The following is a 57,671-nucleotide window of genomic DNA, read 5'->3' as shown; positions in this document are numbered from 1 at the left end:
CACCCGGACGGACCACCATGACGGCATCAGCCGCTACGGCGCGAGCCTCATCGCCGCGGCTTCGAAAATCGCCGACGTCTCCATGCTCATCTGCGACCCCGGCCAGCTGGCCCTCCTGCCGGATGTGCCCTACACGCTGATCAACAGTCCGCTCTCCCCCGAGGAGCTGTTCGTGGCCCGGAAGGTCAATGAACTTGGCGCCGACGTGGTGGTGTGCCCCATGCAGACCATGGGCACGTGGGGGCGGAAGTACGGCCTGGTGCTGACGCTGCACGACCTGATCTACTACGAGCACCCGGAGCCGCCGGGCTTCCTGCCGGCTCCGGTCCGCATCCTGTGGCGGCTCTACCACAAGGCATTCTGGCCCCAGCGGCTCCTGCTCAACCGCGCGGACATCGTGGCCACCATCAGCCGGACCACGGAGGCGCTGATGGCCAAGTACCGGCTGACCAACCGTCCTGTTCGCATTGTCAGCAACGCCCCGCAGCCCGCGCAGCTCCCCCGCGACCCCGCAGCGGGGGCCGACAAAACCCTGCTCTACATGGGTTCGTTCATGCCGTACAAGAACGTGGAGACCATGCTCGCCGGGATGGCGGAGCTCTCCGGCTACACGCTGCACCTGCTCAGCCGGATCACGCCGCAGCGCCGCGCCGAACTCGAGGCCGTGATTCCCGCCAGCGCGGACGTCGTCTTCCATAACGGCGTTACCGACGACGAATACACCGCGCTGCTCAAGCGCACCACGGCGCTGGTCAGCCTGTCGAAGGCGGAGGGCTACGGCCTGCCCCTCGTGGAGGCCATGGCGCTGGGCACCCCCGTCATCGCCAGCGACATTCCGATTTTCCGTGAGGTGGGCGCCGACGTCGCCGCGTATGTGGACCCGGAGTCGCCCGATGCCTTTGCCGCGGCCGTCCGCGGCCTCGGCGACGACCGGCACTGGCAGGAAGTGTCCCGGCGCTCGGTGGAACGAGCCAACGAGTTCAGCTGGGACGCCTCCGCCCGGCAGCTGGTTGACGTCGCAGCGGAAGTGGTTGCACTCCGCGCCCGCTAGCCTGCCAAGCCGGCAGGCATGACTAGCCGCCAGGCCTGACTAGAGGACGTCCACGCCGTCGAGCCGCAGCTGCACTGGGTCTTCGCTGCGCTTGGCCGCACTGGCCGCCTTCGCTGCCCTGAGCAGCCTGGTCACGGTGCTGGCCTGGCCGTACGGGATGAACAACAGGGTGCGGACGTCCTCGGCCCCGGCCCTCGCTGGTGCCCCGCCGGCGCCCTGCCCCGGCGCCGGCACGTGCGGAGAAGGAACCAGCGGCGCAGGGCCTGCGATGCGCAGCTCCACGCCCTCCCCTTCGAGAAACTTCGTGACCGAGGCTGTGAAATGGCCGACGGCGGTGCGTCCCCCGGTCACCGACGCCACCCTGACCGCCGGCGGAAGCTGCAGTTCGGTGCGCAGTGCCAGCTCGCGCTGCGCATATCCGGCCGGGTCCCAGCGGAGCAGCGCGCCCACGGCGGCGGTGTCGTCGGCCGTGATCACCACAATGCCGCCCTCCTTGGCCGGGCGCACGAGGGCAGCGGCATTGAACCAGCGCCGGACCGCGTCCTCCCCCGCCCGCAGGTTTTCGCGGCGCAGCAGCGAATCGCCGTCGAGCAGCAGGGCGGCCGCATAGCCGCCGGCGGCGACCGGCTCGGCACCCACGGTGGCCACGATCAGTGCCCCGGTGTCCGCGACGGTGGCTTTGACATGGTCCCCGGAGGAGGTCACGACGGCCTTGCCCGGGAAGGCCCTCCCCAGCTCTTCGGCGGTGCGCAGAACCCCCGTGGCACCGCGGCGCAGCCGGGCGCCGCTGCAGTGGCTGCAGCGCCAGGCCGGCGCCGGCGTCGAGCACCACCGGCACTGCGGCACGGCGGACGCGCCGGCAATGGCCAACGGACCCTGGCAAGACTGGCAGCGGGCGGACTCGCGGCACGTCTCGCAGGCCAGCGACGGCGCGTACCCGGAGCGCGCAACCTGCACGAGGACCGGGCCCCGTTCCAGTCCTTCCTTGGCCGTCCGCCACGCTGCGCCGGGCAGGCGCGCCATCCTGGCCAGGGGATCCCGTTCCATTTCGAAGCTGTCGGCGGTGTTGAGCACGCGGGGAACGGTCCGGCGGACCACACTGCGCTCAGCCTCCACGGGCATGGCCCAGCCTGCATCCACGAGGCGCTGCAGTTCCGTGCTGCGGGTGTGCCCCGCCATCAGGCACGCGGCGCCTTCCTGCTCCGCCCGGAGCAGGAGCACTTCCCGGGAGTGGGCGTACGGGGAGCGCTGCTCCACATGGAGATCGTCGCCGTCGTCCCAGCAGACCACCAGGCCGAGGTTCCGGACCGGCGCGTAGGCTGCGGAGCGCGTGCCCACCGCCACGCCGGCAGTGCCGTTGAGAACCCGCACGTAGCTGCGGTACCTGGGCGTCTGGCCGTCGTCTGCAGTGAGTCGGGCGACATCTCCGGCAGGCAGGAACTCCTCCATGGCGGACTGCACCCGGTCCAGGTCACGGTAGTCAGGGACAACCACCACCGCGCCCCGGCCGGACTGCCGAACGGCGGCTACCGCCCCGGCAAGGAGCCGGGGCCAGCCGTCCGGGCCGAAACCCTGCAGGGCGCTCAGGACCGCGCGGGGCGACCCGCCTGCGCTCAGGTGTCGGAGAAACGCGGCGCCGTTCCGGTAGTCTGCCCATCCGGCTACGGCACCGGAAACGGGAACTGGAACGGGTTCGGCACCGGGAGGGAAAACGGCCACCGGCGGCGGCGCGTCCTCGGCCGCGATTTCCTTCTCCACCTTGACCACCCTGGGCGGTATGGCAACGCGGAGCACGTCACTGACCGTGCCCGCGTACCGGGCGGCAACACGGCCGGCGAGCTCCCGAAGTTCAGGGGTGAGAACTGCGACCGGCGAGACGATTTTATGGAGCGGCACCAGGACATGGCCGGCGTCGGACTCCTCGGCCCGGTCCAGGATGTAGCCACTCAGTTCCTGGCCACTGAACTTTACTTTGACCCGGACGCCAGGCTGCGCGGTTTCATCGAGTTCTGCCGGCACGCTGTAATCGAAAGGCCGGTCCAGGTGCGGCAGGGACGATTCGATCAGCACCCGCGCCACCGGGTTAACGCTGGCCAACGGCGGGCCCTCAGCGGTCCGGGCACTGGCGGGAAACCCCTGCAGCAGGGAAAGCTGCAGGGGCTGGTCAGGCATGCCGTCAGACATCAACGCCTACCTCCGTCCTGAATTGACCACCAGCCAAGCACACGGGTGTGACATTCCTGGCTGCTGACGCCTTCGGGGCAACGGCCTAGGCGTTGAAGTACGCCTTGAGGTCTTCCACGCGGTCCAGGCGCTCCCACGTGAAGTCGGGATCGTCACGGCCGAAGTGGCCGTGGGCGGCGGTCTTGGCGTAGATGGGGCGCTTGAGGTCGAGCGCATCGATGATGGCGCGCGGCCGGAGATCAAAGATCTCAGCGATCGCGGCACTGATCTTGGCAGGATCCACGGTTTCGGTTCCGAACGTTTCCACGTACGTGCCCACGGGACGGGCCTGGCCGATCGCGTAGGCGATCTGGATCTCGGCCCGCTTGGCCAGACCGGCTGCCACCACGTTCTTGGCAACCCAGCGCATGGCGTACGCCGCGGAGCGGTCCACCTTCGACGGGTCCTTGCCGGAGAAGGCGCCGCCGCCGTGGCGTGCCATGCCGCCGTAGGTGTCGACGATGATCTTGCGGCCGGTGAGTCCGGCATCGCCGACCGGTCCGCCGATCACAAACGCGCCGGCGGGGTTGAGGATGTTGGCTGTCCGGGAGATATCCAGGTTTGCGAGGGCGAGCACGGGGTCGATCACGTGCGAGGCGAGATCGGCGCGAAGCTGGTCGAGGCTGAATCCCTCGGCGTGCTGGCTGGAGATCACGATGGTCTCGACAGAGACCGGCCGGTCGCCGTCGTACCCGATGGTGGCCTGGGTCTTACCATCCGGCCGCAGGTACGACAGCTCGCCGCTCTTCCGCACTTCGGTGAGCCGCTCGGAGAGCCGGTGGGCGATCCAGATCGGGGTAGGCATGTAGGAGGGCGTCTCATCGCTGGCGTAGCCGAACATAAGACCCTGGTCCCCGGCGCCCTGAAGATCGTAGTCGTCCACCTGGCGGCCTTCGCGGGCTTCCAGCGAATTGAAGACTCCGCCGGCGATGTCGTTCGACTGCTGGCCGATGGAGACGGACACACCGCAACGGGCGCCGTCGAAGCCGTTGGCGGACGAGTCGTAGCCGATGCCCAGGATGGTTTCGCGGACGATCTGCGGGATCTCGACGTAGGCGTCCGTGGTGACCTCGCCGGCTACGTGGACCAGGCCGGTGGTGGCCATGGTCTCCACGGCCACCCGCGACTCAGGGTCCTTGGCGAGCAGGGCGTCCAGGATCGCGTCACTGATCTGGTCACAGATCTTGTCCGGGTGGCCTTCGGTGACCGACTCCGACGTGAAGAGCCGGAGCGCGGACGGTACGGACCCGTGGGATTCTGGAATGTGCAGCGGTAAAGTCACTCAACTACCTTACTGGTTGGCAAACGGGCGGGCGTCAGCGTGTGTCCGAATGCGAAGGAGACGTTCCTTACGCCCGTCAGGTTCGCGGAAAGACCTTGCTCAGCTCGGCGCTGACGCGATCGATGACGACGGCGGCCACGTCCTGTTTGGAGCCGGACGCCGATTGGGGTTCGGAGCCGGTCCGCGAAAGGATGACCACGGAGTTGTGGTCCTGCCCGAAAACCTTGTCCGAACCCACATGGTTGACCACAAGAAGGTCGCAGCCCTTGCGTTTCAGCTTCTCCTCGGCGTACCCGAGGACGTCGCCGTGGGCGTCGCCCGTTTCGGCGGCGAACCCGACCACCAGCTGGCTGTTGCCCCCGGCGTCGCGGACGGCGACGAGTTCATGGAGGATATCGGGATTCCGGATGAGCGTGATGACGGGGTCGGCGGAATCGTCCCGCTTCTTGATTTTGGTGCCGGAGACGTCTGCGGGGCGAAAATCCGCCACCGCCGCGGCCATGATGACGACGTCGGAATCGACTGCCGCCGTAAGGACGGCTTCCCGAAGCTGCAGCGCCGTTTCGACCTCCACGACTTCGACGCCCGACGGAGCGGGCACCTCCATGTGGGCGGCGATGAGCCGCACCGTTGCTCCGGCGTCGCGGGCCGCCGCGGCCAGTGCGACGCCCTGCTTCCCGGAGGAGCGGTTTCCGAGGAACCGGACGGGGTCCAGGGGTTCCCGGGTGCCGCCGGCGCTGATGGTCACGGTCCGGCCGGTGAGCGGGAAGAGCGGGACCTCGGCCCCGCCATGCCCCGGAGCGGTCTCCTGCAGGCCGCGGGCCAGCGCCATGGCCGCTTCAAAGATGGCCTCGGGTTCGGGCAAGCGGCCCGGACCGGAGTCCGAGCCGGTCAGGCGCCCGCTGGCGGGTTCCAGCACGGTTGCGCCCCGGCTGCGGAGCGTTTCGACGTTCGCCTGCGTTGCGGGGTGCTGCCACATTTCGGTGTGCATGGCGGGGGCGAAGAGCACGGGGCCGCTGGCCATGAGCAACGTGTTGGTGAGGAGGTCGCTGGCCTGACCGGTCGCGGCGCGGGCCAGCAGGTCTGCGGTCGCGGGAGCCACGACCATCAGGTCGGCCTCGTGACCGAGCCGGACGTGGTTGACCAGGTGGACGTCGTCGAAGACGCTGTTGGTCACCGGGTTTCCGGAGAGCGCCTCCCAGGTTGCCACGCCGACGAAGCGGGTGGCCGCTTCGGTGGGAATGACCGTGACGTCGTGGCCGGCTTCAGTAAAAAGCCGGAGGAGCGACGCCACCTTGTAGGCGGCAATCCCTCCCCCGACTCCGAGGACTATGCGCACGTGACCTCCGTCAACAGGCAGTCTGTTTACTCTGCGGAAGTTACTCTGCAGCTTCGACCGGAGTGGCGACCAGTTTGCCTTCGTTGATCTCGCGCAGCGCGATGGACAGCGACTTCTCGTTCAGCTTGGTGTCGACCAGCGGTCCAACGTACTCGAACAGGCCCTCGTGCAGCTGGGCGTAGTAAGCGTTGATCTGGCGCGCACGCTTGGCACCGAAAATCACCAGTCCGTACTTCGAATCGGCAGCCTTCAGCAGCTCGTCGATCGGCGGGTTGATGATGCCTTCAAGGTTCGTGGACACGAATTCTCCAAATTCTAACGGGCTGGCACGATCCGGCGCCTAGCGCGGGTTCGGGGTCAGCCCCATGAGTGAAACAAGCTCGTCCGCTGCCCGTCGAACGTCATCATTGATGACCGTGTGATCGAACTCCGGCTCAGCGGCAAGTTCTAGTTTAGCGGTTTCCAGCCTGCGCTGCTGTTCCTCGGCGCTTTCTGTGCCGCGGCCCACCAGGCGCCGGACCATTTCGTCCCAACTGGGGGGTGCCAGGAAGACGAACTGCGCGTCGGGAACGGCGTCCTTGACCTGGCGTGCGCCCTGCAAATCGATCTCCAGCAGCACCGAGCGGCCCTCGGCAATGGCGTCGTTGACCGTGCTCTTCAGCGTGCCATAGGTGTTCTGTCCGTGCACCACGGCCCATTCCAGGAATTCGCCGGCGGCCACCAACGACTCGAACTCCTCCTTCGACTTGAAGAAGTAGTGCACTCCATCGACCTCCCCGGGCCGCGGCGCGCGGGTGGTAGCCGAAACGGACAGCCAGACCTCGGGGTAATTATCGCGGATATAGGTGGACACGGTGCCTTTGCCAACAGCCGTAGGACCTGCGAGGACTGTCAGTCCGGGTTTCTTGCTCACGTATTCCTTTGGGCGGTGTTCAGATAACTCTGTGCGGATGAATCTATTTCTCGTTCATAAAATCTACCAGCGCCCGGCGCTGGTGGATGCCCAGCCCCCGCACCCGACGCGAAGCTGCGATGCCCAGGTTGTCCATGATGGCGGCAGCCCGGACCTTTCCGATCCCCGGCAGCGCTTCGAGCAGTTCGGAGACGCGCATGCGGGCGATCGCTTCCTCTGTGCCCCCGGAGTCCAGCACCTGGGCGATGGACAGGTCCCCGGTTTTGAGTCTCTCCTTTGTGGCAGCCCTGGCAGCCCTCGCCGCCGCGGCCTTCTTCAACGCATCGGCTCGTTCCTGCGGAGACAAGGGTCGTAAGCTCACGGTCATTTCCCCCGGGGTCATCCAGCGGATCCAAGGCCAAGGCGGGCGTTGGACTTTTCCTGAACCTACTCCTTGCCGACCAGAGAAATCAATGGACTATTCGACGCGGAGTCCCTCAAGGGTACGCGCCGCCGCGTCGGTCAGTTCCCGGACCCCCGGGCCCGCCTTGAGGATGTCCCGGCTGGACGTCCCCAGCACCTGCGGGTACGCCGGGCCGAACGTCCGCCGCAGGTCCGCAGGGGTGGCCCCCTGTGCGCCCAGGCCGGGAGCCAGGATGGGCCCGCGGACTGCCTCCAGGTCCAGGTGGAGGTCCGACAACGCCGTCCCCACGGTGGCGCCGACCACCAGGCCCACTGAACCCAGCGGTCCTGCGTACCGGGCGTTTTCGCCGGCAGCCGCCTGGACAATTCGGCGTGCCACGGAGTCGCTTCCGCCCACGTGCTGGACTGAGGCACCCTCCGGGTTGGAGGTCAGGGCCAGGACAAAGACGCCGCGGCCGTGGGCTGCCGCGAGATCTAGGGCCGGGCGGAGCGACTCGAACCCCAGATAGGGGCTCAGGGTCACGGAATCCGCCGCGAGGGACGAGCCGTCGCGCAGCCACGCGTCAGCGTACGCGGCCATGGTGGAGCCGATGTCTCCGCGCTTGGCGTCGGCGATGCTCAGCACGCCGGCTTCCGCTGCGGCGGCAAGCGTCCGCTCGAGGGCGGCCATGCCGGCGGAACCGTGGCGCTCGTAGAGCGCCACCTGCGGCTTGACCGCGGCAGCAAGGGAACCCACGGCCTCCAGGACGGTCAGTGAGAAGCGCTCCAGGCCCGCGGCGTCGTCGTTCAGTCCCCAGCTGGCCAACAGCGCAGGGTGGGGATCGATGCCGACGCACAGGGGGCCGCGATCGGCCATGGCCCGGCCCAGCCGGGAGCCGAAGGACTCCCGGCCGGCCGTTTCAACGGAGGCCGCCGCGGCCGCGGGGCCCGCAACCTCAGGCATTTTGCGTTGCCGTCTGCTGCGCTGCTGCATTCTGGGAAGCCACGAGGGCCGCGGCGTGCTCCTGCAGGCTGGTCACAGACCATTCGTAGGTGCGGAGCGCCTCGATCGCCTGGACGGCGGCGTTGAATTCGGCCACCGTGGTGATGCACGGAATACCGATCGACGTGGCCGCGGCGCGGAGTTCATAGCCGTCGCTGCGGGCCTCGCCGCCGGACGGGGTGTTGAACACCATGTCGATTTCGCCGGCCACCACCATGTCGGCGATGGTGCCTTCGCCTTCAGCGCTGCTGCCCTCGGCAACCTTTCGGACCGGGGTGGCCTGGATGCCGTTGCGGCGCAGGACGTCGGCGGTGCCGCCGGTGGAAACAATCTCAAAGCCGAGGTCGGAGAGGCGCTTGACGCCCATGATCACCGAGCGCTTGTCCCGGTTCGCCACCGAGACGAAGATCTTGCCCTCGGTGGGCAGGGCGTTGTTCGCGGCTGCCTGGCTCTTGGCGAAGGCGGTGTCAAAGTGCTTGTCGATGCCCATGACCTCGCCGGTGGAGCGCATTTCCGGCCCGAGGAGCGAGTCCACGACCTTGCCCTCGGGGGTGCGGAACCGGCTGAACGGCAGGACCGCTTCCTTGACCGAGACCGGCGCGTCCAGCGGCAGGGTGGACCCGTCGCCGGTTTCCGGCAGCATCTTGTACGCGCTGCGCAGCTGGTTGATGGTCACGCCGGTGCCGATCAGCGCGGCGGCCTTGGCCATCTGCACGCCGGTGGCCTTGGAGACGAAGGGGACGGTGCGGGAGGCCCGCGGGTTGGCTTCCAGCACGTACAGGACGTCCGAGGCCAGCGCGAACTGGATGTTGATGAGGCCGCGGACGCCCACGCCCTCGGCGATGGCCCGGGTGGCGGTGCGGACGCGTTCCAGCACGTTGCTGCCCAGCGTGATGGGCGGCAGGACGCACGCGGAGTCGCCGGAGTGGATGCCGGCCTCCTCGATGTGCTCCATGATGCCGCCGAGGTACATGTCCTTGCCGTCGAACAGCGCGTCGACGTCGATTTCCACCGCGTCTTCGAGGAACCGGTCGATCAGCACCGGGTGCTCCGGCGTGATTTCCGTGGCGTTGGCGATGTAACGGGACAGGTTGGGCTCGTCATAGACGATCTCCATGCCGCGGCCGCCGAGGACGTAGGACGGGCGGACCAGCACGGGGTAGCCGATTTCGTCCGCGATCTTCTTGGCATCCTCGAAGGACACGGCGGTGCCGTTCTTCGGGGAAATCAGCCCGGCTGTGTCCAGAACGCGCGAGAACGCGCCGCGGTGCTCGGCGAGGTCGATCGCTTCCGGCGAGGTGCCCAGGATGGGCACCCCGGCATCGGCCAGCTGCTGGGCCAGCTTCAGCGGCGTCTGGCCACCGAGCTGCACGAACACGCCCATCACGCCGCCGGTGCGTTCCTCGGCCGCGATGACCTCGAGGACGTCCTCAAGGGTCAGCGGCTCGAAGTACAGGCGCGTTGAGACGTCGTAGTCGGTGGAGACGGTTTCCGGGTTGCAGTTGACCATGACCGTCTCGTAGCCGGCCTTCCGCAGGGCCATGGAGGCGTGCACGCAGGAGTAGTCGAACTCGATGCCCTGGCCGATGCGGTTGGGACCCGAGCCGAGGATGAGGATGGACGGCTTGGAGTGCAGGGCCACCTCGTCCTCCTCGTCGTAGGACGAGTAGTGGTACGGCGTGTAGGCGGCGAACTCGGCCGCGCAGGTATCCACGGTCTTGTAGACGGGGCGGATGCCCAGGGCCTGGCGGACTCCGCGGACCACGGCCTCGGAGTTGTGCGTGAGGGCGCCGATCTGCTCGTCCGAGAATCCGTGCCGCTTGGCCCGCTGGAGCATCTCCACGGTGAGGGTACCGGACTGGCGGATCTCGCGGGAGATCTCATTGAGCAGCTGGAGCTGGTCCAGGAACCAGGGATCGATCTTGGTTGCCTCGTAGAGCTCCTCGACGCTGGCCCCGCCGAGCAGGGCGCGCTGGACCTGGTGCAGGCGCTCCGTGGTGGGGCGCTTGGCCTTCTCGATCAGCTCCGGCACTTCCCATTCCGGAACGTGGCTGAAGTCAAGCTGCGAGCCCTTCTGTTCGAGGGAGCGCAGCGCCTTCTGCAGGGCTTCGGTGAAGTTCCGGCCCATGGCCATGGCCTCGCCCACCGACTTCATGGTGGTGGTGAGCGTGGGGTCTGCTGCCGGGAACTTTTCGAAGGCGAACCGCGGAACCTTGACCACCACGTAGTCCAGGGTGGGCTCGAAGGACGCCGGCGTCTTCTGGGTGATGTCGTTGGGGATCTCATCCAGGGTGTAGCCGAGCGAGAGCTTGGTGGCGATCTTGGCGATGGCGAAGCCGGTGGCCTTGGACGCCAGGGCCGAGGACCGGGACACCCGCGGGTTCATCTCGATGACCACCACGCGGCCGGTGTCCGGCTCGATCGCGAACTGGATGTTGCAGCCGCCGGTGTCCACGCCGACTTCACGGATCACGGCGATGGAGATGTCGCGCAGCCGCTGGTATTCACGGTCCGTGAGGGTCAGCGCAGGGGCCACGGTGATGGAGTCGCCCGTGTGGACACCGACGGGATCGAAGTTCTCGATGGAGCAGACAACAACGACGTTGTCGTTCTTGTCGCGCATCATCTCGAGTTCGTATTCCTTCCAGCCGAGGATGCTCTCTTCGAGCAGCACCTCGCTGGTGGGGCTGTACTGCAGGCCCTGGCCCACGATCCGGCGGAGGTCATCTTCGGTGTAGGCCAGGCCAGAGCCGAGGCCACCCATGGTGAAGGAGGGACGGACCACCATCGGGTAGCCGAGGTCCTCGGCTGCCTTCAGTGCCTCGTCCATGGTGTGGATGATGTGGCTGCGGGCGGATTCAGCACCGCAGCGCTCCACGACGCCCTTGAACTTCTCCCGGTCCTCGCCGAGTTCGATCGCGGCGATGTTGGCGCCGATGAGCTCCACGTTGTACTTCTCCAGCACGCCGTTCTTGTCCAGCGCGATGGCGGTGTTCAGGGCCGTCTGTCCGCCCAGGGTGGGCAGCACGGCGTCGGGGCGCTCCTTGGCGATGATCTTCTCCACCACCTCGGGGGTGATGGGTTCGATGTAGGTGGCGTCCGCGAACTCCGGGTCCGTCATGATGGTGGCCGGGTTGGAGTTGACGAGGATGACGCGCAGGCCTTCCTCCTTGAGGACGCGGAGGGCCTGGGTTCCGGAGTAGTCGAATTCAGCCGCCTGGCCGATCACGATCGGGCCGGAACCGATGACCAGGACGCTCTTAAGGTCAGTTCTCTTAGGCATTACTTCTTGTCCTCAGTCTTGTTGTCATTTTCGTGTTGTGCGGCGGCGCCAGTTCCGGCGGCTTCCGTCCCGGCAGCGTTCGGTCCGGCTGGGGGGTGCGCCGCGTCCACGGGCTCGCCGGACAGGTTGGCGGTGCGGCCGTCCCGCGTGCCTTCCATCAGGTCGATGAAGCGGTCGAACAGGTACGCGGCGTCGTGTGGACCGGCCGCGGCTTCAGGATGGTACTGGACCGAGAACGCCGGGATGTCGAGGCACGCGAGCCCTTCTACGACGTCGTCGTTCAGGCTGATGTGGCTGACCTCGACCCGGCCGAAGCGCTCCTCCGGTGCGGTGGTGGGCCCGTCAAGGGGCGCGTCGACGGCGAAGCCGTGGTTCTGCGAGGTGATCTCCACCTTGCCGGTGCGGCGGTCCATGACCGGCTGGTTGATGCCGCGGTGGCCGTACTTGAGCTTGTACGTGCCGAAGCCCAGGGCACGGCCCAGGATCTGATTGCCAAAGCAGATGCCGAAGTAGGGCAGCTTCTCGTCCAGCACGGAGCGGAGGAGCTTGACCTGGTTATCGGCCGTGGCGGGGTCTCCCGGACCGTTGGACATGAAGAAACCGTCCGAGTTGAGCGCCTTGACGTCCTCGAGGGTGGCGGTGGCGGGCAGCACGTGCACACGGACGCCGCGCTCGGCGAAGCGGACGGGCGTCATGGCCTTGATGCCGAGGTCGATCGCGGCAATGCTGAACCGGGCATCGCCCTCCCAGCCGTGGTCCTTCGGGTCCACGACGTAGGCGTCGTCGATGCTGACTTCCTCGGCAAGCCGGGCGCCTTCCATCGGCTCGCTGGCGAGCACGATGTCCAGCAGTTCCTTTTCGGTGGCCTGTGCGGCCTCGCCGGAGAAGATGCCGGCGCGCATGGTCTTATGCTCGCGCAGGTGGCGGGTAATGGCTCGGGTATCCACGCCCTGGATGCCCACGATGCCCTGCTCCACAAGTTCCTCGTCCAGACTGCGCTCCGAGCGCCAGTTGGAGGGCCGGCGCGCGGCGTCGCGGACGATGTAGCCGGCCACCCAGATGCGGCGGGATTCCGCGTCCTCGCTGTTCACACCGGTGTTGCCGATGTGCGGGGCCGTCTGCACCACCAGCTGGCGGGCGTAGGACGGGTCCGTGATGGTCTCCTGGTAGCCGGTCATGCCGGTGGCGAAGACCGCCTCCCCGAGGGCGGTGCCCTGGGCGCCGTAGCTGCTGCCGCGGAAGATGCGGCCGTCTTCGAGCACCAGGGCGGCCGGGATGGAACTGGCCGCCTGGGGTGCAGTCGCTGTGTTTACTTCGTTGGGATCCGTCACTGTATTACTTTCCACTATGGGCATCGGCCTGGGGGCCTGCGGAGATCAATTCCTGAAGAGTTTTGAAGAGGGCCGGTTTGTCAGCGGCCCGGCGGGTCCGGAAGCCCGTGTCCAGTTCGTGGGTTCCGAGCGACCAGCTGAGAACCAGTAGGCCGTCCTTCTCGACGAACTTGCCGGCCATGCCGCTGTCCTGGCGGACGCCGGCCAGGCTGGCCGCCGGGATGAAGAGCGGCCCGGCTCCGGACCGCTCGAACAGCACCCCTTCCGGGTGGACCGTCAGTTCCGCGTTCGTGCGGATGCCGAGGCCGTGCACGGCGATGCGGTCGAGCCAGTCGCCGGCCGTGGTGGTGGCCACGTACTGGCCGTCGGCGGCCGCAAGCGGCATGCTCAGTTCCGCCGGAACCACTGGCAGCTGTTCGACGTCGGACTGGCGCCGCAGCCGGTTCCGCCAGCCGATGCCAATCAGCATCAGGACGACGGCGATGAGCGGCAGCGTGATGACCAGCGTCAGGGTCTTATTGTCCATCAGTACCCGCCCGCCGGCGCTGCGGCGGCGTCGGTCGGGTGACGGTAGGGCGTGTTGAGCTTGCCGTTCAGGACCGTGGGGTGTCCCTTGAAGAACGTGGCCACCACCTTGCCCGGGAGCTCCATGCCGCGGAACGGGGAGTTGCGTCCCATCGTGGCCATGGCGGACGGGTCAACGGTCCAGCGCGCGGCCGGGTCCACCAGGATGATGTTGGCAGGCTCGCCTTCCGCCAGGGGGCGGCCCTGGTCGGCGAGGCGGCCGATGCCGGCCGGTGCGACGGACGTGGCCCGGGCGAACTCTGCCCAGGTCATGAGGCCGGTTTCGATCATGGCGTGCTGGACCACCGAGAGTGCCGTCTCCAGCCCCGTCATTCCCATCGCCGCCTGCGCCCACTCGCATTCCTTGTGCTCGCTGGGGTGCGGTGCGTGGTCCGTGCCCACGACGTCGATGGTGCCGTCGGCGAGGGCGGCCCGCAGCGCCTGCACGTCAGCGTCGGTGCGCAGCGGCGGGTTGACCTTGTAGACGGGGTCGTAGCTGCGGACCAGTTCGTCGGTGAGCAGGAGGTGGTGCGGAGTCACTTCGGCGGTGACGTTGATGCCGCGGGCCTTGGCCCAGCGGATGATCTCGACGGAGCCTGCCGTGGAGACGTGGCAGACGTGGAGCCGGGATCCGACGTGCTGGGCGAGGAGGACGTCGCGGGCAATGATGCTTTCCTCGGCGACGGCTGGCCAGCCGGTCAGCCCGAGGACGGCGGAGACGTCGCCTTCGTTCATCTGCGCGCCGGCGGTGAGGCGCGGTTCCTGCGCGTGCTGGGCCACCACGCCGTCGAACGCCTTGACGTATTCGAGGGCGCGGCGCATCAGGACCGGGTCATGGACGCAGATGCCGTCGTCCGAGAACATCCGGACCTGGGCGCGCGAGTCGGCCATGGCGCCGAGCTCGGCGAGCTGCTCCCCCGCGAGCCCGACCGTGACGGCGCCCACCGGACGGACGTCCACCCAGCCGGCGGCGCGGCCCAGGCTGTGGACCTGCTCCACCACGCCGGCGGTGTCGGCCACCGGGGTGCTGTTGGCCATCGCATGCACGGCGGTGAAGCCGCCCAGCGCGGCGGCCCGGGTGCCGGTCTCGACGGTTTCCGCGTCCTCGCGGCCCGGTTCCCGCAGGTGGGTGTGGACGTCCACCATGCCCGGCAGGGCGATGAGGCCGTCGGCGTCGATGACCGTGGCGCCCTCGGTCGAGAGGTCCGTGCCTCGCGCGGCGATGACGCCGTCGCGGATCAGCAGGTCCTCGGTTCCGGCCCCCAGGATCGACGCTCCGCGGATGAGGTAGGTTCCGGTGGTGGCGTTGTTGTTGACGCCGTTATCGGCGGATTGTTCAGCCATCAGTTGCTCTCCTTCAGGGTGGCGGCTGGTTCACGGGTGTCCCCGGAGAGCAGCAGGTACAGGGCGGCCATGCGGACGGACACGCCGTTGCGCACCTGTGCGAGCACGGTGGAACGCGGCGAGTCGGCAGCGGCCGCGGAAATCTCCAGGCCGCGGTTCATCGGGCCGGGGTGCATGATGATGGTGTCCTTCAGGCCCAGGCTGTCCAGCGCCCGGAGCCTGTTGTCGTCAAAGCCCCAGCGGCGCGAATACTCGCGCGTGGACGGGAAATACGAGGCATTCATTCGCTCGCCCTGGACGCGGAGCATCATCACGGCATCCACGCCCTTTTCCAGGGTTTCGTCCATGTTGTAGCTGACGCTGCAGGGCCACTGCTCCACGCCGATGGGCAGCAGCGTGGGCGGCGCCACCAGCGTGACCTCGGCGCCAAGGGTGCGCAGCAGCCAGACGTTGGACCGTGCCACGCGGGAGTGCAGGACGTCGCCGGCGATCGCGACGCGCATGCCTTTGAGGTCAGCACCGCTGGAGGGCAGCCCGGCGAGCTGTGTCCAGTGGCGGCGCATGGTGAACGCGTCCAGCAGCGCTTGGGTGGGGTGTTCGTGGGTGCCGTCCCCGGCGTTGATGACGGCGGCGTCGATCCAGTCGGTCGCTGCCAGCCGGTGCGGAGCGCCGGAAGCCCAGTGGCGGATGACGACGGCGTCCGCCCCCATGGCGGACAGCGTCTGGGCGGTGTCCTTGAGGGACTCGCCCTTGGAAACGGACGATCCCTTGGCTGCGAAGTTGATGACGTCCGCGGAGAGCCTCTTGGCGGCTGCCTCAAAGGAGATGCGCGTCCGGGTGGAGTCCTCGAAGAAGAGGTTGACCACGGTGCGGCCGCGTAGCGCGGGCAGCTTCTTGACTTCGCGGTCCCCGACGGCGGCCATTTCCTCTGCAGTGTCGAGGATGCGTACCGCGTTGGCCAGGCTGAGGCCTTCGGTGGACAGCAGGTGCTTCATGCGCCGGCCTCGATGACCACTTCGTTGACGGCCTGGCCGTCAATGACGTCGGTCTCCTCGAGGCGTACCCGGACTTTTTCGGCCGAGGACGTCGGCAGGTTCTTGCCCACGTGGTCGGCGCGGATGGGAAGTTCCCGGTGCCCGCGGTCGATCAGCACGGCCAGCCGCACGATGCGCGGGCGGCCGAGGTCAACAATCGCGTCCAGCGCGGCGCGGATGGTGCGGCCGGAGTACAGGACGTCGTCAATCAGGACAACAACCTTGTTGTCGATTCCGGACAGCGGCAGCTGGGTGCGGTGCGGGGGCCTGGTGGGCTGGTGGGAAAGGTCATCCCGGAACATGGTGACATCGAGCTGACCCACAATGGCGGCCGCGTCAACGGCGGGATCGGCGGCGGCGATTTTTTGGGCAAGCCGGACTGCCAGCGGATAGCCGCGGCGTGGAATGCCCAGCAGCACCAGGTCCTTTGAGCCTTTGTTGGCTTCGAGGATCTCATGGGCGATACGAGTGAGTGCACGGTCGATGTCCGCGTGGTTGAGTACAACCCTGGCCGGGACCGGTGCCTGTGTGACGTGAGTCAACGCTCGTCTCCCCTTTCCCCGCCTCACGGGACGGAATTAAAAAAGGAACATTTGCCTTCCAAAATTACCACACAGGCGCCCCGGGACTGCCCGGACCGAAGGCGTCGTCGGTCACACCTGCGGCGGCCGTACTTTGTGGCCGAACAGACCTTTGGCGACGCGCTTCCCGCCGCATAGGCTCATCCCTATGTCGATGAACCCCCAACAGCCGGCGCCCGGGCCGTCAGGCAACCGCCCCGGTGACCCGCAGTGGCAGTACCGTGACCAGGCCACGAACCCGAGCTGGATGGGTCACGTCCAGCCGCAGAACTACCGGCCGGCGCCCGGGCACAGCGGGGGCTCGGTAGTCCAGGTCATCCCGGCGTCCGCATCCACAGTCGGCGCGCGGGCGTCCGGCGGCGTGGTGGGGCTCGTTGTGGGCGGAGGAATCCTCGCCTTCGTCAGCCTGTTCCTCGTGGTGCCCTTCCTGCTGGCCAACACCGGCATCACCGGGTTCGCCATCGGCTTCGTGGCGTCACTGATCCCGCTGGGGGCCGTACTGGGGGCTGTCTACATCATTGACCGCTGGGAACCTGAGCCGAAGAGGCTGCTCCTTTTTGCGTTCACGTGGGGCGCCGCGGTGTCCATTGCCGTCACACTCCTCATCCAACCCGTTTTCGCCCTTGCCGCCCCGTACTCGGACGAGGCCGCCTTCCGCGATTTCATGACCACGGTCCAGGCGCCGGTGGTGGAGGAATTCGCCAAGTCCCTGGGCCTGCTCCTGCTGCTCCTGATGGCCCGGAAACACTTTGACGGCCCGGTGGACGGGGTGGTGTTCGCCTTCACCATTGCGGGCGGTTTCGCGTTCACCGAGAACATCCTCTACTTTGGCCGCGCCATCGCCGAGTCGGGCACACCCGGCAGCGACCTCGTCCAGATCTTCTTCCTGCGCGGCGTGATGTCCCCGTTCGCGCACGCCATCTTCACCGGGACCACTGGCCTGATCATGGGGCTCGCGGCGCGGCGCTGGCACGCCGGCGCATCGGTTGTGGCCTTCGTGGTGGGCCTTATACCCGCGATGATCCTGCACAACAGGTGGAACAGCATGGGGCAGGACTTCCTGGCGCAGTATGTGCTGGTGCAGGTCCCCATCTTCCTGCTGGCGGTCGCCTGCATCGTGGTGTTGCGGGTCGCCGAAACGCGCCTCACCCGGCAGCGCCTGTTCGAGTACGCGGCCGCGGGCTGGTTCACGCAGACCGAAGTGGAGATGCTGGCCACTCCGGGCGGCAGGCGGCAGGCCGTGCGGTGGGCCGGCGCCTACAACCGTGCGCCGCAGATGAAGGAGTTCGTCAAGGGGGCCACGAGGCTGGCGTTCACCCGCCAGCGGATCCTCAGCGGCAGGGACGTCCAAGTCCACCAGCAGGACGAGGTGCAGCAGCTCCGCGAACTCGTCGCGTTGCGCGCGGCCGTCGGGCACTAACCAGCAGGACAGCGAACCGCCGTCTGCAGCTCGACGCCGTCGGACAGTTAAAGCTACCTGAAGCGGGCAGCAGAGAGCCCCGGCCAGTTCACAGTGGCCGGGGCTCCCTTGTCCTGCTGATAACCCGCGTCGGTCAGGCCAGCAGCGAAGGCTTCAGCTGCTGGAGGCGCCCCAACAGGCCGTTGATGAACGACGGCGACTCATCGGTGGAAAGCGTCTTGGCCAGGGCCACGGCTTCGCTGACGGCGACGCCGTCGGGCACGTCGTCGTTGTAGAGCAGTTCCCAGGTGCCGATCCGCAGGATGATGCGGTCCACGGACGGCATGCGCTCCAGGGTCCAGCCCTGGGAGTACGTCTCCAGGAACTCGTCGATGGCCGGCTGCAGTGACACCACGCCCTCGACGATTTCGAGCGTGTAGGGGTTGACGATCTGGTCGGTCCTCTCCCGGCGCGCGCGAAGCACGTCAAAGGCGGAAACGGAACGCTGCTCCGCTTCGAAGAGGACGTCAAGAGCCCTGTTACGGGCTTTACCGCGGGCGCTCACTACTCGCTTACCCTGCCCAGGTAGCTGCCGTCACGGGTGTCGACCTTGACCTTGGTGTTGTTCTCGACGAACAGCGGCACCTGGATCTCGTACCCGGTCTCAAGGGTTGCCGGCTTGGTTCCGGCGGAGGAGCGGTCGCCCTGCAGGCCCGGCTCCGTGTAGGTGATTTCGAGGACAACGCTCGGCGGCAGTTCGATGTACAGCGGGGTGCCTTCGTGGATGGCGATATTGACCATCTGGTTTTCGAGCATGAAGTTGGTGGCGTCGCCCACCGTGGCACCGGAAACGGTGATCTGGTCGTAGTCCTGGGTGTCCATGAAGACGAAGTCCGCGCCGTCCTGGTACAGGTACTGGTAATCGCGGCGGTCCACGGTGGCGGTTTCGATCTTGAGGCCGGCGTTGAAGGTCTTGTCGACCACCTTGCCGGACATAACGTTGCGCATCTTGGTGCGCACGAACGCGCCGCCCTTGCCAGGCTTGACGTGCTGGAACTCGATGATGTTCCAGAGCTGGCCCTCAAGCTTCAGGACAGTTCCGTTCTTGATGTCGTTTGTGGTTGCCACTGGTTTCCTCTGGTTTGTATCTGACTGCTTCTAGCGGCCAGCCGTATGCCAAGCAGGCATGCCGAACGGCCCGCCAGCGTGTATTTATCAAAAATCCAAGAACCATTCTAGCGGAAATGCGGGCGGGCTCCGTCGGCCCCTTCCGGCGGCGGCCGTCAGGACGCCAGTTCGAGTACGTCCCGTGCCCGCTGAAGGGCCACCGTCGACGAATAGATGAGAGCGGCGTCGGCTGACTGCGCGACCCTCAGATCGAGCGCCCGGGCGAACGACTCCACGGCGGCGCCGATGTGGCCGGATACGAAGTGGGTCCTGCCGAGGTACTGGTGCACAAGTGCCTCATTGGGTGTGCCGGCCACTTCCGCGAGCAGTTGCCTGAACAGCTCAACAGCGCGGTCAAAGCGATGGGACACCCGGAGGACCTCGGCTTCAAAGGTCCGCAGCCGGAAGGACTCCGGGTCCTTGTACCGCGCCTCGGCGAGCAGTTCGGCGGCGTCCGAACCGTGCCCCTCAACAAGCAGCACGAACACGCGGTCCGCCGGGTCGGCCGATGACTCAAGGGCGGCAGCGCACGCTTCGGCGTTGGTGATTTCCGGCAGAAGCGTTTCCGGGTTGATCCTGATTCCGGGGAAGCCGCCGGCGGGCCACTCGATGGTGCCGGCATCGAACTCCCGCATCAAGAGGCAATCTCCTGGTAGGCGGCGAAAAGCAGGGACGTGTCCGGGACATCCAGGATGCCGGGCTTCGCGATGCCGTCGAGCACCACGAAACGGAGGAGGTCCCCGCGTGACTTCTTGTCGCGGCGCATGCCGTCCAGCAGCCCCTGCCAGCGGTCGCGGCGGTAGGTGACGGGCAGTCCAAGGGATTCGAGGATGCTCCGGTGGCGGTCCGCGTCGGCATCACTGAGGCGGCCCACGCTGCGGGACAGTTCGGCGGCGAACATCATTCCGACGGAGACGGCGGCACCGTGGCGCCAGGAGTAGCGCTCCACGAGCTCGATGGCGTGGCCGAGGGTGTGCCCGTAGTTGAGGATCTCGCGCAGGCCGGATTCCTTCAGGTCCTCGGACACCACGCGGGCCTTGACGGCAATGGCACGCTCGATGAGCTCACGCAGCACGTCCGAGCCGGGGTCCGTGACAGCCTCCGGGTCCTTTTCAACGAGGTCGAGGATGGCGGGATCGGCGATGAAGCCGCACTTGATGACCTCCGCCATGCCGGAGATGATCTCGTTTTTCGGCAGCGTGTTCAGGGTGTCAAGATCCGCGAGGACAGCCGCCGGCGGGTGGAACGCGCCCACGAGGTTCTTGCCTTCCGCCGTGTTGATCCCGGTCTTGCCGCCCACCGAGGCATCCACCATGCCGAGGAGGCTGGTGGGCATGTGGATGACCTTGACGCCGCGCAGCCAGGTGGCGGCAACGAAGCCGGCGAGGTCCGTCACGGCTCCTCCCCCGACGGAAACGACGGCGTCGGAACGGGTGAAATCGTTCTGGCCCAGCACCTGCCAGCAGAACGCGGCCACCTGGATGTGCTTGCCCTCTTCGGCGTCCGGGATCTCCGCGGTGAGTGCGGTGAAGCCCGCCGCGGCGAGTTCGTCCCTGACGGTGTCTCCGGTGAGCCGGAGGGCCCGGGGGTGAATGACCAGCACACGCCGGACGCGCTCACCGAGCAGTTCCGGGAGGGTGCCCAGCAGGCCGCGGCCAACGACGACGTCGTAGTTGTCGCCGGCCGACTCGCCCGTGACCTTGATGACGGTTGATTCGCTCACTTCTCAACTTCCTGTTTCGCGGCCGTGGATTCCCCGGCTGCCGTAGTGGCGGCCGTGCTTTCCCCGGCCGCCGATCCCGCGTTGGTGGTGTTGTCCGCGGCCGGGTTGGCCGCACCTGCAGTACGTGCGTCTTTGCCGGCAGCGGCGGTGCCGTCACCTTCGTCTCCCGTGCCGGCAAGGAAGGCGCCCAGCGCCGCTTCGAGCCGGCGCCCCAGCTCCGGCACCGTTCCCTGACGGACGTCGACGACGATGTCGGCGAGGCGTTCGTACACGGGTTTCCGGGTGGCAAACAGGGTCTTCCAGCGGCGGATCCCGTCGCCGGCAAGGAGCGGCCGGCCCGAATTCCTCGCAATCCTGGCCGCGACGGTGTCCACGTCGCACTCGAGGTAGACCACCGTGCAGCGGTCCAGCAGCTGCTGGGTTCCGGAGTCCAGGACCGAACCGCCGCCCAGAGAAATCACAGTGCCTGTGCCGGCCGCTTCCTCAACGACCCGTGCAACAGTCCTCGCCTCAATCTCCCGGAACACCCGCTCGCCGCGCCCCGCGAAGATGTCGGCAATGGAGCCGTGGTTTTCAACAATGACCGCGTCAGTATCCACGAAGGGGGCGCCCAGCTGTTGCGCCAGCTGTTGCCCGATCGCCGACTTGCCGACGGCCATGGGTCCGATCAGCACTATGGGCCGGTCCCCTGCTGCGCAGGGCGTATTGCTCGAAGGCACTAGCGTCCGATCGTGTCCAGCGACGCCGGGATGCTCTCGAGGTAGCCCTTGATGTTGCGGGCAGTCTCGGCCACGGAATCGCCGCCGAACTTTTCAGTGACCGCTTCGGCCAGGACCAGGGCGACCATGGCCTCGGCAACGACGCCCGCGGCCGGAACGGCACAGACGTCCGAACGCTGGTGGTGGGCCTTGGCGGCCTCCCCGGTGCTCACGTCGATGGTTTTCAGCGCGCGCGGAACAGTGGCAATGGGCTTCATGGCGGCCCGGACACGGAGGACATCGCCGATGCTCATGCCGCCTTCGATGCCGCCGGCCCGGTTGCTCGTGCGGATGATCTTGCCGAATTCATCCTTGACGATTTCGTCGTGGGCTTGGGATCCGCGGCGGGCGGCAGTGAGGAAACCGTCCCCCACTTCGACGCCCTTGATGGCCTGGATGCCCATGAGGGCGGCGGCCAGGCGGGAATCCAGCCGGCGGTCCCAGTGGACGTAGCTGCCAAGTCCCGGAGGCAGTCCATAGGCCAGGACCTCCACCACTCCGCCGAGCGTTTCGCCTTCCTTGTGGGCGACGTCCACTTCGGCGACCATGGCGTCGGAGGTTTCACGGTCGAAGCAGCGGAGGGGGTCGGCGTCGAGGGCAATGACGTTCGCCGGGACCGGCAGGGGCCTGCCTTCGGGGACGGCGACGCTGGCGATGGAGACCGTATGGCTGACGAGTTCAATGCCCAGGTGCTTCAGGAACTGTGCCGCGACGGTTCCCATGGCGACGCGCGTGGCGGTCTCGCGGGCGCTGGCGCGTTCAAGCACCGGGCGGGCCTCATCGAAACCGTACTTCTGCATGCCGGTGAAGTCAGCGTGGCCCGGACGGGGACGGGTGAGCGGGGCGTTGCGTGCCTGGTCGGCGAGTTCCTCGGGGTCAACGGGGTCAGCAGACATGATCTGCTCCCACTTCGGCCATTCGGTGTTGCCCACCTGGATGGCGACCGGGCCGCCCTGCGTGATGCCGTGGCGGACTCCTCCAAGAATGGTGACAACGTCCTGCTCGAACTTCATCCGGGCACCCCGGCCATAGCCGAGGCGGCGGCGCGCCAAGGCATCGGCAATCTGCCCGCTGGTGAGTTCAACACCTGCGGGGACGCCTTCGATAATTCCGACCAGTGCCGGACCATGGGATTCACCGGCAGTCAACCAACGCAACATAAAATCCATCCTGCCATGTCTGGCGGTCAGTACACGCGCCGGGGAGCCCCGACTGCGTCACACATCACATCTATGACTTCGGCGCTGGCGGCGTCGTCGCGGCCCGTAAAGTAGCGGACCTGTTCGACGGCCTGGTACAGCAGCATCTCCAGGCCGGCGACCACTGTTCCGCCGAGGCTTTCCCAGACGGCCGCGATCCTGCTGGGCCAGGGATCGTAGGCAACGTCAAGCAGCACGCCGTTCGTCCTCGCGCCCAGCACGTCGAGTTCGGCGGCCATGCCGTCCGCCGCCCGGGGCGGCAAAGTGGATATTACGACGTCGGCGCCGGCCAATGCGGTGACGGCTTCCGACATGGGACGAACGGCGATCTCCATTGCCAGGCCGCTTGCCGCCGCCCGGGCCTCGGCCGCCCGCCCGGTGTCCCGGACGTAGACGGCAACTGACCGTGCACCGAGTTCCTGTAGCGCAGCTACGGCCGCCGCGGCCGTCCCGCCGCCGCCGAGGACCACCGCAGCAGGCGCCTCGACCGCTCCGGCGTTGCGCAGGGCGTTGACGATGCCCGCGACGTCGGTGTTGTAGCCAACCCGGCGTCCGGACTCCCCCCCGGATTCAAACACGACGGTGTTGATGACGCCGAGCACCTGCGCCACTCCGCGGACCTCATCCACTTCACGGACCATGGCCTTCTTGAGTGGCATGGTCACGGACAGCCCGCGCCATCCCGGTTCGGCCCGGACCGACTCCATGAACGCGGGCAGGGATTCCTCCGTCACGTCGATGGCTGTGTAGCCAATGTCCGCGCCGAGCTTCGCATAAGCGGCCCGGTGCAGCGCCGGTGACTTGGAGTGGCCGATCGGGTGCCCCAGGACAGCGGCACGAAGGCTCATACGCAGCGGCCCTGGTTGGCCTCACACCAAATGTTGTACTGGTCAACATAACGCTGGTGCTCCGCCAGTGTTTTGGAGAACTTTGTCTCCTTGGTGTCCAGGTTGATGGTCACCCAGTACATGTATTCATTCTGGTTCGGCTTGGCCGCAGCATCGATGGCCGTCTTGCCCGGCGAACCGATGGGACCTACGGGCAGTCCCTGGTTCGCATATGTGTTGTACCGATTGGACTTGTCCGCCTTTTCCTCTTCGGTAATGTGGAAGCTTTTCCGGCCCAGGCCGTAGGTGACCGTGGCATCGGACTGGATCAGCCCAGCCGTCTCAGTGTTGTTGGGCTTGAGCCGGTTGTAGATGGCGCCGGCGACGTCCTTGTACTCGGCCTGGCCGCCCTCTGCCTGCACGATGCTCGCGACCGTAACCACGTCATACTGCTTGGCGGCGTCGGTGACGCCTTGCGCCTTCAGCTCGTCGGTGGTGCTCTTCACCAGGGCCGTGAGGATCGCTTTCGGTGTGGTCCCGAGCGGGAACCTGTATTCGCCCGGCGCCAAGTAGCCCTCAAGATTCTTTGCTTCGGCGGGGAGGCCAAACTGCTTGGGCGAATCACTGAGCGCCTCGAGCTGGGCCAAAGGTATCCCTGAGCCTTCGGAGATTGCCTCCAGCGATTCTCCGATCCGGAGTCCGGCGCTCAATGCGAAGTACATGACCTTCGACTCTTCGGTGTTGAGCAGGACCGATACGGCGTCGGCGTTCTTCATTTCCTGCTTGAAGTCGTACTCGCCGGGGGCAAGGGTGCCACCTGCCGCCGTGAGTTCGGAGACGAAGGTCTCGGCGTTGGCTACCACCCTCGCTTCCTCAAGTTTCGCGGCGACCGAGACGGGCCCCTCGCCGGGCAGCACCGCCACCTTCACCTGACCCGTTCCCGGGCCGGGATAGTCGCTGGCCTTGTCGGTACCGAGCAGCGGCTTGAGGAACTGTGCACCTACGACCGCGGCAGTGACGAAAAGCGCGAGGGACAGCAGCAGCGCCACAACACGGCGCCGGTGGCGGACTTTCTTCGAGGGTTTGGACACCGTGGTCACGCTGTCCGCATCGGCCAGCAACTGGTGGCCGACGGCCTCGTGTTCAAGAGCGTCATGGTCCTCGTACGATTCGTGGTGCGCGTCATAATGGTGGTCCTGGTAGCCGGTTTCTGCGGCATCACCGTGGTGCAGGTCTTCGTCTGGGTGGAAGGCTGCTTCGTCGCTGCCGCCTTCCCGGTGAGACGACGGGGTGTCTCCGTGGTGCGTGTGCGGGGTGAACTCATGTGCCTGCGGCGACGGCACCTGAACGGTTGCCGCCTGGACCGATGGTTCCGGGGCAGCGGGCTCCTGGACGGTGGGCGCAACCAGCGGCACGCGCGGCACGGCGACCGTTGCGGGCACAGGCTCAGACTCCGTCACCGGTTCGGGTGCCCGCTGCGGTGCCGGCGCCGGAGCGGCGGCAGGCTGCGCAGGCGCGGCCTGGCCGGGCGACGGGCGGTGTCCGGGCATCTCGGGCGCCGAGTCCTCCCCGGACTCGTAAGCGTGCTCGGGAACGACGTCGTCGGATTCCGCCGTGACGGCTTTCTCCCTGGCACGGATTTCCTTGCGCGTCAGCGCCCGTCCGGCGTCCCTGAAGTTCCTGCCGGAGGAGTCGTCGTTATTGACCGGGCTCACTGTAGCCTTCCATCCTCTGAAGATTGTGTGTCTTGCCCCGGGACGGCCTGCTCAGCGCTGCTTGCTGTGGCGTCTCCGGTCAGCCCCGGCTGGGGAAGCGCGCGTACGCGGCTCCCCACATCCGTTCCCCTGGCTTTTTGCATGTCGATGGCGTGCTGCAAGATTCCCGCAGCCGCAACCTGATCCACCACTTTACGGTGATTTTTGCTGCTCATGCCAGCTTCGTGCAGGTGTCGGTGCGCTGTTACCGTGCTGAGGCGCTCGTCAACGAGGTTAACGGGCACCTCCAGCCCCGTGCGGCCCAGCTCGTCTGCCAGCAGCTGGGCGTACTCCGTGGCCATCCGGGCGGAGGCATGTTCCTCGCCCTTCATGGTCCGCGGCAGGCCCACAAAAATCTGCACGGCGCCCCGCTCGGCCGCCAACGCCGCAATCACGCGGACATCGGAGTTCTTCTTGGGGTTGCGGTCCAGCGTTTTGAACGGCGTAGCCAGGATGGCATCACGGTCACAGATGGCAACGCCTACACGGACGGTGCCCACGTCTACCCCCAGTTTGATGCCCTGGGGGTAGACGTCGGACGCAGCGGATGAGGTCACGGATCTGCTAGCGCCGGGTTACGGCATCTACGACGGCCGCCAGGGCCGGGCCGACCTTCGAGGCGTCGGTGCCGCCGCCCTGGGCGACGTCGTCCTTGCCGCCCCCGCCGCCGCCGAGGATGCCGGCCGCGAGCCGGACCAGCGCTCCGGCTTTGACCCCGGCTGCGCGTGCGGCTTCATTCGTGGCGATCAGGATGACCGGGCGGTCGTTGCTGACTCCGGCCACGGCCACCGTGGAGGCTTCGGACCCGAGGCGGTTCCGAAGGTCCATGGCGAGTCCGCGGAGGTCGTCCGCACCGCTGACCTGGCCGGCGTCGTGTGCGATGACACGAACGCCTGCGGCGTCCTTGGCTGTACCCACAAGCTGTGCGGCCTCGGCGCTGAGCTTCTCCTTGCGGAGCCGATCCAGCTCCTTTTCCGTGGCCTTGAGCTTGGTCAGGGTCGTGGCGATCCTGTCGGCCAGCTGGCCGGACGGGACCTTGAGCATTTCGGTCAGCTCCGTCACCAGGGCTCGCTCGGCGGCGAGGTGGCGGAAAGCGTCCATGCCGACGAATGCCTCGACGCGGCGGTTACCCGATCCCACGGACTGCTCGCCCAGCAGCGACAGGCTGCCGATGAGGGACGTGTTGGAAACGTGCGTGCCGCCGCACAGCTCGCGCGACCACGCGCCGTCGATTTCGACGACACGGACTTCGCTGCCGTAGTTCTCTCCGAACAGGGCCATGGCGCCGAGCGCCTTGGCTTCGGCGAGGGCCATGACCTTGGTGTCCACGCGGAAGTCGTTCCGGATGGCCAGGTTGGACACTTCCTCGATCTCGGAGCGGGTGGCTGCGCTGAGTCCCTCGCCCCAGGCGAAGTCGAAGCGCAGGTACCCGGCCTTGTTATAGGAGCCGCGCTGGGTGGCTTCCGGGCCCAGGATCTGGTGCAGCGCCGCGTGCACGATGTGCGTTCCCGTGTGCGCCTGCTCGGCGGCATGGCGGCGTTCACGGTCCACCGCGGCGCGCACCAGCGCATCGGACGCGATTTCGCCCTCGCGGACGATCGCCTTGTGGACGCTGAGGCCCTTGACCGGCCGCTGGACGTCGAGAACTTCGACGACGAACCCGTCACCGGTGATGAGGCCGGTGTCCGCAGCCTGGCCGCCGGCTTCGGCGTAGAACGGTGTTTCGGCGAGGACCAGTTCGATCTCGTCGCCCGTGGCCGCCTGGGAAACCTTGCGGCCGTAGCTGAGGATCCCGCGGACACGGGACTCGCCGTCGAGCTCGGTGTAACCGGTGAAGACGGTCTCCCCCTCCGACAGCAGCTCCTGGAAGGCGCTAAGATCCGCGTGAGCGCCCTTCTTGCCCTTGGCGTCGGCCTGGGCGCGCTTGCGCTGCTCCAGCATGAGCTTGCGGAACTCCGGCTCGTCGACCTTCAGCCCGGCTTCTTCGGCCATCTCCAGCGTGAGGTCGATCGGGAAACCGTACGTGTCGTGCAGGGCAAACGCGTCGGCGCCGGACAGCGGCCGGCCTGCGGCCTTGGACTCGTTGACGGCATCTTCGAGGCGGGCCGTGCCGGAGGCAATGGTCCGGAGGAATGCCTTCTCTTCCGCGTAGGCGATCCGGCTGATGCGGTCGAAGTCCGTCTCCACGATCGGGTACACGCCCTTCATGGCGTCGCGGGAGGCGGGCAGGAGGTCCGGCAGGCAGGCCTTTTCGACGCCGAGCAGGCGCATCGAGCGGACGGCGCGGCGGATCAGGCGGCGCAGCACGTAGCCGCGGCCCTCGTTGGACGGAGTGACACCGTCGGCGATGAGCATCAGCGCCGAGCGGATGTGGTCTCCCACCACGCGCATCCGGACGTCGTCCGTGTGGTGGGGATCGTCGGCCGTTTCCGCCGACGTGTATTCCTTGCCGGAGAGCTCGGCCGCTTTGTCGATGACCGGGCGGACCTGGTCGGTCTCGTACATGTTCTCGACACCCTGCAGGATCATGGCGAGGCGCTCCATGCCCAGGCCGGTGTCGATGTTCTTTTTGGGCAGTTCGCCCACGATGTCGAAGTCGTCCTTGGAGCGGACGTTGTTGATCTGGTACTGCATGAACACCAGGTTCCAGATTTCGACGTACCGGTTTTCGTCGGCGATGGGGCCGCCTTCCACGCCGTACGCGGGACCACGGTCGTAGTAAATCTCCGAGCACGGGCCGGCCGGTCCGGGCTGGCCGGTGTGCCAGTAGTTGTCGGCTTTGCCCATGCGCTGGATCCGGCTGGCGGGGACGCCGGTGTTCTTGAGCCAGAGGTCCTTGGCTTCGTCGTCCTCTTCGTAGACAGTCACCCACAGCAGTTCCGGCGGAAGGCCGTAACCGCCGTCCTCAACGCTGGTGGTGAGCAGTTCCCAGGCGAACTTGATGGCGTCTTCCTTGAAGTAATCGCCAAAGGAAAAGTTGCCGCACATCTGGAAGAAGGTGCCGTGGCGGGCAGTCTTGCCCACTTCCTCGATGTCGCCGGTGCGGATGCACTTCTGCACGCTGGTGGCCCGGTTGTAGGGCGGCTCCTCCCGCGCGGTCAGGTACGGAATGAACGGCACCATTCCGGCAACCGTGAACAGCAGGGACGGGTCACTGGAGACCAGGGAGGCGGAGGGCACGGCGGTGTGGCCCTTGCTGACGAAAAAGTCGATCCAGCGCTTGGTGATCTCCTGCGACTTCATGAGCTGATTACTTACCCTTCTTGGTTCACGCGTTCTGCCGCGTGACAGTTGATTCAGGTGGCTGTTCCGGAAATGACGGTTGCTGCCTGTTTAATTCTCCCGCAGCGGGCGGCTATCGCCGTACAACGTCCTGGGATTCGACGCCGAGCGCGGTGCGGAGGTCGGTCTCCCGCTCGTGCATCCCGGCCCGGACGGCGTCCGCGAAGTCGTAGACGCCGTCGGCCAGTCGGCCCACGGCGCGGTTCAGGCCCTCCGGCCCCAGGTTCGCCTGGGCCTCGGTGATTTTGCGGAAGGCGATGACTCCGATAGCCACGCCGATTCCCATCCAGACAAGTCGTTTCATTTTAAGTTCTCCGGGTGGGGGCTAGCGGCTGCGACGGCCGGCTGCGGGCTTCTTGCGTGCGGCGAAGGCGGTGCGAACGCCGTAGCTGAAGGCGGCCACCTTGATCAGCGGCGAGCCCACAGTGGCGGCAACCAGGGAGGAAAGCGCCGAGATGTTCGCGGAGGCGTCCGAAACGTTGGAAGCGATGCCGTCCACCTTCTTCAGCTGCTGGTTGGTGGTGGATACGGTCGCCGTGACTTCGTCCATGAGTGGGGTCGCACCGTCGCTGATGGAGCGGATCGAGGTCCGCACCTCATCAAATACCCGCCCCAGCTTCAGGATCGGGACAGCAAGCAACAGGACCAGGAGCGCAAATACTCCGGCCGCGATCAGGCCGGCAATATCGCCACCAGACATAGACGTTCATCTCCTTGAAACTCCGTGGAACGGTACATGGTCCTCGGCGGCAGTGTGCGCCAGCCGCGGATGTCCCCCAAGTACCTTACATACAAAGAAGCCCGCGGCGCTTGCCACGGGCTTCCTTGGGTACGCTGCCGGAAATTTAGCGTGCGTAGAATTCGACGACGAGCTGCTCTTCGCAGGTCACGGGGACCTCGGAGCGCTTCGGGCGACGGACCAGGCGTGCCTGCAGGGCGTCGAGCTTGACGTCCAGGTAGGCCGGAACCTGGGGCAGGACGTCGCGGTGCGCGCCGGCTGCTGCAACCTGGAACGGAGGCATGGTTTCGCTGCGGCTGTGAACGTGGACCAGCTGGCCCTCGCCGACGCGGAAGGACGGGCGGTCGACGCGGATGCCGTCAACCAGGATGTGGCGGTGCACAACCAGCTGGCGGGCCTGGGCGATGGTGCGGGCGAAGCCGGCACGCAGCACGAGGGCGTCGAGACGCATTTCGAGCAGTTCGATCAGGTTTTCACCGGTCAGGCCCTTGGTGCGGCGTGCTTCTTCGAAGGCACGGGTCATCTGGGCTTCGCGGATGCCGTACTGGGCGCGCAGACGCTGCTTTTCGCGCAGACGTACGGCGTAGTCGGAGTCCTGCTTCTTGCGGGCACGGCCATGCTCACCGGGGCCGTACGGGCGGCGCTCCATGTACTTGGCGGCCTTGGGGGTCAGAGCGATGCCGAGTGCACGCGAGAGGCGTGCGGTACGGCGAGCACGAGTGTTGTTAGCCACTTGTGTCCTTCCAATTACTGCGGTGTGTCAGTGTTACTGGCCTCCACGATGGAGAGCATCGGCCAACCGCTGCCTTTTGCTACTGGGCACAGGCATAACCTCATCAAACGTGAATTTGGTGGATTTTGCGTCCGCGCCTTGCCAGACAAACATCAATCTTAGCATGATGCTCACTTGCCCCGGACGATCTTCCGGAGGCGTTCAAGCCGGACGGCGATGTCCCGCTCAGCCCCGTTGCCGGTGGGCTCGTAGTAGTCGCGGCCCACGAGGTCATCCGGCGGGTACTGCTGGCGGGCCACGGAGTGCGGGGCGTCGTGGGCGTACTTGTACCCCTGCCCGTGGCCCAGCTGCTTCGATCCGGGGTAGTGCGCGTCCCGCAGGTGCGCGGGGATTCCGTTGCCCAGGCCTGCCCGGACGTCCGCAATGGCCTTGTTCAGGCCCATGTAGGCGGCGTTCGACTTCGGCGCCGTGGCGAGGTGGACCACGGCCTCGGCCAAGACGATCCTGCCTTCCGGCATGCCGATCAGCTGGACCGCCTGTGCGGCCGCCACGGCGGTCTGCAGCGCGGTGGGGTCGGCCATGCCCACGTCCTCCGCCGCGGAAATCACGATGCGGCGGGCCACGAAGCGCGGGTCCTCCCCCGCCTCCAGCATCCGTGCGAGGTAGTGCAGCGCCGCATCCACGTCGGAACCCCGGATGGACTTGATGAAGGCACTCGCGACGTCATAGTGCTGGTCGCCGGCGCGGTCGTACCGGACCGCGGCGACGTCCAGCGCCCGCTCGGTGTGGCGGAGCTCAACGGTGACCGGCTCTTCAGGCGCCGGGGCGGCGGCGGAAGTGTCGCCGTCGGCGTTGGCGGCAGGCTCGGCGTCGGCAGTTCCGCCGCCCGGCGAAGGGGCGACGTCGTCCGCGTCGCCGAACGCCACGCCGGCAGCAGCCTCCAGCGCGGTCAGGGCGCGCCGGGCGTCCCCGCCGGACAGCCTGACCAGGTGGGCCAGGGCGTCTGCACTGAGCCGGACCTTGCCGTTCAGCCCCCGGGCGTCCTCAACGGCGCGCTCGAGCAGGCCCTCAATGTCGGCGTCGGTCAGCGGCTTGAGCGTGAGGAGGAGCGAGCGGGAGAGCAGCGGGGAGACCACGGAGAAGGACGGGTTCTCGGTGGTTGCTGCCACGAGTACCACCCAGCGGTTTTCGACGCCGGGCAGCAGCGCATCCTGCTGCGCTTTGTTGAAGCGGTGGATCTCGTCGAGGAACAGGACCGTGGTGGTTTTGTAGAGGTCGCGGGCGGTCAGGGCCTCGTCCATGACCCGGCGCACGTCCTTGACGCCGGCCGTGATGGCGGACAGTTCCACGAACTTGCGCCCTGGCCCCCGCGCGATCACATGCGCCAGCGTTGTTTTGCCGGTGCCCGGCGGACCCCAGAGGATGAGCGAGCTTGGACCGGCCGGTCCAACGGCATCGGTACCGGCGGCCAGCTGGCGAAGCGGCGAGCCCTGCCCCAGCAGGTGCTGCTGGCCCACCACGTCATCCAGGGTGCGCGGCCGCATCCGGACAGCCAGCGGACTGCGCGGCGAGGCCGTTCGCCCGCCAAGCGGACCACCACCCGGGAGGCCCGACGGTGAGGCGTCGCCGTCGCCCTCGTCTTCGTTGTCCGGCCCCGGGCCGAAGAGATCATCCACATAGATAGGCTACTCATAGATTCATCGGGCAAAGTCCGGTCACGGGAGCAAGGAAGTCGGCAGTGTCACACAGCGGCGAATCAGTGGGACGTCCTGCCGTAGCCTCCCGGACCGCATTCATCTCCGGCGCACGGCTGGCCGGCTGGGTGGATCGCTTCGGTGCCAGCCACGGGGACCTTGAGATTGCGGACCACGACGACGGCGTGCGGCTGCTTGCGGCCGACGGCGCCAGCGCGTTGCTCCAGGCGCCGTGGCCGGACGACGGCCGGCCCGGACGGGGCGCCGATCTGGTGGCCCGGCTGGCCTCCCTCGCGTCGCAACCCCGGAGGATCGGCCTGGTCCTCATTCGGAGGGGCGGATACGGGGTGGCCGTGGCGAGTGAGGGCAGGCTCCTGGCCGCCAAGACCGGATCGAAGTACGTGCAGTCGCGCACCGCAGCCGGCGGCCAGTCCCAGCAGCGGTACGCGCGGCGCCGCGCCAACCAGGCGGACGCGATGGTGGAGGCCGTTGCTGACCAGGCACGGCAGGTGTTTGCCGGGCAGGTCATCGAGTACATCGTTCCCGGCGGCGACAGGGGCATGGCCGAGCTGGTCCTCGACGAGCCGGCGCTCAAGGCCTACGCCAAGGTGCAGCGGCTGGCCTACCTCGACGTCCCCGATCCCCGTGCGGCTGTGCTGAAGAAAGCAGCCGCGGACGCCTGTGCCGTGCGGATCCAGGTGACCGACCCGCCGTCGTGATTTCCCGCCGGGCCCCCGGCGTTTAGACGGGTGGCGCCGTTTCGACGGGTTCCCTCCCGGTTCGATGCGGCGCAGCATCGAGTGCGCTGGGAACCGTCGAAACGGCGGAGTAGGGCCCCATCACGACCCCCCCGACCTCAGAACGTGTGGTTCGATAGAACCTAGGCGGGCATCTTTCTTGGGCAGCGCGCGCCCTTGACAGCCAGTCCAGTCCTTAGGAATATCAAAGGTGCCGGTACGCCTGGCTGTCTCCCGGGAGGCGACCTGCGGTCCGGCTTCTCGAAGGGTTTATCGGATGAAGTCAGCACTCCCTCGTCTCAGATCCTTCCAGTGTGTGGCCACAGCCGCCGCAGCCCTTCTGGCGGTCTCTGTCGCAGGTTGCACCAGTGAGGCCGCGTCCCCTGCCGGTGGTGTTCAGATCGCTGCTGTTGGTGACATGAACGGCGAAAGGAACTTTGCGCCTGATAGCCCGTCCGGTCGGAACGGTGCGGCGATTACCCGGCTCGTAAAGAACAACGAGATTGACGCGTTCCTAGGGCTCGGGGACTTCCAGTACGACACCGCGTACTGCGCTGACTATGTGAAGTACTGGACGCCGCTGTGGGGCGGCACGAAGCCCAAGTTGTACTGGGTGTCCGCCCCCAACCACGACTGGAAACCCGGCCGCAACGAAGACCTCGACAACTTCATGAATGGCCAGTGCCCGGGTTCTACGGCGAAGGCCGCGATCAACCAGCAGCGTGGGTTCATCGGGAACGGGAAACCGTACTCGAAGGACTTCGGGAACTGGCACTTCGCGTTCCTGTCGTCTGCGCACTGGCGGTACGACTCCACGCAGGCTGAGGAGTTGACGAAGTGGCTGGACGACGACCTCGCGGCAGCCAGGGCGGCGGGTAAGCACCTGGCAGTCGTGCACCACGAACCGTACTTCACGTCGAACACGGACGAACACGGACGGGCCGCTGAGCACAAGCCCTGGATCGACGTGATGTGGAAGCACCGGGTCCGTCTGACCCTGTCAGGGTCACAGCACAACTACGAACGGTCATGTCCGGTGAACAACGATGACCAGTGCGTCGATGACGGGATGACAGCGTTCCAGGTTTCCACGGGAGGCATCCGTCTGCGCGACTTCACGAGCAGTCCGTCGTACATCGCGAAGCGATTCAGCGACACTCACGGGTTCCTTCGGCTGACACTCCGGGACAACGGGTCTTTCGACTGGAAGTTCGTTCCAACGTCCGGGTCGGGCACGGACGCAGGTACGCGTTCCGCACCGCAGTAAAGGCAGGCGGATTGTCTGCGGACGCCAACGGCTCCCCGGGATTCCAGGGAGCCGTTGTTACTGCACGTTCCGTTGATACGGATGTGCTGTTAATGCCGCGGGTGCAGCCGCTTATTTGTCTTCGGGCTTCATCGCTTCAGGCTTCTTGGCCTCGGGCTTGAAGTCGACGCCGGCCTCCTTGCGCTGCTGGGCGGTGATGGGCGCAGGAGCGTCCGTGAGGGGGTCGTGACCGCCGCCGGACTTCGGGAAGGCGATGACGTCGCGGATGGAATCCACTCCGGCGAGCAGCGCTACGACACGGTCCCAGCCGAAGGCGATGCCGCCGTGCGGCGGAGCCCCGTACTTGAAGCCCTCCAGCAGGAAGCCGAACTTGGTCTGCGCGTCCGCCTTGTCGAGGCCCATGAGCTCAAAGACACGCTCCTGGACGTCCCGCTCATGGATACGGATGGATCCGCCGCCGATTTCGTTGCCGTTGCAGACGATGTCGTACGCGTAGGACAGCGCCGATTCAGGATCCTTGTCGAACGAGTCCATGAACTCGGGTTTCGGCGAGGTGAACGCGTGGTGGACGGCAGTCCACTGGCCAGCACCCACGGCCACGTCACCGGAGGCGACAGCGGCGGCAGCCGGTTCAAACATGGGGGCGTCCACCACCCAGCAGAAGGCCCAGGCAGTGGGATCAATCAGGCCGGTGCGGTGGCCGATCTCAACCCGGGCGGCGCCGAGCAGTGCTCGGGACGGAGTCTTCTCGCCGGCGGCGAAGAAGATGCAGTCGCCGGGCTTGGCGCCAACGGCGTCGGCCAGGCCGGCGCGTTCTGTCTCGGTCAGGTTCTTGGCCACGGGGCCGGCGAGCTCGCCGTCTTCCTTGTACAGGACGTAGGCCAGGCCCTTGGCGCCGCGCTGCTTGGCCCATTCCTGCCAGGCATCCAGGGCGCGTCGTGCCTGGGAGGCTCCGCCCGGCATGACCACGGCACCCACGTAGGGCGCCTTGAAGACGCCGAAGTTGGTGTCCTTGAAGAACTCCGTCAGCTCAGTGAGTTCCTGGCCGAACCGCAGGTCGGGCTTGTCGGAGCCGTACCGGGCCATGGCATCCGCGTAGGTGATGCGCTGGATGGGCGTGGGGATCTCGACGTCGATCAGCTTCCACAGCGCTTTAACGATGTTTTCGCCCAGCGAGATGATGTCATCCTGGTCAACGAAGCTGGCCTCGATGTCCAACTGGGTGAACTCCGGCTGGCGGTCCGCGCGGAAGTCCTCGTCCCGGTAGCAGCGGGCAATCTGGTAATACTTTTCAAAGCCGCCCACCTGCAGCAGCTGCTTGAAAAGCTGCGGCGACTGCGGCAGCGCATACCAGGATCCGGGGGCGAGGCGGGCCGGGACCACGAAGTCGCGGGCGCCTTCCGGCGTCGAACGCGTCAGCGTGGGAGTCTCGATCTCGACGAAGCCGTCCTGGTGCAGCAGTTCCCGTGCCACACGGTTGGCCTCGGAGCGGAGGCGGAGGTTGCGGCTAGGGCCGGGGCGGCGCAGGTCAAGGTAGCGGTGCTTGAGCCGAGCTTCCTCGCCGACCTCAACGTGCTCGTCAATCTGGAACGGCAGTGCGTCCGCGGTGTTGAGGATGACCACCTTGTCCGCCATGACCTCGATCTCGCCGGTGGCCAGCGCCGGGTTTTCGTTGCCCTCGGGGCGCTTGGAAACCGTGCCGGTAACCTGCAGCACATACTCGTTGCGCAGCCCGTGAAAAACCTCTTCTTCCCGGACCACGATCTGAGCAACGCCTGAGGCGTCACGCAGATCGACGAATGCGACACCACCGTGATCACGACGGCGGCCAACCCAGCCAGCCAGGGTTACGGTTTGTCCAATGTGCTCGGAACGGAGGGATCCGAGGTCATGTGTGCGCAGCACAGCATTCCTTTCAGAAGGAAAACGAAATGAAGTTCAATAGGATCGTTGCGGAACGATCCCGTCCGAGTTTACCCGCTGGAAAGGTTCACAACCCGCCATGACCAGGCACCAGAAGCTCCAGCGAAGGCTGGGTGTGTTCGACGCAACATCCATCGGACTCGGATCGATGCTGGGCGCCGGCGTCTTCGTGGTTTTCGGTCCGGCTGCCGGCCTGGCCGGACATCTGCTCCTCGCATCCATTGTGATTGCCGGCGCGGTGGCATACTGCAACGCCGTGGCCTCGGCCCAGCTCGCGGCCATGTACCCGGAGAGCGGCGGCACGTACATCTACGGGCGCCGGCAGCTGGGCGAATGGCGCGGATTCCTGGCAGGCTGGGGTTTCGTGACCGGCAAGACGGCCTCGTGCGCCGCCATGGCCCTGACCTTCGGGCAGTATGTGGCGCCGGACTACGCCACCCCGGTGGCCCTCGCGGCCGTGGCGGTGCTGACCGGCGTGAACCTGATGGGCATCACCCGGACGGCGTTCCTGACCCGCATTCTGCTGGGCGTCGTCCTAGCCACTCTGGCGTTTGTGGCCGCGGCCAGTGTCCTCGGTCCGCACCCTGCCGGCAGCGGGACGGGCGAATCCGTGGGCAGCGCATGGGGCGTCCTGCCGGCCGCGGGCCTGGTGTTCTTCGCTTTCGCCGGCTATGCACGGATCGCGACCCTCGGCGAGGAAGTGAAGGACCCGGCCCGGGTTATCCCGCGTGCCATCCTCGGGGCACTGGGTGGCGCCTTCGCCATCTACTTGCTGCTGGGCGCGCTGCTGCTGGCCCATCTGCCGGTTCAGTCGCTCGCCGCATCAGCGGCACCATTGCTCGACGCCGTATCCCAGTCCCGCTTGTCCGGCTGGGCGCCGCTCGTGCAGGCAGGGGCCGCCGCCGCCTCCCTGGGCGCACTGCTGGCGCTCATCACCGGAGTGGGCCGCACCGCGATGGCCATGGCCCGCGAACGGGACCTTCCCGGACCGCTGGCGCGCGTGGGCGGACGCCATCCGGTGCCGTTCGTCGCCGAACTCGCGGTGGCCGCCGTCGTGATTCTGCTGCTGCTGACCAGCGACGTCGTCACGGTGGTGGGATTCTCCAGCTTCGGCGTGCTGCTGTATTACGCCGTGACCAACGCAGCGGCCTACACGCTCAAGGACCGCCCCCGGCATGCGCCAAGGTGGCTCAATGCCGCGGGACTCGCCGGCTGCCTCCTGCTCGCGTTCACCCTGCCGCCGGCTTCGGTCCTGACCATGGCGGCCGTGCTCGCCGCCGGGATGGGCGGACGGGCACTGGCCCTCCGGCTGCGCCGGCGCTAAGCCGCCGCTCCGTGGAGCGATATCTCCGGACGTCACCCGTGGTGTGGCCACTCGAGGCGGTTACTCCGGTGAGACGCCGGTGACCTGGACGTGGAGGTCCTCGTCCGACGGCGTCCAGGTGGCCGGATCCGCGTCGGTCTGCACGCCGGAGCGGATGTCCTTCACCTGGTGCTTGCCGTCGTCGTCGGTGAACCAGACGAAGGGGATCCCCCGGCGGTCGGCGAACTTGATCTGCTTTCCGAACTTTTCGGCCTTGGCGGCGACTTCCGTGGCGATGCCGCGGCTGCGCAGCTGGGTGGCGACATCCTGCGCCTCTCCCCACGTGTCGTCGGCGTTCAGCGCGACGAGCACGGCGGTGGGCACGGAGCGGGACGCCTTCGCGAGATCCTGGCTGAGGATCCGGGAGACGAGCCGGGTCACGCCGATGGACAGCCCGACGCCGGGGAACTTGCGGTTGCCCTTGCTCGCCAGCGCGTCATACCGGCCGCCGGAGCAGATCGAGCCCAACTGCTCGTGGCCTACCAGCACCGTTTCCACGACCGTTCCGGTGTAGTAGTCCAGCCCGCGGGCAATGCTCAGGTCAGCGATCACCTTGCCCGGGGCGCGCTTCACGGCGGCCTCGATGACCTGCTCGAGTTCGTCCAGGCCCTCTTCGAGGAGCTCGTTGCTCACGCCGAGGGAACGGACCTGCGCCACGAAGGAGGTGTCCTCGGTCCGGATGCCCGCGAGCTTCAGTGCTGCCTGTGCCTGTTCGTCTGTGGCGCCCAGCTCGGTCCTGAGCAGCTCGGCCACCTTGCCGGGGCCGATTTTCTCCAGTTTGTCGATGCTGCGGAGCACGCCCGCGGTATCGTCCAGGCCGATGCCGCGGTAGAAGCCCTCCGCGAGCTTCCTGTTGTTGATGCGGAGCCGGAAATCCGGGATCGGCAGGGCGCCCAGCGCCTCGGCGATGACCAGGGCGATTTCCACGTCGTAGCGGAACGGAAGGTCGCCGTCGCCCACCACATCGATGTCCGCCTGCGTGAATTCGCGGGCGCGGCCCTCCTGCGGGCGTTCGCCGCGCCAGACCTTCTGGATCTGGTAGCGGCGGAACGGGAACGCAAGGTAGCCGGCGTTTTCCACGACGTACCGGGCAAACGGCACGGTGAGGTCGAAGTGCAGGGCCAGGGCGTGCGGATCGTGCTTGCCCTTCGCTTCCTCTCCCTCGTCGTCCTGGAGCCGGCTCAGCCCGTAGACCTCTTTATCGATCTCGCCCTTGCGCAGCAGCTGGCCGACCGTTTCCACGGCGCGGGTTTCGATCGACGAGAAGCCGTGCAGTTCAAAGGTACGCCGCAGGGAGTCCAGGACATGCTGCTCCACCAGCCGCTCCTCGGGAAGCCACTCGGGGAATCCGGACAGGGAGGCTGTGCGTGCCATGGTGGAGTTTCTCCTCAGGTAACCGAAGGCTGGAGTCCGCTGCGCAGTAATCCGCGCCGCCATGTGGTTCAAAAAGAAGCGGCAAGGGCGGGAGTCCAGCCTGTCATGCATAAACTATGTGCGGCAGTCAGTTTATGCTTTCGGCGCCTGCATCTCTAATGCGGGGCCGGGACGTACGGCTGCCGCACTGCAGCTGCAGCCGGGGATGCCTTCAGGGCGGATCAGGCGGGCAGCCCGATCAACGAGGAGGACCTGTGGCGGCCAGTCCACGTGAGACGCGTGAAGCCAGAAGGCGCATCCAGCAAATGGAAGCCAAACGCGAGCTTCGCCGCGACCAGGAGAAGCGCCGCAAGCGGGACAACCTGTTCGCGGGAGGCGCCGGAGCGGCAGCGGTGATCCTCGCCGTCGTGCTTCAGTTGGCAGTTTTCTCCGGAAACCCGACAGAGGAAGAGTTTGCAGCGGCAGAAGCCGAACTTAACTCCCCCTCCCCCTCCCCCTCGGCGCCGGCCTCGCCATCGGCCGCCGCCACCACCAACGCCCCCAATATTCCCAAGCCGGAAGCGGCCGCGGGCAAGGTCTTCACTGGCGAGCTGAAACTGAACCGCGGAACGGTGGGCGTGCAGCTGGACGGCACCAAGGCGCCGCAAGCCGCAGCCGTCTTTAAGTCGCTTGCCGACTCGGGTTACTACCAGGGCGTCAGCTGCCACCGGCTCACCACTGCCGACAACTTCGGCGTGCTGCAGTGCGGCTCCAAGACGGGAGACGGCCAAGGCGATCCCGCCTACACCTGGGGTCCGCTTGAAAATACACCGGCGGACAACAAATATCCTGCCGGCACCATTGCGGTGGCGCGCACCGGCGGAAACGCCTACGGCAACGGCACGCAGTTCTTCGTCGTATACAAGGACACGGTCATCCCCGCCGACGCCGCGGGTGGCTACACCGTGGTGGGCAAGGTGACCTCCGGCCTGGACACCGTGACAAAGATTGCGGCTGCAGGTCTTAAGTCGGGCGGAAGTGACACCGACGGCGCTCCTGTGGAACCAGTCACGATAGACTCGTTCTCTCTGAAGTAATAAGCCCGTGTCCCAAGCGGCCACGGGTGCATTACGAGAGTATTTTCCTCCAAGCGAAAGACTTTTAGCGGTGACAGACAGTCAGAAATCCGACGAAACAGCTGCCGACCTGATCGAGGTTCCGGCCCCTCCGGCCGAGCCCACGGAAGCAGCAGCAGACGACTCGCAGGCAGAAGCGGTGCAGGCAGAGGCTGAGCAGGCCGCTGAGGCCGAGCAGGCCGCTGAGGCTGAGGCTGAGCCGGCCGACGTTGCCCCGGCCGCTGAGGCCGAGCAGGCAGACGTCGCCCCCGCTGAGGCTGAGACCGACCAGGCCGGCGTTGCCCCGGCCGCTGAGGCTGAGGCCGAGCAGGCCGACGTTGCCCCAGCCGCTGAGGCTGAGCCCGAGCACGCAGAGGCCGAGGCTACCCCGGCCGCCGCCGAAGCCGGCGCCCCTGCTGAAGCGCCTGCGCCCGCTGCCCCGCGTCCGGCGCCCCGCCCGGCACCGTCGCCTGCGGCGTTCGCCGCCCGCCCCAAGGCAGGCCCTGCGGCTGCCGTGGCGCCTGTGCCGGCCGCGCCCGCCACGTCGTTGGCCGAAGCGGCCCGCTGGGGCCGGGTTGAGGGGGACGGCCACGTCTTCCTGACCATCGACGGCGAGGAGCACCCGGTCGGGCAGTACCCGGATGTCAGCAACGACGAGGCGCTGGCGTACTTTGCCCGGAAGTACGACGACATCGTGGCCCAGATCGTGCTGCTCGAACAGCGCGTTGCGTCCAAGGCACCCACCACCGACATGCAGAAGACCGTGACACACCTCCGCGAGCAGCTTGCTGAGCGCAACATGGTGGGTGACATCCGTTCCGCAGAGGGCCGGCTGGACACGCTGTCCGCCGAGATTACCGAGCTCGAGAAGGCGGAAAAGGCGCAGCATGACGCCGTGCGTGCGGCCGAACTCGCCGCCCGCGAGGCCATCGTGACCGAGGCCGAGGCTATTTCGGGAACGGATCCTGCACAGATCCAGTGGAAGACCTCCAGCGCCCGGATGAACGAACTGTTCGAAAGCTGGAAGACCGCGCAGAAGAGCGGCGTCCGGCTTGGCCGTAGCAATGAGGATGCATTGTGGAAGCGGTTCCGTGCTGCCCGGACGGTCTTCGACCGCCACCGCCGTGCCTACTTCTCCCAGCTGGACAGCAACAACTCCGCGGCGAAGGCTGCCAAGGAAAAGCTCATCGCCGAGGCCGAGGCACTGTCCTCGTCCACTGACTGGGGCTTCGCCGCCGGCGAATACCGCCGGTTGATGGACGAGTGGAAGGCGTCACCGCGCGCCAGCCGCAAGGACGACGACGCCCTGTGGGCGCGTTTCCGCGCGGCCCAGGATGTCTTCTTCTCCTCCCGCCAGGCTGCTAACGACGAGATCGACCAGGAGTATTCTGCCAATCTCAAGGTCAAGGAGGCCCTCCTCGTGGAGGCCAACTCGATCCTGCCGATCAAGGATCTCGGCGCCGCGAAGAAGGCACTGCAGTCCGTCCGCGACCGCTGGGAGGAAGCCGGAAAGGTGCCCCGTGCGGATATGGGGCGCATCGAGGCCGGCCTGCGCAGGATTGAGGATGCGGTCCGGCAGGCCGAGGAGGAAATCTGGCAGCGCTCGAACCCGGAGACGAAGGCCCGCACCAACAGCGCCCTGAGCCAGCTTGAGTCGGCCATCGCCGGGCTCAAGGATGATCTGGCCAAGGCAGAGAAGGCCGGCGACCAGCGCAAGATCAAGGCTGCCCGGGAAGCCCTGGACGCCCGCCAGGCGTGGCTGGACCAGATCCAGCGCTCGGCGAGCGAACTCTCCTAACAAGGACACCCTGCAGGCCCCGCACCGGTTATCCACATAGCCGGGACGGGGCCTGTACTCGTTTTGCGCCGTTCCGGCAGGATGGCTTAATGGCAGCATTTTCCGGGCGCGCCGCCCCCGAGTCCCCCGCGCAGCTTCTGGACCTCTATGCCCCGGGCCCGTTGTTTTCCTGGCCGGAACTGCAGTCCATGGCGGCCGACGGCGTGCTGGCGCAGCTCTACCAGCACGGCTACACCGTCCCGGGCATCGTCGCATCCCCGCAGCTGCGGGCGCGCGCCGCCGCGTTCGCCGTGCCACCTGCCATACGGCAGCGGGTCGTGGCCGGCCGCATGACGGCCGCCTGGATCTACGGCTGCGCGCGCGAACCGGACCGCCTAGCCCTGCTGGTGGACGTCAAGCGCCGCATTTCGAGCCTGCGGTCCACCAGGGGGTGTACGCTCCATGAGATCAGGCTCGGCCCCTTCGATGTCGTGAGCCTGGGCGGGCTGATGGTCTCAAGCCCGCTGCGGACAGCCCTGGATATCGCCCTGCACGTTGAGGCGGAGCGCGCAGTTCCGGCCCTGCGCAAAATGCTTGACAGGCCCGAACTCGATGTCCGGCTGCGGCTCCTGACCCTGGCCGTGGAAGCGACGCCCCGGCTCCCCCACAAGCACGCGGCGCTGGAAAAGCTGGCGCTGCTAGCTCCTCCGGCGGTTACCTGTGGTCCGGTAGACGTCGAACACGCCGTCGATTCGCCGGACGGCGCTCAGCACGTGGCTCAGGTACTTGGGGTCGCCCATCTCGAAGGCAAATTTTGAGATGGCCACCCGGTCGGTCGACGTATGAACACTGGCGGCGAGGATGTTGACGTGGTTCTCGGAAAGGATTCGCGTGACGTCGGACAGCAGGGATTTCCTGTCCAGCGCCTCCACCTGGATCTCCACGAGGAACACGCTCGACTGCGTCGGGGCCCAATCGACGTCGACGATCCTGTCAGGCTGGTCCTTCAGCCCGGAAACGTTGGTGCAGTCAGTCCGGTGCACGGAGACACCCGAGCCGCGGGTAACGAAGCCGAGGATCGGGTCCGGCGGCACAGGGGTGCAGCAGCGTGCCAGTTTGACCCAGACGTCGCCCACGCCGCGGACCACCACTCCGGAGTCCGAGAAGCGGGCCTTGCTGACCTGGGTGGGAATGCTGACCTCGGTGAGGTCGTCGTCGGGCGTTTCGTTCCCGCCCAGGCTCTCGATGAGCTTTTCCATGACGGACTGGGCAGACGTATGCCCGTCCCCGACGCCGGCGTAGAGGCCAGAGATGTCGACGTACTTGAAGTCCTCCGCAACGGCGGCGAGGGCGTCGTGCGTCATCAGGCGCTGCAGCGGAAGGTTCTGCTTCCGCATGGCGCGGGTCAGCAACTCCTTGCCGCGGTCGATCGCCTCTTCGCGCCGTTCCTTGCTGAACCACTGGCGGATCTTGTTCCGCGCACGGGCGCTCTTGACGAAATGCTGCCAGTCCTGGCTCGGCCCGGCCCCTTCGGCCTTGGACGTGAAAATCTCCACCCAGTCGCCGTGGTTGAGTTCGCTGTTGAGCGGGACCAGCTTTCCGTTGACCCTGGCCCCGATGGTCCGGTGGCCCACCTCGGTGTGCACCGCATAGGCAAAATCCACGGGGGTGGAACCGGCCGGAAGCGCCATGACCTCGCCCTTGGGCGTGAAAACGAAGACTTCACGGGCGTTGATTTCGAACCGGAGCGAATCGAGGAATTCGCCGGGATCGGACGTTTCCTGCTGCCAGTCCACCAGGGAGCGGAGCCAGCCCATGTCGCCGTCGCGCGGGCTGCCCGGTCCCGTGGCCGTGCGGTTCGGCTGGTCCTTGTACTTCCAGTGGGCTGCCACGCCGTACTCTGCGCGCCGGTGCATCTCATGCGTTCGGATCTGGATCTCCACCGGCTTGCCGCCCGGGCCGATCACCGTGGTGTGCAGGGACTGGTACATGTTGAACTTGGGCATGGCGATGTAGTCCTTGAACCGCCCCGGCAGGGGGTTCCACCGCGAATGCAGAGTTCCAAGGGCCGCGTAACAGTCGCGGACGGAGTCCACCAGGACGCGCACGCCCATGAGGTCGTTGATGTCGTCGAAGTCCTTGTCCCGGACGATCATCTTCTGGTAGATCGAGTAGTAGTGCTTGGGCCGGCCGGTGATGGTGGCCTTGATCCGGGCCGTGCGCAGGTCATCCGCGATCTGGTTGCGTATAACGCTGAGGCTCTTTTCACGTTCCGGCGTGCGGTCGCCCACCATGCGCACGATTTCCTCGTACACCTTGGGGTAAAGCGCAGCGAAGGACAGGTCCTCCAGCTCCCACTTGATCGTGTTCATGCCGAGCCGGTGGGCCAGCGGGGCGAAGATCTCGAGTGTTTCGCGGGCCTTCCGGGCCGAGGACTCCGCGGAGACGAATCGCCAGGTCCTCGCGTTGTGGAGCCGGTCGGCCAGCTTGATCATGAGGACACGGATGTCCTTGGCCATGGCCACGACCATCTTGCGGACCGTCTCGGACTGGGCGGCCTCGCCGAAGCTGACCTTGTCCAGCTTGGTCACGCCATCTACCAGCATGGCCACTTCCGGGCCGAAGTCCGCCTTCAGGTCGGCCAGCGTGTAAGGGGTGTCCTCGACAGTGTCATGGAGCAGCGCCGCGGCGAGTGTGGTCCCGCTGAGTCCCAGTTCCGCGAGGATGGTTGCCACGGCCACTGGGTGGGTGATGTAGGGATCGCCGCTCTTGCGCTTCTGGCCGCGGTGACTTTGTTCAGCGACCACAAAGGCACGCTGAATCAGGTCGAAGTCCTCTTTGGGGTTGTTCGCCCGGACTGTCCGCAGCAAGGGCTCAAGGATGGGCGAATAGGTCGCGGTGCTCCGGCCTGTCAGCCTCGCCAGCCGGGACCGCGTGCGCTCGCGCCGCCCGGGAAACGTGGGGCGGACACCCGAATTGTCCACCGGAACCCCCGGCCCGGGGCGTCCGTCAGCAACCAGACCAGTCTGCGGACCCTGGCCCGGACCGTTGTCCCCGGCCGCTGCTGGAGCCGACGTCGAACCCTCTTCCAATGAAGCACCCCTCATCAACCCGTTTAATTATCCCAGTCTATTCCCGCCGCGGTCGTGTTCGATAACCGGCCCCGTCCGATGGCCGGGGGCTTCGACGCAAAAAGCCGGATGCCGTCATGATGACGGCATCCGGCGCGGGATGGTGCTTGCTATGCCTGTGCGGGCTGCACGGAGGCCGCGCCCTTGGCCGCGGTGTCCGCACGGCGGTGCTCCACGCGCTGGGCCTGCTTGACCAGGGGCGGTTCGTTCTGCCGCAGCCAGGCGTACATGGGCGCCGCGATGAAGATGGTCGCCGCGGTGCCGATGAGAATCCCCACGAAGAGGGCCAGCGACAGGTCGCGCAGGGTACCTGCACCGAGCAGGCCCGCACCGATGAACAGGATCGCCCCCACCGGCAGGATGGCCACCATCATGGTGTTGATGGAACGCACCAGGGTCTGGTTGACGGCCAGGTTGACCTCTTCGCCGAACGTGCGGCGGGTGGACGTATCAAGATCTGCCGTGTTCTCGCGGATCTTGTCGAACACCACCACGGTGTCGTACAGCGAATAGCTCAGCACGGTCAGGAATCCGATGATCGCCGAGGGTGTGACCTCGAAATCACTCAGCGCATAGACGCCGGCCGTGATGAACATCGTCACCAGCATGCCAGCGATCGCGGAGAGCGACATCTTCCAGGTCCGGAAATACAGGGCCATCAGGACCGTCGCCAAGGCCACGAAAACCACCAGGCCGATCAGGGCCTGCTTGGTGACGTCGGCACCCCAGGTCGGGCCCACGAAGGTGGAAGTCACCTCGTTGTCCGTGACGCCGTAAGCCGACGTCAGGCCCTCTTTGATCTTGATGGTCTCGTCGTCGGTGAGCTTGTCTGTCTGGATGCGCATGGTGGTGCCGGCGACATTTGCCACGCGCGGCACGCTTCCGGCAACGACGTCGTGCACAGCCTTTTCGCCCAAGGACGCATCGGTGGTCTTGACGTTGGAGACGGTGAACTCGGAGCCGCCCCGGAATTCAATGCCGAGGTTGAACCCGCCCTTGACGACCGGAATCAGGATGGACAGGGCGACGGCGACGAGGGCAATGAGGAACCAGATCTTCTTCTTGCCGACGAAGTCGTAGGAACGCCTGCCCGTGTAGAGCTCGTTACCGAATTTCGCAAAACTGGACATTACTTGCCCTCCTTGGCCGGGCCCTTGGAGGAACCCGCGAGCTGCTCCTGCTGTTCCGCGCGGCGGCGTTCAGCGATGGTCATCCTGCGCTCCGCTTCAGCAGCGGCACCGGTGTTCTTTGCACGCACCACGGACGGCTTGTCCTCCGGGCTGCGGAGCCTGCCGGCGCCACGGTAGAGCGGCACCGCACCGAGGCTCTCGGGATCGAGGCCCGAGAGTTTGTGGCCTTCACCGAAGAACCGGGTGCGGGCCAACTGCCGCAGCATCGGGTGCGTGAACATGAACACGACGAGGAGGTCGGCAAGTGCCGTCAGGCCCAGCGTGAAGGCAAAGCCCCGCACGTTGCCCACGGCCACGAAGTACAGAACCAGCGCGGCAAGGAGGTTGACAGCCTTGGAGGCCAGCACCGTTCGCTTGGCCCGCTTCCAGCCGTTCTCGACGGCCGAGACTAGGCCGCGGCCTTCACGGAGTTCGTCGCGGATGCGTTCGAAGTACACAATAAACGAGTCCGCCGTCTGACCGATCGCGACGATGATGCCGGCCACGCCGGCGAGGGATAGGCGGTAGTTTTCCGTCCAGCCAAGGATGGCGATGGCCAGATACGTCAACGCACCTGCCACCACGAGGGAGGCGATGGTGACAAAGCCCAGGGCACGGTACTGGAACAGGGAATACACCACCACCAGCAGGAGTCCGATGAGGCCTGCAAGCAGGCCCATGCGGAGCTGCTCGCCGCCGAGGGTCGCCGAGATCTGCTGCTCGCTCTGGATGTCGAAGCTGATCGGCAGGGCACCGAATCGCAGCTGGTCGGAGAGGGCCTTGGCCGACTGCTCGGTGAACCCGCCGGTGATCTGCGGGCGGCCGTCGGTAATGACCGCCTGCGACCGCGGGGCGGAGATGACCTGATCGTCCAGGACAATGGCGAACTGCGACTTCGGATCCGAGCCGGCTTCGCCGCCGGCGGCCACGTAGAACTGATTCAGGCGCTCGGTGACGGTCTTGAACTTGGCCGTCCCTTCGCCGTTGAACTGGATGTTGACGGCCCACTCGTTGGTGACGGCGCCCTGGGCACCCTGCTGGAGCTGGAACGTGGACCCCTGGATCTCGACACCCTTGACCTCCACGGGACCAAGGATGTACTTGATCGCGGGAGTCTGGTCGGTGGCGGGCTCACAGGTCACCAGCGGCTTGGCAGGGTCGGAGCGCTCCTGCTTGTCCTGCGCCGGCTTGTCGCAGTCGAGCGCCTCGAACTGCTTCTGGACGTCTGCCGTGATCCAGTTGGTGTCGCTGCCGTTCGTAGGCTTGGCCGTCGGCTTGGGCAGCTGTGCTGCCGGTGTGCGGGACTCTGCGGGAACAGCCGCACCGGGTCCTGTGACCAGAACCGGGCGGAAGTTCATGTCCGCGGACGCCTGGATCAGGGCGCGGGTCTCCGAAGAGGGAGTACCGGGGAGGCTGACCACCACGTTGCGGCCCGACTGGGTGCTGATTTCAGCTTCTGCCACGCCGGAACCGTCCACGCGCTGGCGGATGATCGCCACCGCCTGGTTGAGCTGTTCCTCGTTGATGTCGGAACCACCCTCGACCTTGGGCGCCAGGATCATCTGGGTACCGCCCTCAAGGTCCAGCGCAAGCTTCGGAGCCCAGCTTGCCTTTCCGGCCATGGTGCCGCCCGCAAGGACGGCCGTCAGCACAGCCAGAATTACGCCAAGCCAGACCAACACCCGGAGGGATGGTTTATTGCGGCCAGTTCGTGCCATTGTCGATCTTTCTATTAATTACGGAGAAGCCGCCGGTGCGGGTGTGACCCGCGCCGGCGGCAGCCCGCAGCCGTAGATGGTGGTGCCCAGCGGGCCGCGACGGCGGACTAGATGTCCTTTTTGCCCTCGTCATTGAGGCGCTTCAGGGTTTCATCCGGCGTCTCGTTGCCGGCCGGGGCACTTCCGTGCTCCTCCGCCGTCAGTGACGATGCGTCATCGGGAACGGCGGTCGCCTCGGCGGCGGTGGGCTCCACGATCTTGGTGACGGCCTGGCGGTGGACGGTGGCCAGGTTGCCGGGTGAGAGTTCCAGAACAACCTTGTTGTCTTCGTCATCGATCGACACAATGCGGCCGAAGAGGCCAAAGCTGGTCATGACTTCAACTCCCGGGGCAAACTGCGACTGGAGCGTGGCCTGCTGCTGCTGGGTCTTCTTATTCCGGCGAAACATCATGAAGATGAAGATGCCAAGCATGACGAACAGCAGGATGGTCATGATGTCGATGCCGCCGCCGGCCTGCGGCTGGGCCTGGGCAGTAATATGTCCGAACACAGGGAAGTTCCATTCTGTACTTGCGTAGCTGGTTGACAGCAACATCCGCTTTGCACCGCGGGTGTCGGCCCAGACACGCATGACTGGCGACGGACGGCTGGCTGGCGCCAGCCACGGAAACAAAGCCCGGAGGTGCCGAGCGTTCTTCCAGTCTAGAGGGAAACAGCCTGCAACGGTGCTAGTGGCTGTTCGGAATCCATTGCGATTCGGTCTCTGCGCCCGTATCCCCGGCGAGTTCGTCAACAGCGAACACGTCCAGGGGTTCCTGCCCGAACACGCCGGAAGGAACTGCGAAGCCCAGGTGGGTCCATGCCGGCGCCATGGCAATGCGGCCCCGGGGCGTCCGGCCGAGCAGCCCCTCCCGGACCAGATACGGCTCGGCAACGGTCTCGACGGTCTCCGGTTCTTCGCCGACGGCAATGGCCAGCGTAGACAGGCCCACGGGGCCGCCGCCGAACTTGGTTATCAGCGCTTCCAGCACCGCGCGGTCCAGGCGGTCCAGGCCGCGCTTGTCCACCTCGTACATGTCCAGCGCGGCCGACGCTGACCTGGCGTCGATCTGTTCGATGCCGTGCACCAGGGCCCAGTCCCGAACCCGCCTCAGCAGCCGGTTGGCGATACGCGGAGTGCCGCGGGACCTGCCCGCTATTTCGCTGAAACCCGCCGAGTTCACTTTCAGGTCAAGGAGCCCGGCTGACCGGCGTAGGACGAGCTCAAGCTCCTCCACGGAATAGAACTCGAGGTGCCCGGTGAAACCGAAGCGGTCGCGCAGGGGCCCGGGCAGGAGCCCGGCGCGGGTTGTGGCGCCGACGAGTGTGAACGGCGGCAGCTCAAGCGGTATTGCCGTTGCCCCCGCGCCTTTGCCCACCACAATGTCCACCCGGAAGTCCTCCATGGCCATGTAGAGCATTTCCTCGGCAGGGCGGGACATCCGGTGGATTTCGTCGAGGAAGAGGACCTCGCCCTCGGAAAGGGAAGAGAGGATGGCGGCAAGATCCCCGGCGTGCTGGATGGCAGGGCCGCTGCTGATGCGCAGCGGCGCGTTCATTTCGGCCGCCACGATCATGGCCAGGGTGGTCTTACCGAGTCCGGGCGGACCGGAAAAAAGCACGTGGTCCGCACTGCGCCCCCGCATCCGGGAGGCCTGCAGCACCAGGGACAGCTGTTTGCGGACCCGGTGCTGGCCAACGAAGTCGTGGAGGTTCTTCGGCCGAAGGGCGGCCTCGATGGCCCGCTCCTCCGGCTCTTCTCCCCCGGCAACGAGGGACGGTTCAGCCACGGCTGCCTACCCGGTTGCCGGCGCGGGCGCCGTCCTGGCCGAGCCAACGCAGCGTGGTGCGCAGGATCTCGGCGACGTTTCCCTGGTCTGCAAGGTCCGGGGAATCGGCCAGTGCCTTGTCGATGCTGCCGGTGGCGTCCTTCTCGGACCAGCCGAGACTGGTCATGGCCGCCACCACCTGCGGCTTCCAGACCGATTCGGCGGAGGCGGCGGGGGCGGCTGCTGCGGGGGTTCCGTGCGGAACCAGCTTTCCGGCCAGTTCCAGGACGATGCGGGCGCCAACCTTCGGGCCGATGCCGGGGACCTTGGTGAACGTCTTGCTGTCGCCGGTGTGGGCCGCCACGCGGATCGCTTCGGGATCATGGACAGCCAGGACGGCCAGCGCGAGCCGGGGGCCAACGCCGCTGACACTGAGGAGGACGTCGAAGACCTCCCGTTCATCATCGGAGGCGAATCCGAACAGCGTCAGCGAGTCCTCCCGGACTATGAGGGACGTGAACAGCTTGCCCTCCTCGCCGGTCCGCAGCTTGCTGAGGGTCTGCGGCGTGGCGTGAACGCTCATGCCGGCACCGTTGAGATCGATCACAGCGGTGGACAGGCCAACGTGCGCTACGGTTCCGCGGAGAAAACTTATCAAGGCCGGGCTCCTGAACTACCGCCGGCAAAGACCGACTATCCGAACATATCTACGAATACCCTAGCAAGGGCCGCGGACAATCAGCGCGCACGGCGCGCCTTTGCCTCGGCCTCGGCCCAGGCGCGCTGGGCCGGTGTCAGTGACTGCGATCCCGGTCCGGTGGTGGCCACCGCCGCCCCACTGCCCGCCCGCCACGCGTGGGTGATGGCAAGGGCGAGGGCGTCCGCGGCATCGGCCGGACGCGGCGGGGCGTCGAGCCGGAGAATCTTGGTCACCAGTTTGGTGACGGCGTCCTTATTCGAGTTACCGCTGCCGGTCACGGCCGCTTTAACTTCCGACGGCGTGTGCAGCGCCACCGGTATCCCCCGCCGGGCGGCTGCAGCGATGACGACCCCGGACGCTTGGGCCACACCCATTACCGTGCTGACGTTCAACTGGGAGAAAACACGCTCCACCGCCAGCACGTGCGGCTCGTAGCGGTCAAGCCAGTCGTCAATGGCGAGGGCGATGACCAGCAGGCGCTGGTCCAGCGACTCCTCGGGGGACGTGCCCACCACGCCGACCGCCACCATGGTGGCGCGGCGGTTCTTCTCGACGTCCACCACGCCGATGCCGCAACGGGTGAGGCCCGGGTCGACGCCCAACACACGCAGGGTCAAGGCCGGGCCTCAAAATCACAGCAGCACTGCGGGATCACTCGGCTTCCAGTGCGGCCTGCACTTCGTCGCTGAGATCGGCGTTGCTATAGACGTTCTGGACGTCGTCGAGGTCTTCCAGCGCGTCCACGAGCTTCATGAACTTCTTGGCGGCATCCAGGTCGAGCGGCACCTCCATGGAGGGGACGAATTCGGCCTCGTCGGTGTCGTAGTCGATCCCGGCTTCCTTGAGGGCGTCGCGGACTGCCTGGAGGTCCTTCGGGTCCGAGTGGATTTCAAAGGTGTCGCCGTTGTCCTTGACTTCCTCGGCACCGGCGTCGAGCACCGCCATCAGGACGTCGTCCTCGCTGAGGCCGTTCTTGGGCAGGGTGACCACGCCCTTGCGGGAGAAGAGGTAGCTGACGGAACCGGGATCGGCGATGGTGCCGCCGTTGCGGGAAATGGCGAGGCGGACCTCGGATGCAGCACGGTTCTTGTTGTCCGTGAGGCATTCGATAAGCAGCGCCGAACCCTGCGGGCCGCGGCATTCGTACATGATTTCCGTGTAGTCCACGACTTCGCCGGTGAGGCCTGCGCCGCGCTTGATGGCACGGTCGATGTTGTCGGCCGGGACCGAGGTCTTCTTCGCCTTGGTGACGGCGAGCTCCAGGCTGGGGTTGCCGGCCAGGTCCGGGCCGCCCATCCGGGCAGCGACTTCGATGTTCTTGATCAGCTTGGCGAACGACTTTGCCCGGCGGCTATCAAGGATGGCCTTCTTGTGCTTGGTCGTTGCCCATTTGGAGTGGCCTGACATGCTTTACGCTTCTCCTCTGATCATTCGAATAAAAAGTTCGTGTACGCGTTTCTCCCCTGTCACTTCCGGGTGGAAGGAGGTGGCCAGCAGGTGGCCGGAACGCACTGCAACAATTCTAGCCGTCCCCTGCAGATGGGCGGCGTGGGATGCATGCGAGGGATCCGCCGGTTCCACCTGGGCAAGCACCTCGACGCCGGGCCCCACGCGCTCCACCCATGGTCCGCGGATGAACACCGCATGCACCGGCGCGACCCCCGCTTCAGTGGCGCTGAAATCCAGGCCTTTAAAGTCGAGGTCGGTTTCGAACGATTCGCGCTGGCGGCCGAACGCGTTGCGCCGGACGGTGATGTCCAGGCCGCCGAAGGTCTGCTGCGGGTTTCCGGCGAGGTCCGTGGCGGGATCGGCGATATCGTGGGCGAGCAGGATCATCCCGGCGCAGGAACCATACACGGGCAGCCCGTCAGCGATGCGCTGCCGCAGCGGATCCGCCAGTTCAAAGGCACGCGCCAGCTTGTCAATGGTGGTGGATTCACCGCCGGGAATAATAATTCCGTCCAGGTCGTGGAGTTCGGCAGGGCGCCGGATACCGACGCCGGTTGCGCCGGCCGCTTCGACGGCCCGAAGGTGCTCGCGGAAGTCGCCCTGCAGCGTCAGTACGCCAATGCGCAGGCCCGAACCGGCACCTGCACGAGCGCGCGGAGGCGCGGTGGAAAGGGGATTGGTCATCCAAACAGCATAGTGTCCCGGGCGCCGGCCGGCGTCCCCGCTGGCCCCTGCCCGCCTCATCGCATGCCGCTACTGGGATATATTACAGAGCATGTTTTCCTTCAGTGTTCCGCTCGGCAAGCTCGTCCGCCGGGTCTCCCGGCTCAGGGGCGGAGGCTCCGCGCTACCCGGGCTCGTGGTCGAGAAAATCGACCCGGGCTTCATGCAGCGGACTCTGTCCACGCTCCCCCACGGTGTAGCCGTAGTGAGCGGCACCAATGGCAAGACCACCACCACCAAGATGGTGGTGGAACTGCTGGAAAGCCAGGGCCTGAAGGTCTTCACCAACCGCACCGGCAGCAATTTCACCCGGGGCGTCGCCGCCGCCCTGCTCGGCGAGGTCGACTGGCGCGGACGGCTCGACGCCGACATCGCCGTACTGGAACTGGACGAGGCCCACGCCGTGCACTTCGTCAACCGGGTCCCGCCGCGCTACAGCCTGTTGCTCAACGTTCTCCGTGACCAGCTGGACCGCTTCGGCGAGATCGACAAGACCGCCCAGCTCCTGCAGCACATCGCCTCCAAGACCACCGGCACCGTTGTCCTCAACCGTGAGGATCCCCGGGTGGCCCGCATCGCCGACACGCTGGACGGGCCGGACGTCCGCTACTTCGGCCTCGACGACTCGCTGCTGAGCACCTTCCCCAACGACGACGAACTGCGCGCCGGCCCCGGCAGCCCAGCCCCGGCGCCGGTACAGCAAAAGCCGCACGCCGACGTCGTCCTCCGCCGGGTGGGGCCGGACAACGCCGATTTTGAGTACGACGGCGGCACCGTCACCACCGGGATGAAGCTCCGCGGCGTCTACAACATCTTCAATGCAGCAGCGGCGCTGACACTGGCCCGCAGTATCTGCGGCAGCGGCGCTGCCGCCGCCGACCACGCCACCCTGCTGACCGCGCTGTCCCAGGTGGCACCGGCCTTCGGCCGCGGCGAAAGCCTCGTCGTCGACGGCCTGCCCCTGGACCTCGTGCTGGTCAAGAACCCGAGCGGATTCCGGCTGGGCCTCAAGTCGTTCCCGGCCGGCGGCTACGCCACCATGATCGCGATCAATGACAACTACGCGGACGGACGCGACATGTCCTGGCTGTGGGACGTCGACTTCGAGTCCCTGCGCGCTGAGGGCGTGGACCAAGTGACCGGCTCCCGGGCCTACGACATGGCGCTGCGGCTGCAGTACGACGAGGTCGCCGTCGGCGCCGTGAACACCGAGATCGCGCCCGCCCTGGCCGCGTTCATCGCCGCGGCCAAGGACAAGCCGAAGCGCATTTTCTGCACCTACACCGCCATGCTCGCCATCCGGCGTGAGCTCTCCAAAATCACCACAGTGGAGGTGGTCTCATGACCCCCGGGACGTCAGCCAGCAAGGGAACTATCAGGGTTCTGCAGCTTTATCCGCGGGACATGAACATCTACGGCGACTGGGGCAACGCGCTGGTGCTGCAGCAGCGGCTGAAATGGCACGGCTACGCCCCGGAGCTGCTGGAGTACAACGTGGGCGACGAATTCCCGGACGAAGTGGACATTATTGTCGGAGGCGGCGGACAGGACAGCGGGCAGCTGGTCATCCAGGAGGACCTGCAGGCCCGCGCGGAAACCCTCCGGGGCCTCGCGGAGGACGGCACGCCCATGCTGCTGATCTGCGGGACGTACCAGCTGTTCGGGCGCTTCTTCAAGACCCGCTCGGGTTCGGTCATTCCCGGCATTGGCGTTCTTGACGTGGAAACGCACGGCACGGACGAACGGCTGATCGGCAACGTCAAGGTCACCACGGCTGAGTTCGGCGAGGTGCTGGGCTACGAAAACCACAGCGGCCAGACCACCCTCGGCCCGGGCGTGGCCCCGCTTGGCACCGTGCCCAAGGGGACGGGCAACAACAGCAGCGACGGCCAGGAGGGCGCCAGGTACCGCAACATCGTGGCGAGCTACCTGCACGGCTCCCTGCTCCCGAAGAACCCGGCGATTGCCGACTTCCTGATCCGGGCCGCCGTCGAACGCAAATACGGGAGTTTCACGCCGGGCGGCCCCGATGACCGCTATGCGGTCCTGGCCAGGGAACACGCGGCCCGCCGGCCCCGTTAGGAGCGAGCTGCGCCAGGAGCGGCCCGCCGGCCGTTGCCGGCGTCCCCGTGCCGCTGCCGGGCGGGAGACAGTTGCCCGTCAGCGTTCCTTGCTGATCAGCAGCTCATGCGCGCCGGCCTCGGCGGCGCCCATCGACTCCACCACCGTCTTGGTCCGCTCGCGCGTCGCGGCGTCCGCGGCGGGGCTGGCGCAGACGCCCTGCGGCGCATCGGAAGCCACGGAGCACCACCGGTAGGGCGCGTTCACGATGACGGACGGGGCCCAGCCCAGGTCCGAGGCCGTCCACTTGCCTGCGGCGTCCTGGCTGAACTGGGCCCGCACCAGCAGGCCCTCGTTGTTCGCCACGTAGGTGGGCGACAGCTCGGTCACGCCGTTGCCGAGGCCGTACACAATCCAGGTCCCTTTGTACTTTTCGACGGGCAGCACCGAGTGTGTGTGGTGGCCGTAGATCATGGTGAACTGGCCGCTGTCCACGAGGGCGTGGGCCAGCTCCTGCTGCTGGGCATTCGGTACACTGGCGTATTCATCGCCGGCGTGCATGGCGGCGAGCACGATGTCGGCCCCCAGTTTCCTGGCTTTCTTTGCCTTGGCGATCATGGCGGGGGCGTCCAGCATGTCCACCTGCCATTCCGCTTCCGGGATCTGCCCGTTGAGTCCGTAAGTCGCTTCAACGACGGCGATCTTCGCGGCGTCGGTCTGCATGATGAGGACATCCTGGGAGTCGGCCTCGGTCCGGTAGGAACCCGTGTGCTCCAGACCTGAGGCGTCCAAAGCGTCCAGAGTCCGGACGAGCCCTTCGGTGCCCTGATCGATGGTGTGGTTGCTGGCGGTGGTGCAGGCCCGGTAGCCCACGGCCTTCGAAGCGGCGATGATCTGCGGCGGGACGTTGAAGGAAGGGTAGGCCGAGAACGGGCCCTGCGGAACGGCCACCGGGGTCTCCTGGTGGCAAATGGCGAGGTCACTCTGCTGGATGTAGCGCCGCTGGCCCTCGAGCAGGGGGCCGAAATCAAGCCCCTTGACTCCGCCCGCCAGCGCGTCGACGCGCGCCTGCTCCCACAGCTGGGTATGGACCAGCATGTCGCCCGTGACCAGCACGGACGTGCACCTGACCGCCTTGCAGGCAGGGCCCTCGCCGGGCGTCGGGGCAGGTGTTGGAGCGGGCGTCGCGGTTGGGGCCGGGGCAGCCGCTGCCGAGGACGCCGGAGGTGTTGCCGACGAGGCGGTGGCAGTGGGCTGCCCGCCCTGCCCCGGCTCGTCCTGTTCCGCGACGACCCCGCAGGACGCCAGTGCTGTGATGAGCGATGCCGCCGCGACGGTCCGGACGGCACGGCCAGCGATTCTGGTGCGAATGTTCCCCATTCCGCAATCCTACGGCCACGTCCCGCCGGAACGCGCAGCCAAACACGCCGGACATGATTGTGCGCCGGTCTGCTGCATGAAAGTGTTGCTTCATGACTAATCCGCTGCTGATCCCGAGCACACTTCCGTTCGGCCTGCCTCCGTTTGCAGACATCACTGACGCCCACTACGCCGAGGCTGTTGATGCCGGCCTCGCAGAGCACCTGTCCGAGATCGCGGCCATCGTGGACAACCCGGAACCGGCGACGTTCGAGAACACCGCCCTCGCGATGGAGCGGTCGGGCCGGCTCCTGGAACGTGCCGCCGCGTCCTTCTTCACCCTGGTTTCCGCTGACGCCTCCGATGCCATCCGGGACCTTGAAACAGAGCTGTCGCCACGCTTTGCCGCCCACCAGGACGCCGTGTACCTCAACCGCGGGCTTTACGAGCGGTTCGCGGCCATCCGCGCCGAGGGACTGGACGCCGAGTCCACGCGGCTCGTGGAGGAATACCTCAAGGAATTCCGCCAGTCGGGCATTCAGCTGGATGATCCGGGCCAGGACAAACTCAGGTCCCTGAACGCCGAGCTTTCGCGGCTTGGCACAGAGTTCGGGCAGCGGGTCAAGGAAGGTATGAAGTCCGCGGCCCTCCTGCTGGATGACGCCGGGGAACTGGCCGGACTGCCGGCGGATGAGGTGGCCAGCGCCGCCGAAGCCGCCCGGGTGGCCGGCCACGACGGGAAGTTCCTGCTGACGCTGATCCAGCCGAGCAACCAGCCGGCCTTGGCTGCGCTGGAAAACCGGGAAATCCGCCGCCGGCTCTATGAGGCGTCCGTCGCCCGGGGCAGCAGCGGGGGTGACCTGGACGTCCTCGACCTTGTGAAGTCCATGGTGCGGCTTCGCGCAGAGAAGGCCGCGCTGCTGGGTTTTGCCAACTATGCCGAACTCGTGGTGGACCGGCAGACAGCACCGGACTTCGAGGCTGTCCGGACCATGTTGAACCGGCTGGCGCCTGCCGCAGTCCGGAACGCCGACGCCGAGGCCGCCGCCTTGGCCGAAAGCGCCGGCCACCCGCTGGAGGCCTGGGACTGGGCCTACTACTCCGCGAAAGTCCGGCGGGAGCGGTACGCGGTGGACGAACAGGCAATCCGGCCCTTCTTCGAACTGGACCGGGTGCTGGTGGACGGCGTGTTTTTCGCCGCTACATCCCTTTACGGCATCACCTTCCATGAACGGAGCGACCTCGCCGGCTACCACCCGGACGTCCGTGTGTGGGAAGTCCGCAACCAGGACGGCACGGAGCTGGGGCTGTTCCTGGGCGACTACTACACCCGGGAATCGAAGCGGGGCGGCGCCTGGATGAACTCCCTCGTGGAGCAGTCAGCCTTGTTGGGCACTAAACCGGTGGTGATCAACAACCTGAACATCTCCAAGCCGCCGGCCGGTGAGCCCACCCTGCTGACGCTGGACGAGGTCCGGACCGCGTTCCACGAATTCGGGCACGCCCTGCACGGGCTTTTCTCGGACGTCACCTATCCGCGGTTCTCCGGCACGTCGGTGCCTCGCGACTTCGTGGAGTACCCCTCGCAGGTTAACGAAATGTGGATCATGTGGCCCGAGGTCCTGGCCAACTACGCCCGCCACCACGCCACCGGGGAGCTGCTCCCCCAGGACACGGTGGACCGGCTCAACGAGTCGAGGCTCTGGGGCGAGGGCTTCGCCACCACGGAGTACCTCGGAGCCGCGCTGCTGGACCTGGCCTGGCATGTGCTGGATGCCGGCACCGTCCCGCAGGATGTCCTGGAGTTCGAGGCCAAGGCGCTGGCGGCGGCCGGCGTTGCCCACAGGCTCATTCCGCCCCGCTACCGCACGGGGTACTTCCAGCACATCTTCGCCGGCGACGGCTACGCGGCAGGCTACTACTCGTACATCTGGAGCGAGGTGCTGGACGCCGAAACCGTCGACTGGTTCACCGAGAACGGCGGACTCACCCGCGCCAACGGGGACCGCTTCCGCGGAGAGCTCCTGTCCCGCGGCAACAGCCAGGATCCCCTGGAGTCGTTCCGCACCCTGCGGGGACGGGACGCAGCCCTGGAACCGCTCCTCAAGCGCCGCGGCCTCGAGTAACTCCTCCAAAAGCAAACGACGACGGCGAGTCACCCACCAAAGGTGACTCGCCGTCGTCCTACTAATCAGGAGCGCCAAGCGCCGAGCGGTGGGATCCGGCAGCACGCGTAAAAGGGGCCCCGCGCCCCAGCTCGCCGCAAAGCGGCCTTAGCTGGGCACGGGGAATAGCGTGCAGAGGATCGCGCCGTTCGGCGCACCTAACGGTGCGAGCTACCAGCCGCGCTCGGCGAGGCGGTGGGGCTGCGGAATCTCGTCCACGTTGATGCCCACCATGGCTTCGCCCAGGC

General features: G+C 66.8%; 49 protein-coding genes and 1 pseudogene (1 of these 50 running past the window's edge). 11 read left to right on the top strand and 39 right to left on the bottom strand.

Going from position 1 to position 57,671, the window contains the following annotated elements; all coding sequences use genetic code 11:
* Window positions 1–1,051 carry the 3' portion of a glycosyltransferase family 1 protein gene (locus tag CXQ90_RS08460; RefSeq protein ID WP_104138422.1) on the top strand. The gene continues 26 nt to the left of window position 1, outside the view, so 1,051 of the gene's 1,077 nt are visible here — the last part of the coding sequence; the start codon falls outside the window, past its left edge; the stop codon is at window positions 1,049–1,051.
* A 39-nt stretch (window positions 1,052–1,090) separates the two neighbouring features.
* On the opposite strand, the gene CXQ90_RS08455 is transcribed toward CXQ90_RS08460, so the two are convergent.
* From CXQ90_RS08455 to pyrR, 13 genes are all read right to left on the bottom strand, one after another.
* Entirely contained in the window at window positions 1,091–3,235 is a 2,145-nt protein-coding gene (locus tag CXQ90_RS08455) for a primosomal protein N' (RefSeq protein ID WP_258064425.1), read from the bottom strand.
* Between the two features lie 85 nt (window positions 3,236–3,320).
* A complete protein-coding gene (gene metK / locus CXQ90_RS08450; RefSeq protein ID WP_104138421.1) occupies window positions 3,321–4,556 on the bottom strand; it encodes a methionine adenosyltransferase in 1,236 nt (411 codons plus the stop codon).
* 76 nt (window positions 4,557–4,632) lie between these two features.
* Window positions 4,633–5,895 (bottom strand): bifunctional phosphopantothenoylcysteine decarboxylase/phosphopantothenate--cysteine ligase CoaBC, encoded by a 1,263-nt coding sequence (gene coaBC / locus CXQ90_RS08445; protein ID WP_104138419.1) that lies wholly within the window; start codon window positions 5,893–5,895, stop codon window positions 4,633–4,635.
* 40 nt (window positions 5,896–5,935) lie between these two features.
* Window positions 5,936–6,196 carry a DNA-directed RNA polymerase subunit omega gene (gene rpoZ / locus CXQ90_RS08440; protein WP_056635274.1) on the bottom strand — a complete coding sequence of 87 codons (261 nt, stop codon included), beginning with the start codon at window positions 6,194–6,196 and terminating at the stop codon, window positions 5,936–5,938.
* A 39-nt stretch (window positions 6,197–6,235) separates the two neighbouring features.
* Complete coding sequence (gene gmk, locus CXQ90_RS08435) at window positions 6,236–6,808, bottom strand: guanylate kinase (RefSeq protein ID WP_104138418.1); 573 nt, start codon at window positions 6,806–6,808, stop codon at window positions 6,236–6,238.
* A gap of 43 nt (window positions 6,809–6,851) precedes the next feature.
* On the bottom strand, window positions 6,852–7,175 hold the full coding sequence (mihF, locus tag CXQ90_RS08430; RefSeq protein ID WP_104138654.1) for an integration host factor, actinobacterial type: 324 nt from the start codon (window positions 7,173–7,175) through the stop codon (window positions 6,852–6,854).
* Between the two features lie 90 nt (window positions 7,176–7,265).
* Window positions 7,266–8,153, bottom strand: a complete 888-nt coding sequence (gene pyrF, locus CXQ90_RS08425) for an orotidine-5'-phosphate decarboxylase (protein ID WP_104138416.1) — start codon at window positions 8,151–8,153, stop codon at window positions 7,266–7,268.
* Window positions 8,146–11,475, bottom strand: a complete 3,330-nt coding sequence (gene carB, locus CXQ90_RS08420; protein ID WP_104138415.1) for a carbamoyl-phosphate synthase large subunit — start codon at window positions 11,473–11,475, stop codon at window positions 8,146–8,148. The genes pyrF and carB overlap by 8 nt, the downstream gene beginning before the upstream one ends.
* The gene (gene carA, locus CXQ90_RS08415; protein ID WP_258064424.1) at window positions 11,475–12,830 is read right to left on the bottom strand and encodes a glutamine-hydrolyzing carbamoyl-phosphate synthase small subunit; all 1,356 of its coding nucleotides are present in this window, start codon (window positions 12,828–12,830) and stop codon (window positions 11,475–11,477) included. Before carA ends, carB begins: the two co-directional genes overlap by 1 nt.
* Complete coding sequence (locus CXQ90_RS08410; protein ID WP_104138413.1) at window positions 12,811–13,332, bottom strand: hypothetical protein; 522 nt, start codon at window positions 13,330–13,332, stop codon at window positions 12,811–12,813. Before CXQ90_RS08410 ends, carA begins: the two co-directional genes overlap by 20 nt.
* Window positions 13,332–14,714, bottom strand: coding sequence for a dihydroorotase (locus tag CXQ90_RS08405; protein WP_104138412.1), 1,383 nt, complete (start codon window positions 14,712–14,714; stop codon window positions 13,332–13,334). The genes CXQ90_RS08410 and CXQ90_RS08405 overlap by 1 nt, the downstream gene beginning before the upstream one ends.
* On the bottom strand, window positions 14,714–15,709 hold the full coding sequence (locus CXQ90_RS08400; protein WP_104138410.1) for an aspartate carbamoyltransferase catalytic subunit: 996 nt from the start codon (window positions 15,707–15,709) through the stop codon (window positions 14,714–14,716). Before CXQ90_RS08400 ends, CXQ90_RS08405 begins: the two co-directional genes overlap by 1 nt.
* Window positions 15,706–16,290 carry a bifunctional pyr operon transcriptional regulator/uracil phosphoribosyltransferase PyrR gene (gene pyrR / locus CXQ90_RS08395; protein ID WP_104138409.1) on the bottom strand — a complete coding sequence of 195 codons (585 nt, stop codon included), beginning with the start codon at window positions 16,288–16,290 and terminating at the stop codon, window positions 15,706–15,708. Before pyrR ends, CXQ90_RS08400 begins: the two co-directional genes overlap by 4 nt.
* A 187-nt stretch (window positions 16,291–16,477) precedes the next feature.
* On the opposite strand from pyrR, the gene CXQ90_RS08390 reads away from it, so the two are divergent.
* Window positions 16,478–17,749, top strand: coding sequence for a PrsW family intramembrane metalloprotease (locus CXQ90_RS08390; protein ID WP_104138407.1), 1,272 nt, complete (start codon window positions 16,478–16,480; stop codon window positions 17,747–17,749).
* A 133-nt stretch (window positions 17,750–17,882) separates the two neighbouring features.
* Here CXQ90_RS08390 and nusB read toward each other — a convergent pair whose 3' ends face one another.
* From nusB to CXQ90_RS08320, 14 genes and pseudogenes are all read right to left on the bottom strand, one after another.
* Window positions 17,883–18,293 (bottom strand): transcription antitermination factor NusB, encoded by a 411-nt coding sequence (nusB, locus tag CXQ90_RS08385; protein WP_056635239.1) that lies wholly within the window; start codon window positions 18,291–18,293, stop codon window positions 17,883–17,885.
* Window positions 18,293–18,856 (bottom strand): elongation factor P, encoded by a 564-nt coding sequence (gene efp, locus CXQ90_RS08380; RefSeq protein ID WP_056635236.1) that lies wholly within the window; start codon window positions 18,854–18,856, stop codon window positions 18,293–18,295. Before efp ends, nusB begins: the two co-directional genes overlap by 1 nt.
* Before the next feature lie 155 nt (window positions 18,857–19,011).
* Window positions 19,012–19,530 carry a hypothetical protein gene (locus tag CXQ90_RS08375; protein ID WP_104138406.1) on the bottom strand — a complete coding sequence of 173 codons (519 nt, stop codon included), beginning with the start codon at window positions 19,528–19,530 and terminating at the stop codon, window positions 19,012–19,014.
* On the bottom strand, window positions 19,530–20,618 hold the full coding sequence (aroB, locus tag CXQ90_RS08370) for a 3-dehydroquinate synthase (RefSeq protein WP_104138404.1): 1,089 nt from the start codon (window positions 20,616–20,618) through the stop codon (window positions 19,530–19,532). Before aroB ends, CXQ90_RS08375 begins: the two co-directional genes overlap by 1 nt.
* Before the next feature lie 188 nt (window positions 20,619–20,806).
* Window positions 20,807–21,277, bottom strand: a pseudogene (locus CXQ90_RS08365) (shikimate kinase); the annotation flags it as partial.
* Window positions 21,278–21,336: 59 nt separating this feature from the next.
* On the bottom strand, window positions 21,337–22,536 hold the full coding sequence (gene aroC, locus CXQ90_RS08360) for a chorismate synthase (protein WP_104138401.1): 1,200 nt from the start codon (window positions 22,534–22,536) through the stop codon (window positions 21,337–21,339).
* A 26-nt stretch (window positions 22,537–22,562) separates the two neighbouring features.
* Complete coding sequence (locus CXQ90_RS08355; RefSeq protein WP_104138400.1) at window positions 22,563–23,423, bottom strand: shikimate dehydrogenase; 861 nt, start codon at window positions 23,421–23,423, stop codon at window positions 22,563–22,565.
* Entirely contained in the window at window positions 23,420–25,117 is a 1,698-nt protein-coding gene (mltG, locus tag CXQ90_RS08350) for an endolytic transglycosylase MltG (RefSeq protein ID WP_104138399.1), read from the bottom strand. Before mltG ends, CXQ90_RS08355 begins: the two co-directional genes overlap by 4 nt.
* Window positions 25,114–25,713 carry a Holliday junction resolvase RuvX gene (ruvX, locus tag CXQ90_RS08345; RefSeq protein WP_104138398.1) on the bottom strand — a complete coding sequence of 200 codons (600 nt, stop codon included), beginning with the start codon at window positions 25,711–25,713 and terminating at the stop codon, window positions 25,114–25,116. The genes mltG and ruvX overlap by 4 nt, the downstream gene beginning before the upstream one ends.
* Window positions 25,714–25,720: 7 nt before the next feature.
* Window positions 25,721–28,399 carry an alanine--tRNA ligase gene (gene alaS / locus CXQ90_RS08340; RefSeq protein WP_104138397.1) on the bottom strand — a complete coding sequence of 893 codons (2,679 nt, stop codon included), beginning with the start codon at window positions 28,397–28,399 and terminating at the stop codon, window positions 25,721–25,723.
* A 112-nt stretch (window positions 28,400–28,511) separates the two neighbouring features.
* The gene (locus tag CXQ90_RS08335) at window positions 28,512–28,742 is read right to left on the bottom strand and encodes a DUF6167 family protein (RefSeq protein WP_181038489.1); all 231 of its coding nucleotides are present in this window, start codon (window positions 28,740–28,742) and stop codon (window positions 28,512–28,514) included.
* Between the two features lie 21 nt (window positions 28,743–28,763).
* Window positions 28,764–29,138 carry a DUF948 domain-containing protein gene (locus tag CXQ90_RS08330; RefSeq protein ID WP_104138394.1) on the bottom strand — a complete coding sequence of 125 codons (375 nt, stop codon included), beginning with the start codon at window positions 29,136–29,138 and terminating at the stop codon, window positions 28,764–28,766.
* Window positions 29,139–29,283: 145 nt separating this feature from the next.
* On the bottom strand, window positions 29,284–29,910 hold the full coding sequence (gene rpsD / locus CXQ90_RS08325) for a 30S ribosomal protein S4 (RefSeq protein WP_011692125.1): 627 nt from the start codon (window positions 29,908–29,910) through the stop codon (window positions 29,284–29,286).
* 170 nt (window positions 29,911–30,080) lie between these two features.
* On the bottom strand, window positions 30,081–31,586 hold the full coding sequence (locus CXQ90_RS08320; protein ID WP_104138392.1) for a replication-associated recombination protein A: 1,506 nt from the start codon (window positions 31,584–31,586) through the stop codon (window positions 30,081–30,083).
* 62 nt (window positions 31,587–31,648) lie between these two features.
* Here CXQ90_RS08320 and CXQ90_RS08315 point away from each other — a divergent pair, with 62 nt between their 5' ends.
* Together CXQ90_RS08315 and CXQ90_RS08310 are read left to right on the top strand one after the other, a co-directional pair.
* Window positions 31,649–32,323 carry an acVLRF1 family peptidyl-tRNA hydrolase gene (locus tag CXQ90_RS08315; RefSeq protein WP_104138391.1) on the top strand — a complete coding sequence of 225 codons (675 nt, stop codon included), beginning with the start codon at window positions 31,649–31,651 and terminating at the stop codon, window positions 32,321–32,323.
* Window positions 32,324–32,759: 436 nt separating this feature from the next.
* On the top strand, window positions 32,760–33,608 hold the full coding sequence (locus CXQ90_RS08310; RefSeq protein ID WP_258064423.1) for a hypothetical protein: 849 nt from the start codon (window positions 32,760–32,762) through the stop codon (window positions 33,606–33,608).
* Window positions 33,609–33,719: 111 nt separating this feature from the next.
* Here the strand turns inward: CXQ90_RS08310 and aspS are convergent, their stop codons facing one another.
* Entirely contained in the window at window positions 33,720–35,513 is a 1,794-nt protein-coding gene (gene aspS / locus CXQ90_RS08305) for an aspartate--tRNA ligase (protein ID WP_104138388.1), read from the bottom strand.
* A 97-nt stretch (window positions 35,514–35,610) separates the two neighbouring features.
* On the opposite strand from aspS, the gene CXQ90_RS08300 reads away from it, so the two are divergent.
* Window positions 35,611–36,855: an APC family permease gene (locus tag CXQ90_RS08300; protein ID WP_104138386.1), complete on the top strand. Its 1,245-nt coding sequence runs from the start codon at window positions 35,611–35,613 to the stop codon at window positions 36,853–36,855.
* Window positions 36,856–36,915: 60 nt separating this feature from the next.
* On the opposite strand, the gene hisS is transcribed toward CXQ90_RS08300, so the two are convergent.
* Window positions 36,916–38,268 carry a histidine--tRNA ligase gene (gene hisS, locus CXQ90_RS08295; RefSeq protein ID WP_104138385.1) on the bottom strand — a complete coding sequence of 451 codons (1,353 nt, stop codon included), beginning with the start codon at window positions 38,266–38,268 and terminating at the stop codon, window positions 36,916–36,918.
* 254 nt (window positions 38,269–38,522) lie between these two features.
* On the opposite strand from hisS, the gene CXQ90_RS08290 reads away from it, so the two are divergent.
* From CXQ90_RS08290 to CXQ90_RS08280, 3 genes are all read left to right on the top strand, one after another.
* Window positions 38,523–39,344, top strand: a complete 822-nt coding sequence (locus tag CXQ90_RS08290; RefSeq protein ID WP_104138383.1) for a peptidylprolyl isomerase — start codon at window positions 38,523–38,525, stop codon at window positions 39,342–39,344.
* Between the two features lie 70 nt (window positions 39,345–39,414).
* Window positions 39,415–41,160: a DUF349 domain-containing protein gene (locus CXQ90_RS08285; RefSeq protein ID WP_104138382.1), complete on the top strand. Its 1,746-nt coding sequence runs from the start codon at window positions 39,415–39,417 to the stop codon at window positions 41,158–41,160.
* Between the two features lie 89 nt (window positions 41,161–41,249).
* Entirely contained in the window at window positions 41,250–41,957 is a 708-nt protein-coding gene (locus CXQ90_RS08280) for a type IV toxin-antitoxin system AbiEi family antitoxin (RefSeq protein WP_146068862.1), read from the top strand.
* Here CXQ90_RS08280 and CXQ90_RS08275 read toward each other — a convergent pair.
* The 9 genes from CXQ90_RS08275 to pdxT form a co-directional block, all read right to left on the bottom strand.
* Window positions 41,838–44,246, bottom strand: a complete 2,409-nt coding sequence (locus CXQ90_RS08275; protein WP_258064422.1) for a bifunctional (p)ppGpp synthetase/guanosine-3',5'-bis(diphosphate) 3'-pyrophosphohydrolase — start codon at window positions 44,244–44,246, stop codon at window positions 41,838–41,840. The genes CXQ90_RS08280 and CXQ90_RS08275 overlap by 120 nt on opposite strands.
* 134 nt (window positions 44,247–44,380) lie before the next feature.
* Entirely contained in the window at window positions 44,381–45,400 is a 1,020-nt protein-coding gene (gene secF, locus CXQ90_RS08270; RefSeq protein ID WP_104138380.1) for a protein translocase subunit SecF, read from the bottom strand.
* Window positions 45,400–47,157, bottom strand: coding sequence for a protein translocase subunit SecD (secD, locus tag CXQ90_RS08265; RefSeq protein ID WP_104138379.1), 1,758 nt, complete (start codon window positions 47,155–47,157; stop codon window positions 45,400–45,402). Before secD ends, secF begins: the two co-directional genes overlap by 1 nt.
* Before the next feature lie 107 nt (window positions 47,158–47,264).
* Window positions 47,265–47,651, bottom strand: a complete 387-nt coding sequence (gene yajC / locus CXQ90_RS08260) for a preprotein translocase subunit YajC (protein WP_104138649.1) — start codon at window positions 47,649–47,651, stop codon at window positions 47,265–47,267.
* 235 nt (window positions 47,652–47,886) lie between these two features.
* Entirely contained in the window at window positions 47,887–48,987 is a 1,101-nt protein-coding gene (gene ruvB, locus CXQ90_RS08255) for a Holliday junction branch migration DNA helicase RuvB (RefSeq protein ID WP_104138377.1), read from the bottom strand.
* Window positions 48,980–49,624, bottom strand: a complete 645-nt coding sequence (ruvA, locus tag CXQ90_RS08250) for a Holliday junction branch migration protein RuvA (protein WP_104138376.1) — start codon at window positions 49,622–49,624, stop codon at window positions 48,980–48,982. Before ruvA ends, ruvB begins: the two co-directional genes overlap by 8 nt.
* A gap of 80 nt (window positions 49,625–49,704) precedes the next feature.
* The gene (ruvC, locus tag CXQ90_RS08245) at window positions 49,705–50,283 is read right to left on the bottom strand and encodes a crossover junction endodeoxyribonuclease RuvC (RefSeq protein WP_104138374.1); all 579 of its coding nucleotides are present in this window, start codon (window positions 50,281–50,283) and stop codon (window positions 49,705–49,707) included.
* 34 nt (window positions 50,284–50,317) lie between these two features.
* Window positions 50,318–51,073 (bottom strand): YebC/PmpR family DNA-binding transcriptional regulator, encoded by a 756-nt coding sequence (locus CXQ90_RS08240; RefSeq protein ID WP_104138373.1) that lies wholly within the window; start codon window positions 51,071–51,073, stop codon window positions 50,318–50,320.
* Window positions 51,074–51,076: 3 nt separating this feature from the next.
* Entirely contained in the window at window positions 51,077–51,799 is a 723-nt protein-coding gene (pdxT, locus tag CXQ90_RS08235) for a pyridoxal 5'-phosphate synthase glutaminase subunit PdxT (protein WP_104138371.1), read from the bottom strand.
* 91 nt (window positions 51,800–51,890) lie between these two features.
* Between pdxT and CXQ90_RS08230 the strand changes: the two genes are divergently transcribed.
* Window positions 51,891–53,183 (top strand): Mur ligase family protein, encoded by a 1,293-nt coding sequence (locus CXQ90_RS08230; protein WP_104138370.1) that lies wholly within the window; start codon window positions 51,891–51,893, stop codon window positions 53,181–53,183.
* Window positions 53,180–53,920: a type 1 glutamine amidotransferase gene (locus CXQ90_RS08225; protein ID WP_104138368.1), complete on the top strand. Its 741-nt coding sequence runs from the start codon at window positions 53,180–53,182 to the stop codon at window positions 53,918–53,920. Before CXQ90_RS08230 ends, CXQ90_RS08225 begins: the two co-directional genes overlap by 4 nt.
* Before the next feature lie 78 nt (window positions 53,921–53,998).
* On the opposite strand, the gene CXQ90_RS08220 is transcribed toward CXQ90_RS08225, so the two are convergent.
* Complete coding sequence (locus CXQ90_RS08220) at window positions 53,999–55,279, bottom strand: CapA family protein (protein WP_104138367.1); 1,281 nt, start codon at window positions 55,277–55,279, stop codon at window positions 53,999–54,001.
* A gap of 92 nt (window positions 55,280–55,371) precedes the next feature.
* On the opposite strand from CXQ90_RS08220, the gene CXQ90_RS08215 reads away from it, so the two are divergent.
* Complete coding sequence (locus CXQ90_RS08215; protein ID WP_104138365.1) at window positions 55,372–57,384, top strand: M3 family metallopeptidase; 2,013 nt, start codon at window positions 55,372–55,374, stop codon at window positions 57,382–57,384.
* Window positions 57,385–57,671: the final 287 nt, after the last annotated feature.

Origin of the sequence: Arthrobacter sp. ZGTC131, from assembly GCF_002929275.1 — a bacterium.
Lineage (GTDB): Bacteria > Actinomycetota > Actinomycetes > Actinomycetales > Micrococcaceae > Arthrobacter.
The sequence above is the reverse complement of the archived record's forward strand: the minus strand, read 5'-3'. Positions and strand labels throughout refer to the sequence as shown.

Excerpts from the sequence above, each read along its gene's own strand:
- CXQ90_RS08275 (WP_258064422.1), bottom strand. The coding sequence starts at position 44,246 with ATGAGGGGTGCTTCATTGGAAGAGGGTTCGACGTCGGCTCCAGCAGCG.
- carA (WP_258064424.1), bottom strand. The coding sequence starts at position 12,830 with ATGCCCATAGTGGAAAGTAATACAGTGACGGATCCCAACGAAGTAAAC.
- CXQ90_RS08405 (WP_104138412.1), bottom strand. The coding sequence starts at position 14,714 with ATGGCTGAACAATCCGCCGATAACGGCGTCAACAACAACGCCACCACC.
- CXQ90_RS08225 (WP_104138368.1), top strand. The coding sequence starts at position 53,180 with ATGACCCCCGGGACGTCAGCCAGCAAGGGAACTATCAGGGTTCTGCAG.
- CXQ90_RS08220 (WP_104138367.1), bottom strand. The coding sequence starts at position 55,279 with ATGGGGAACATTCGCACCAGAATCGCTGGCCGTGCCGTCCGGACCGTC.
- CXQ90_RS08455 (WP_258064425.1), bottom strand. The coding sequence starts at position 3,235 with ATGTCTGACGGCATGCCTGACCAGCCCCTGCAGCTTTCCCTGCTGCAG.
- CXQ90_RS08410 (WP_104138413.1), bottom strand. The coding sequence starts at position 13,332 with ATGGACAATAAGACCCTGACGCTGGTCATCACGCTGCCGCTCATCGCC.
- pdxT (WP_104138371.1), bottom strand. The coding sequence starts at position 51,799 with ATGACCAATCCCCTTTCCACCGCGCCTCCGCGCGCTCGTGCAGGTGCC.
- pyrF (WP_104138416.1), bottom strand. The coding sequence starts at position 8,153 with ATGCCTGAGGTTGCGGGCCCCGCGGCCGCGGCGGCCTCCGTTGAAACG.
- hisS (WP_104138385.1), bottom strand. The coding sequence starts at position 38,268 with ATGGCACGCACAGCCTCCCTGTCCGGATTCCCCGAGTGGCTTCCCGAG.
- CXQ90_RS08375 (WP_104138406.1), bottom strand. The coding sequence starts at position 19,530 with ATGCGGGAGTTCGATGCCGGCACCATCGAGTGGCCCGCCGGCGGCTTC.
- aroC (WP_104138401.1), bottom strand. The coding sequence starts at position 22,536 with ATGTTGCGTTGGTTGACTGCCGGTGAATCCCATGGTCCGGCACTGGTC.
- secF (WP_104138380.1), bottom strand. The coding sequence starts at position 45,400 with ATGTCCAGTTTTGCGAAATTCGGTAACGAGCTCTACACGGGCAGGCGT.
- alaS (WP_104138397.1), bottom strand. The coding sequence starts at position 28,399 with ATGAAGTCGCAGGAGATCACCAAGCGCTGGATCGACTTTTTCGTCAGC.
- CXQ90_RS08300 (WP_104138386.1), top strand. The coding sequence starts at position 35,611 with ATGACCAGGCACCAGAAGCTCCAGCGAAGGCTGGGTGTGTTCGACGCA.
- CXQ90_RS08280 (WP_146068862.1), top strand. The coding sequence starts at position 41,250 with ATGGCAGCATTTTCCGGGCGCGCCGCCCCCGAGTCCCCCGCGCAGCTT.
- mihF (WP_104138654.1), bottom strand. The coding sequence starts at position 7,175 with ATGACCGTGAGCTTACGACCCTTGTCTCCGCAGGAACGAGCCGATGCG.
- carB (WP_104138415.1), bottom strand. The coding sequence starts at position 11,475 with ATGCCTAAGAGAACTGACCTTAAGAGCGTCCTGGTCATCGGTTCCGGC.
- CXQ90_RS08390 (WP_104138407.1), top strand. The coding sequence starts at position 16,478 with ATGTCGATGAACCCCCAACAGCCGGCGCCCGGGCCGTCAGGCAACCGC.
- CXQ90_RS08230 (WP_104138370.1), top strand. The coding sequence starts at position 51,891 with ATGTTTTCCTTCAGTGTTCCGCTCGGCAAGCTCGTCCGCCGGGTCTCC.
- yajC (WP_104138649.1), bottom strand. The coding sequence starts at position 47,651 with ATGACCATCCTGCTGTTCGTCATGCTTGGCATCTTCATCTTCATGATG.
- CXQ90_RS08215 (WP_104138365.1), top strand. The coding sequence starts at position 55,372 with ATGACTAATCCGCTGCTGATCCCGAGCACACTTCCGTTCGGCCTGCCT.
- CXQ90_RS08330 (WP_104138394.1), bottom strand. The coding sequence starts at position 29,138 with ATGTCTGGTGGCGATATTGCCGGCCTGATCGCGGCCGGAGTATTTGCG.
- CXQ90_RS08400 (WP_104138410.1), bottom strand. The coding sequence starts at position 15,709 with ATGAAGCACCTGCTGTCCACCGAAGGCCTCAGCCTGGCCAACGCGGTA.
- CXQ90_RS08355 (WP_104138400.1), bottom strand. The coding sequence starts at position 23,423 with ATGAGCCTTCGTGCCGCTGTCCTGGGGCACCCGATCGGCCACTCCAAG.
- CXQ90_RS08335 (WP_181038489.1), bottom strand. The coding sequence starts at position 28,742 with ATGAAACGACTTGTCTGGATGGGAATCGGCGTGGCTATCGGAGTCATC.
- secD (WP_104138379.1), bottom strand. The coding sequence starts at position 47,157 with ATGGCACGAACTGGCCGCAATAAACCATCCCTCCGGGTGTTGGTCTGG.
- CXQ90_RS08240 (WP_104138373.1), bottom strand. The coding sequence starts at position 51,073 with ATGTCAGGCCACTCCAAATGGGCAACGACCAAGCACAAGAAGGCCATC.
- CXQ90_RS08310 (WP_258064423.1), top strand. The coding sequence starts at position 32,760 with ATGAACGGCGAAAGGAACTTTGCGCCTGATAGCCCGTCCGGTCGGAAC.